Origin of the sequence: Arthrobacter sp. HS15c, from assembly GCF_040812005.1 — a bacterium.
Lineage (GTDB): Bacteria > Actinomycetota > Actinomycetes > Actinomycetales > Micrococcaceae > Arthrobacter.
Genome location: NZ_JBFOHM010000013.1, coordinates 1 through 57,671, shown reverse-complemented (window position 1 = coordinate 57,671; position 57,671 = coordinate 1). Strand labels below are relative to the sequence as shown.

The following is a 57,671-nucleotide window of genomic DNA, read 5'->3' as shown; positions in this document are numbered from 1 at the left end:
ACAGCATTCCAGACCCGGGAGGTCCTGGACGCGGTCAACGCGGACTCGGGCGTTCCGCTGACGGAGCTGAAGGTCGACGGCGGCATGGTCGCCAACGACGCGCTGATGCAGTTCCAGGCAGACATCCTGGGCGTCCCCGTGATCCGTCCCAAAGTCGTGGAAACCACCGCCCTGGGCGCCGCCTACGCAGCAGGCCTCGCCGTCGGATTCTGGAAGGACCTCGGAGAGCTGTCGGCCAACTGGTCCGAGGACAAGCGCTGGGAACCGCAGCTTGAGTCGGCCGAGCAGGACCGTCAGTTGCGCCTGTGGAAGAAGGCCGTCACGAAGTCGATGGACTGGGTGGACGAGGACGTCCGCTAGGCACCTGAACCTGACGCCGGACGGCAAGGAAGAGGGAGGGCGGCCCGAGGAGTGCCGCCCTCCCTCAGTCGTACGGGGGTCAGGAACCCTCGGTCACCGGCCCTCCGCCGGCACGGTTATCAGTGCGGGTCCAGTTGGGCCCGCGGCGTCTTGGCATAGACGCTCCTGCTGACGGTGTAACCCCTCTCGTCCTGTTCCAGCGCCTCTGCGTTGACAGCCGCAAACTGCGCGGCGCCCAGCTTCTTCACGCTGACGAGGTCCATGAATTCCTGGTCGGGACCTCCCACGGCTGTGACTTTGACCAGCCCGGTTCCGGCTGCGTAGTACTTCTGCTGGTGTCCGGCGTCAGGTTCCAGCGGATTGTGTTCGTCAATGACCAGCACGTTGTTGTAGCAGCCGGTGGGGACGCAGAGGTACCGGTGCTTCTGGAAAACTTTTCCGCAGTCAAGGAAGTCGACCTTCGGTGCATAAGCCTGGACATACTCCGGCGTGCCGGTCCGGGGCAGCGCCTGCATGGCGATCCCTGCCTGCGCCTTGGCGATCCCGCTGACGAACGTGCTGGGTGCGCCAACAAATTCGCCGTTTTCAAATTCCTCAGGATATTCGCCGAACAGCCACACGGTGCCCTTGCGGGTCTGCGCGAAGAAGGCCAGTTCGGATTCGACCAATTCGCCGTCGTCGTAGTCACGGTCCCACATCACCCGGGTGGTGACCCCGTCGATCACTTTCGTCAGGCCGGTCACAGTGTGGACCACGGAATGCTCGTGTACTCCGTCCTCGGAGGTCACCGTCCCGGTTGTTGTGAACTGCATGCCCGGCGTGAGCGGGAACCACTTGTTGTCCACCTGCGGCCATGCCTGGAAATCCGTCCGGTCAAAATTGATCGCGGACCCGGGCCCGCAGAGCTCCGGCGGTGGCGGCGGCGCGGCGGCCGCCGTCCCTGCCGAAACGACCGTCAGTGATCCGAAGACCAGCAGTAATGCGGACCCGTACGCCGTAATACGAGGTGCTCGAAAAGCCATCTCACGTGCCTTTCATTCTCGTGGGGATTCTGCCTAAACCGCAGGCGCAGGTTCCAGCCTGTGTGCCTTGTGCGGGCGCCCCTTGCCGCCTTTGGCGAAACGCAGGTACAGCGAGGGGACGATGAACAGGTTGACCAGCGTGGACGTGACCAGCCCGCCCAGGATCACCACGGCCATAGGATGCTCGATCTCGTGGCCCGGGATGTTCCCCATCACCACCAGGGGCACCAGGGCCAAGGCAGTGGCGAGTGTGGTCATAAGGATCGGAGACAAGCGCTCTGCAGCCCCCCGAAGCACCAGCGCAGGTCCGAAGGCCATGCCCTCGTACTGCTCCAGGTGCTGGCAGTGGTTGATGAGCAGGATGCCATTGCGTGCCGCGATCCCCATCAGGGTCAGGAAGCCAACCAGCGAACCGAGGGACAGGATTCCGCCGCTGAGGTGGGCGGCGATCACCCCGCCCACGAGCGCCACAGGCAACGTCAGGATGGCCAGGGTGGCAAGACGCCAACTCTTGAAAGCAGCCTGCAGGAGGAAGTACACAACCAAGACGGCGCCTATCGAGAACAGCAGCAGCCGTTGGGACGCTGCCTGGCGTTCGGCGTATTCACCGAGGACAGCCGCGTTGTAGCCGACCGGAAATTGCATGGTTTCCATGCCGGACTTGAGCTTCTCCACGACCTTGGCCAGATCGCCTTCCTTGACGTTGGCACTGACGTCGATGCGCCGGGAGCCCTCCGAACGCTCAATAACATTGGGTGTGGGCTTTACCGCAATCTTGGCCACGTCAGACATCCGGATTTTCTTTCCGGACGGCGTATCCAGGACGAGGTTCTCGATGCTTGTGACGCTCGCGCGGATCTCCGGCGCGCTCCATACCTGCACATCGTAGGCTTTGCCGTCCCGGTAGACGTCGCCCACCTCTTCGCCGGCCACCAGTGTGGCCGCGGCGCGCCGCACATCGCCCGGTTTCAGCCCGAACCGGTTCGCTGCTTCCAGGTCCACTTCCACATCGATCTGCGGAATATTGGCCTGAAGAGCAACCTTGGCACCGATGGCTCCGTCGATGCCGCCGAGGATCTCTTTGATCTTGTCGGCCTCCTGGCGGAGTATCGCCAGGTCGTCGCCATAAACACGGACGACGACGGCGTACCCGGTTCCGGTGAGCACCTCGCGGATGCGTTCCTTGAGGTACGTCTGCACGTCCCGTTGGATTCCCGGGTACCCTTCCACAACTGCCTGCACTGAAGCCAGGGTTTCGTCGTAATCGACACCAGGGTCAACGCTGATCCAGTTTTCACCGAAGTTGACACCCACCACCTCATCGGCAGCGAACGCCTGGCCGATGTGTGACCCGCAATTGTTCACGCCGGGAATGGTCATGAGTTCGTTGCAGGCCAGTTGGCTGACACGGACTTCTTCGGAGTTTGAGGTACCCGGCTGCGTGATCCAGTGCATCAGGAAGTCGCGTTCCTTGAAGGAGGGCAACAGTGACTGGCCCAGCAGCGGAGCCGCCACGATGCCGATCACTCCAACGGCGGCCAGGGTCAGGTAGCCGGGGACAGGACGCCGGACCAGTGGCCGGAGTGCATTGCCGTACCAGCGCTTCAGAACCCGGACTACGGGCGGATCCCTGTCCTCGAGTTTGGCATTTCGAAGGAAGACGTAGGCCATCGCCGGGGTAACTGTCAGCGCCACGAGCATCGACGCAAACACCGCGAGGGTATAGGACGTAGCCAGCGGCCGGAAGAAGGCCCCCGTCAGTCCGTCCAGGAAGAAGATCGGAACCGTGGCGGCCACGATGATCAGCGTGGCGTAGACGATTGGGCCGCGCACCTCAAGCGAAGCGTTGACCACTACACGGGCAGTGCTGCCCGTGCCGCCAGCTGCCCGGTGGTGCCGAAGGCGCCTGACAATATTTTCGACGTCGATGATGGCATCATCCACCACCACCCCGACGGCAATCACCAACCCCGCGAGCACCATGGTATTGATCGTCCCGCCGGTCCAATACAGCACGAGGGCCGCCGCCATCAGCGACAGCGGGATGGCCAACACGCTGACCAGTGCCGTCCGCCACTGGAAGAGGAAGACACTCAACACCATGATGACCAGCAGACATCCCAGCAGCAGGGCGATGCCGAGGTTTCCCAAGGATTCCTCAATGAACGTCGCCGGCCGGAAGATGGTGGTGTCCACGGCGATCCCGGTCAGGCCGGGCTCCAGCTGCTTCAGTGCATCTTCAACTCCCCGTGTTACTTCGAGGGTGTTGCCCCACGGCAGTTTTTCCACGATCAGCATCAGTCCGGGACCGCCGTTGATGACGGCGTCACCAATGAGCTGCTGGTGGTCCTCCACCACGGTTGCCACGTCGCTCAGCTTGAGCGGGGACTGTCCCTCCCGGTCCTCCAGCGCCACTTGCGCGAGGTCTGCGGGTGTGGTGATGGGTTGGACGTGCCTGATTCCGATTGACTGGGTGGGCGTGTCGAGGGACCCGCCGGTGCCGATCATGGCGCCGGAGGAATACTTGAGCAGGCCGGCATCCAGGGCATTGGCAGTAGTACTCATCACGGTTTCAAGGCTGACGTTGTTGGCTGCCAGCCTTGCCGGGTCGGCCTGGACCTGGAGCATCTGAAGGCGTTCGCCCCAGATTGCCACGTTTGCCACGCCGGGAACTCGGAGCAGATGGGCCCTGATGTTCCAGTAGGAGATCATTGACATCTCGATCAGGGACCGGGTGTCGGAGGACAGTCCGATCTTCATGACCCGGCTGGTGGACGAGAGCGGCTGCAGCATCAGCGGTGGCGCCGCCCAGGTGGGCAGCGTCGGGATGACCGTCGCCATCCGCTCGGACACCAGCTGCCGTGCGGTCAGCAGGTCCGTGCCGTTCTCGAATTCCATCACGATCGAGGACAGCTGCGGTACCGACTTGGACCGCATGTGGTGGAGCCCGTCGATGCCGTTGAATGCCTCTTCCATGGGAACCGATACGAGTTCTTCCACCTCAGCGGCAGTAAGCCCCAGGCAGGCTGTCTGGACTTCGACCTTAGGCGGCGCGAACTCGGGGAACACGTCAACGGAGGCGTTGCTGAGCTGGGCGCCGCCCACGATCATCAGCGCCGCGGCCATGGCGATGACGATCGATCTGAACCTCAGGCTGGCCGCGACGATCCGCCGCATGTCATTTACCCGTGTTGAACTCGGCGCCGAACAGCTCAGCCGCGCCGACCGTTACCAATACTGTCCCCGCGGCCGGGCCGGCACTGGCGGTGACCGCGCCGGCTTCGACTTTGGTCACGGTGACGGACTGTCGTTCGTAGACGCGCGGCTCAGGGTTGATGTAGACCCAGGTTTTGCCTTGGGCGTCGTACAGCAGCGCAGCGTAGGGGAGCAGGACTCCTGAGCCTCCCGGATCGGGTTTGGCCGTGTCGGTGAGCAGTTGCAGCCGGTCAATTGCCCGCTGGCTCAGCGTGATGCGGGCAATACCCGTGGTGGCGTTCTTTTCCACCTTGGCCGGCGCTTCAGCGGCGGATTCGGCCAGGGCTGAGGGTTGCGCGCAGGCGGGCAGTGCAAACAGTAATGCTGCACAGGCGGCGGCCGCCATTGGCCGGTACCGCAGGGGCCTTTTGCTGGTCATGATACTTCCACCTTTTCCGGCATAACGGGCATGACAGGTATTTCGGATTCGTAGACTTCAGACCACTCTTCCGGTTCAGTGCGGGGACCGAACCAGAGCGTGAGGAGCGGGAGCACAAAGAGCCCAACAAGGGTTGTGGTCACGAGGCCGCTGGCAATGATGAGCAGCAGCGGTACCATCAAGGCCTCACCCACGGTGCCGCCGAGTAGGGCGGGCGGTATCAGCACGAGGAGGGTTATGATGGCTGATTTCAGGACCGGTGTTATCCGGTCCCGTGCCGCAGTCATGACCACATCAGTGCGTGACAGCTCCGGAGACTCCTGCCAGAGTTCATCTACACGCGCGGACAGGAGTGCCGCATTGCGTGCCGCGATGGCCAGGACGGCCGCGAAAGCAGTCAATGACAGCCAGGACAGGGACGCCGCCCCGATCCACGCGGCGATCGCCGCTCCGGCCAGCGCCGCGGGAAGCGTCAGGAAAACTGCGAGAGCAAGTTTCCAACTCCGCACGGCGGTCTGGAGCAGCAGCAACACGGTCAGGATGGCCGCGATTCCGAGTCCGTGAACCAAGGTGTCCGCGGCCTGCAGCTGGCTGTATTTCGCGGGGACCTCGGCGTGGTATTCGAGCGGGAACTGGATTTGCTGGAGTGCCGCCTCGATATCCCGCTGGATGTCTGCCAGCGGGCGTCCGCTGACGTCGGCCACAACGTCGATCCGCCGCGAGGTGTCATCATGCTGGATGACAACTTCACTGGGTACCATGCGTACTTCGGCGATCTGGCCGAGTTGGACGTGGCCGCCGTTGGGAGCATCCAGGAGTAGCTCACGGATGCTGGTCAGGTCATCCCGGACACCAACCGCGCCTCGAACCACCACTTCGAACACCTTTTGCTGTTCAAAGAGGTTGCCGACGACGATGCCCTGCATGAGCGTTGCCGCGGCGCGCCTGGCGTCACCGGGCTTGATGCCGAACTTTTGGGCTGCTTCAAGATTGACCTGGACCTCTACGATCGGGGTCATGTCTGCGGCGGCGATGATCGGGTTCTTGACACCGTCAATCTTCTGGATGGCCTTGCGGACTTCTTCTGCCTTTTCGCGCAGCACCGGCATTTCCGTTCCGTAAACCCGCACAGCAAAGCCGGGCTCAAGAGAGGAACGCATGTCACCGATGGTCTGTTGCGAGTAGTTCAGCACGTTGTGCGCGATGCCGGGGTACCCCTGCACCACATCCCGTACTGCCCGCTCCGTTTCAGCGAAGTTGGCATCCCGTTCAATCGACACCCACAGCTCTGCAGAGCTGTTGCCTACCACCTGGTCCGCGGAGATGGCGCGTCCCACATGCCCGCCGACTCCGGAAACGCCTGGGAGCGCCCTGAGTTCATCGGAGGCCCGGGCGGCGATCCGCCGGACTTCGTCAGTGGAGGTACCCGCCATGGTGTCCCACTGGACCAACAGCGTCCTGTCGGGCATGGTGGGCACAAGCGGTTGGTTTCCGGTCAGTTGCGAGCCGGCAGCGATGCCAAGGATTCCCACGACCGCAACAGCCACAAGGGCCAGCGTTTTCCGGGAGTTGACCTCGCCCAGGGCGCGGCCATAGGACGCCTTCCCGCGCCCGACGGCCGGGAGTTCCTTGCTCTTTGCCGTCTTCGGCGGAAGCAGGAAATGCGCCAACACCGGCGTCACGGACAGCCCAACGATCAGGGCGGCGGCCAGGGTCAGCGCCAGTGACCAGAAGACCGGCGAAAAGAATGAGCCGCCCACCCCTGTCAGGAACAGCGTCGGAACGAGAACAACCACCATGATCAGCGAAGCGTGGAACAGCGGGGTGCGGACCCCGCGCAGGATGTGGCTCATCCGCGACGTGGGCTGGGCCTCCGTCCCGGACGCTGGCTGAACCGAGATCTGTCGCCGGTGGGCCTGGACGTCTTCGACGACGTCGCCCACCATCACGGACATGCCCAGAAGGACGCCCAACAGGACAGTGATGTTCAGCGTGGCGTTTTGCGCGATCAGCACCACGGCTGCCGTCGTGACAGTCGCGGCGATGGCCACGAGAGCAATCAAGGCCACCCGCCAGGAACGGAACAGCAGCCAGAAGAGGGCAACTGCTATCAGCAGGCTGACCAGCAAGGCAAGTCCCAGGCTGTTGACGGAGTCCTGGACACCGGTTGCAGGCCGGAATACGGACGTATCGAGTTGGACTCCTGTGAGGCCGGGCTCCATGTCCTTCAGGGCCGCCTCGACTCTACGGGTGACCTCCACGGCGCTGGTGCCAGGGAACTTCTCGATCACCAGCATCAAGCCGGCGTCGGCTCCCACAATGGCGTCGCCGATCAGCGGCTGGTGGTCTTCCTTGACCTGGGCGATGTCGCCCAGGCGCAGCACCGGGTCCGTTTCTTCCACGCTCACCTTGGCCAGATCGGCCGGGGTGCGGATGGGAAGGACATGCTGGATGCCCAGGCGCTGGCTCGGCGACTCCACGAAGCCGCCGGTCCCCGGCGTTGAAGCTTCGAGGAAGCTCAGCGGCGAAACCCAGACGGCGTTGCCCGTGGTCTTGACAAGCTGCTCCAGAGTGATGCCCTTGTCACGCAGCTGCGTCGGAGTGACCTCCACCTGCAGCTGCTGTTCGCGCTGGCCCCAGATGGACACATTGGCCACGCCCGGGATACCGATCAGCCGCGGCTTAATTTTCCACCGGGCCAGGACCGACATCTCAATGCCGGAGAGTTCTTTGGAGTCCATCCTGACCATGAGCACACGGCTGGTGGAAGACAGCGGCTGCATGATCAGCGGCGGCGATGAGACGTTAGGCAGCGCGTGCGCCTGCGTCATCCGTTCCGCGACCAGCTGGCGGGCGCGCAGGAGGTCCGTGCCAGGCTCGAAGACCAGTTCGATGGACGACAGCCCAGGGACGGATTTCGAGCGGATCTCGTCCAGCCAGGCCACCCCGTTAAGGAGGTCTGCTTCCATCGGTGCAGTGATGAGCTGCTCAACTTCAACAGCGGAAAGCCCGAGGGCCTCCGTTTGGATCTCTACCTGTGCGGGGGCGAACTCCGGCATCGTGTCCACGGCCATATGCGGAACATTGACGACGCCAAAAGTGATGAGCCCCGCAGCGAGGGCAAGAACCAGGAAACGGAACTGCATGCTGAACCGGGTAACCCAGCCAAACATGGTCGGTCCCCGCTAGTTCTTCGCAGGGATGATGGACGGTGTTCTCAGTCCGTCACATCGTTGTGGTGGACATAAACGCCAGGTATACATTTCAGGCTCCTCGACCTGAGACCAGCCAGTTACCCCCACAGACTTGAAAATCAGAATGGACCCGATTGCCCGATTAAACAAGGGGCCCGGGAAGACTCATGGCTGGACTCTGCAGTTCGACGATTCCCGCGTTGCCGTCGACTGTGACCAGTTGGCCGGTGTGGAGGATTTGGGTGGCGTTGCCGGTGCCTACGACCGCGGGAATGCCGTACTCGCGGGCCACGAGGGAGGCATGCGCGGCCAGGTTGCCGCCGTCCGTCACAACGGCCGCGGCAGCCGCAAATAACGGGGTCCATGCCGGCGCCGTTGCCTTGGCCACCAGGATCTCGCCCGGCAGGAACCGGGAGAATTCCTCCGGACCATCCACCACCCGCACGCGGCCCTGTGCCCGGCCCGGGCTGGCCGGGTGCCCTACCAGGGCGCCCGCCGGAAGGTTGCCCGTGCTGCGGGCGCTGTTCGCGATCCTGTCGAACATGTTACCGAGCAGAGGCGGCAGCTTTCCCAGCGAGAGTGGAGCTGCCAGTTTCCGCTGGCGCTGCCACTCCGTACGCCGCCGGTCAACATTTTTATGCTGCGGCGGTGCGTTCAGGCGTAAGGCGTCAAATGTCAGGAAGTAGACGTCCCCGGGCGCCTGGATGATGCCTTGGTCGTGCAGGCGGGCTCCTATTTCCGCTGCGCACCGGCGCAAAAGGGGCCAGCCCAGGGTGAAGTCCTTGGCCTGCTCCTCGCGGAGCAGGGCGTAGTGCTGTGCCAGGCCGAGGAGGCTTTCAAACCGCTTCAGCCGTCCTCCTTTCAGCAACGCACGGCAGGAGGCCTCAGCGGCGCGGCGCCGCTCAGCTGCCGACGGCGTCGGCGCATGGCGTGGCGGGTTGCCCTCCCGGGCCTGTACGGGCTCGCCGGGTTGCTCGCCCGCCGTCCTGTGGTACCAGTCGATGCTATAGACGGCGTGCGGGACCCCGGCGGGCAGGGCGGGAGCCAGGCCGCCCAGGAGCGTCTGGTATCCGATGGCCTCCTGTGCCCCCGGTGTCGCGTGGCCCGCGAGCGCTACGGCGAGGTGCCGGCGCCAGAACCGCGCCAGTACCAGCTCCATCTTCCAGGCGGCACCGCCGGTGGCCGCAAAGAACCAGAGGTACTCGCCGGCCTTCCTCGCCACCTGTTCCACGGTCTCTATGAGTTCCGGCAGCGTGGCCGTCCCGGCGGCGTCCAACGACGTGTCCACAAGGGTCCGGTACGAGGGCAGGCATTCGGTGCGCCATTCGTGTTCGAGGGCACGCAGGACCGTCCTGTCTGCCCCGGCGGGGTCGACCATGGGCCGCACCACGGAGTTGAAGAAGTAGGGCACGGACCGGGGTTCGCCGCCGAACAGCAGGTGCGGCAGTGCCTTGGGATTCGGTGGGGAGACGTAGTACCAGCCGTTGACCTGTCCGTGCCCCATTTCCACTGAAATGCCGGCAGACGCGAAGACAGCCTCGTTGTAGGCGGCGTCCATCCGCGGAATCACCCAGTCCATGAACAGGGGCGTGACCGGTTCGGGCAACCATTCGCCCAGACGGAAGTTCCTGAGCCAGGCTCCTTTGCCCGGCGGCTCCCATCGCACGGGTTCCGGAAGGGCCGTCATCGGCCGGGCCTGCAGGATCTGGACCTTGCCCGTGGGGTCCAGTGCCCACTCGATGTCCTGCGGGCAGCCGAAATGGCCGGCGACCTGTCGGGCGCAGGTGGCCACCGCCGTCGCGCTTTCCGCCGACAGGACCCGGCTGGCGCCGCGGACCCGAACGGACCGTCCCTCGCGCACAACCCACTCTTCGCCCGTTTCCACGCCGGACACCAGAGCCTCCGCCAGGCCCTGAACCGCTGAGATGACGGTTTCGGTGCGTTCCCCGGTCAACGGGTTGGCGGTAAAGGCGACGCCGGCGGCGACAGGATCCACCATCTGCTGGACGAGGACTGCCATGGCGGCTCCCTCGCCCGTCCCCGGCCCGATGGACGCTTCATAGGCGCGGACACGGCCGGCGCCGGCGGATGCAAAGCAGTGGTCCACCGCCGCGGCAAGGCCGTCGGGGGCAACGTTGAGGTAGCTCTCGTACATGCCTGCAAAGGAAGCGCCCGACAGGTCTTCCGCGGCCGCGGAGGACCGCACCGCGTATGGGCCGGGCCCGGCCGCCGCCGCAGCTGCCTGGAATTCTGCATCCAAATGCCGGGCTTCTGCAGCTGCAAGCGCGGCCTCGGTCACCACAAATCCGGCCGGAACGCGGAAGCCGGCGGCGCTGAGGGCGGACAGGGCGGCGGCCTTGCTGCCGGCGGTTTCCCTGGCCGACGCGGCCGGGTGGCCGAGCGGGGGGAACAGGATGTCTTCATTCACCATCAGTCACCGGTCCGGGTCAGTTGTTGCACGGCGGGCTCCAGTCTATTCAGGCGGGGCCGCGCCGGATAGGGCAGAAGGCACCACGGCGCCCCGCCCTGGTGCGCTAAAGTAGTTCCATGCGTGCGATCCTTCTGCTTAGCTAGCCGCCCGGTATCCGGATTCAACCGGATAGCCGTGCGGCAGCCCCTCCATGGAGAGGGGCTTTTGTGTGTCCGGGCGTGTTTGCCGGGCCGGCAGCAGAAGGGATCAAAGAAGTTATGGCCGCACAGATGCCGTAACAGAACAGAAGAGGGCAGCAGTGAGCGTTCAGCCGGAGACAGAGACCGGAACAGCAGCAGTGGCAGCCGATGGCCCCGAGGAGGGCACCTACAGCTTCGCTGCGATGGAGGCCAGGTGGCCGCAGGTATGGGAAGACCTCAAGGTCTTCACCCCCGCCGATGATGGATCCCGCGAGCGCCGCTACGTCCTGGACATGTTCCCGTACCCGTCGGGCGATCTGCACATGGGCCACGCCGAAGCGTTTGCCATGGGCGATGTGGTGGCGCGGTACCTGCGCCAGCAGGGCTTCGACGTCCTGCACCCGATCGGCTGGGACTCCTTCGGCCTGCCGGCGGAAAACGCCGCCATCAAGCGCAACGCCCACCCCAGTGAGTGGACCTACGCCAACATCGACACACAGGCCGCATCGTTCAAGCGGTACGCGATCTCCGCGGACTGGTCGCGCCGGCTGCACACCTCTGACCCGGAGTACTACCGCTGGACCCAGTGGCTGTTCAAGCGCTTCTACGAGCGTGGCCTGGCCTACCGCAAGGATTCCCCTGTCAACTGGTGCCCCAAGGACCAGACGGTGCTGGCCAACGAACAGGTGGTCAACGGTGCCTGCGAACGTTGCGGTACCGCCGTCACCAAGAAGTCGCTGAACCAGTGGTACTTCAAGATCACCGAATACGCCGACCGGCTGCTCGATGACATGGACGAGCTGCGCGGCCACTGGCCCGAACGCGTCCTGGCCATGCAGAAAAACTGGATCGGCCGGTCCGAAGGTGCCCACGTCAACTTTGTGATCGAGGCCGACGGCGGCAAACCCGCCAAGGACGTCACTGTCTTCACAACCCGCCCGGACACCCTCTACGGTGCAACGTTCTTCGTCGTCGCCGCCGACGCGCCGATCGCCGTCGAACTGGTCACCGATGGGCACGCCCAGGCCCTGGACGCCTACCGCGAACAGGTCAAGGCACTCACGGAAATCGAACGCCAGTCCACCGAGCGCGAAAAGACCGGCGTCTTCACCGGCCGCTACGCCATCAACCCGCTGAACGGCGAGAAGCTGCCCGTGTGGGCCGCGGACTACGTCCTGGCCGACTACGGCACGGGCGCCATCATGGCCGTCCCCGCACACGACCAGCGCGACCTCGACTTCGCCAAAACCTTCGACCTGCCCGTCCGCGCTGTCCTGGACACCGGCGAGGAGGACCCGGCGGTGTCCGGCAAGGCAACGGCGGGGGAGGGCACCCTGATCAACTCAGGCGTCCTGGACGGCCTGCCGAAGGCCGAAGCCATCCCCGCTGCCATCGACATCCTGGAAAAGCAGGGCACGGGCGAGAAGTTCGTCAACTTCCGCCTCCGCGACTGGCTCCTGAGCCGCCAGCGGTTCTGGGGTACGCCCATCCCGATCATCCACTGCCCCGCCTGCGGCGAAGTGCCGGTGCCCGACGAGCAGCTGCCCGTCACCCTGCCGGCCGACCTGCGCGGCGAGGACCTCTCCCCGAAGGGGACGTCGCCGCTGGCCGCCGCCGAAGCCTGGGTCAACGTTGAATGTCCCAACTGCCATGGACCGGCCAAACGCGACACCGACACCATGGACACGTTCGTCGACTCGTCCTGGTATTTCCTGCGGTTCGTCTCGCCGCAGTTCACCGAGGGTCCCTTCGACCCGGCCAAGATCAACGAGTGGATGCCCGTTGGCCAGTACGTGGGCGGTGTCGAGCACGCCATCCTGCACCTGCTGTACGCCCGCTTCTTCACCAAGGTCATCCACGACCTGGGCATGATCGACGCCGACGAACCCTTCAGTGCGCTCCTGAACCAGGGCCAGGTCCTCAACGGCGGCAAGGCCATGAGCAAGTCCCTGGGCAACGGCGTTGACCTCGGCGAGCAGCTGGACAAATACGGTGTGGACGCCGTCCGCCTGACCATGATCTTCGCCTCCCCGCCGGAGGACGACGTCGACTGGGCGGACGTATCGCCGTCGGGCTCCGCGAAGTTCCTGGCCCGGGCCTGGCGCCTGGCGCAGGACGTCACCAGCGAGCCCGGTGTTGACCCCGCGGCCGGGGACCGTGCACTGCGTTCCGTCACGCACCGCACGATTGCCGACGCCGCGGCGCTGCTGGACAGCAACAAGTTCAACGTGGTGGTGGCCAAGCTGATGGAGCTGGTCAACGCGACCCGCAAAACCATCGATGCAGGCGCAGGGGGCTCCGACCCCGCGGTGCGCGAAGCCGCGGAGGCCGTCGCGGTCATCCTCAGCCTGTTCGCGCCGTACACCGCCGAAGACATGTGGAATGTCCTGGGCCACCCTGCCTCCGTCGCGAACGCCGGCTGGCCGGCCTACGACGAAGCGCTCCTGGTCCAGGACACCGTGACGGCCGTCGTCCAGGTGCAGGGCAAGGTCCGCGACCGCCTCGAAGTCTCCCCGGAGATAGGCGAAGACGAACTGCGCGCACTGGCCCTCGCCTCGGAGAACGTCCAGCGCGCCCTCGACGGGCGGGGCATCCGCACCGTCATCGTGCGTGCACCTAAACTGGTGAACATCGTCCCGGCCTAGCCGGAGCACCGGCCGCCGGTTCCTTCCGGCGGCCGGCAATTACTCCAGGAGGCGCACTTGCCCGACCGTGATTCCGCCGCCTGGCTATGGCTCCGGGACCGTCTGGCGGCCCTGCGCCCCGCGCCCCGGCCGGAAATTTCCGGTGCCGGCCAGGCCGACGTCGTCCGGACCGCAGTGGTCACGGACTCCGCAGCCGCCCTGCCGGCAGATTGGGTCAATGCCTGTGCCGGCGACGGGCGGCTGACCGTGATTCCCATGCCCGTCATGGTGGGCGAGGAAATCTACGGCGAGGGCGAAGACGACATCACCGAAACCATTGCCCTCGCACTCGCGAGCGGCAAATCCGTCAAGACCTCCCGCCCGTCACCGGGCCAGTTCGAACAGGCCTTCCTCGCAGCGGAACGCCGCGGCTACGAAGCCGTGGTCTCCATCCACATTTCCGGCGGACTGTCAGGCACCGCGGACGCGGCCCGCCTGGCGGCGGGCCGGGTGGGAATCCCTGTCGAGGTCATCGATTCCGGCACCGTCGGAATGGCCCAGGGCATGGGCGTACAGGCCGCCGTCGTCGCCGCGGCAGGGGGAGCGGACGCTGCCGGCGTACGGGCCATGGCCGAAGGGCAGCTCGGCCGCACGAAAGTGTATTTCTACGTCCCCAGCCTGGAGCAGCTCCGCCGGGGCGGAAGGATCGGGGCCGCCGCCTCCCTGTTCGGGACCATGCTGGCCATCAAACCCATCCTGGCGGTCGACGGCGGCAAGATCGTTCCGCTGGAAAAGGTCCGCTCGGCAGCCAGGGCAATAGCCCGGCTGGAGGAGATTGCGGCCGCGGACGCTGCTTCCCGGCCTGCAGGCAGCGTCAGCCTCGCTGTCCACCACTTCGGGAACCCCGCAGAAGCCGAGGCGCTTGCCGACAGGCTGGCGGCCGCCCTCCCGGGTTGCCCGCGAGCCCAGATCAGTTCGCTTCCGGCAGTCCTCGCCGCCCACGCCGGGCTGGGAGTCCTTGCCGTGATCGTAGGGGACGGCGGAACGTCGGAACCTGCCGCCGGACTCCCGGGCCTACCCACATAGCCACACTCCCGGAAACGGCCTGACTCGTACAGCCTGCCATCGTCGCCATCAAGGGTGCGGTCATCCGGAGCCAGCGCACTTTGAGCGTGGTCAGCACACCGGGCCATATTTTGCGGGCCCTGGCCTGCACGAGTCCGGCAGCGCCGACGGAGTTAGTTGACGCGGCGATAGCGGATGTGCGTGGCCAGCGGTGAGTGAAGCACCTCGGCGGGCGAAGATGCGCTCTCCCGAACCGAGCAGGACCGATGCGATGTCGAGGGTGAGCTCGTCGATCACGCCGGCGATCAGTGCCTGTCGGACGGTCGAGGCGCCACCGGCGATGTCCACGCCCTCATCCCTGCGGCCAGACACGCTGCAGAGTAGGCCGCGTCGAAGCCCTCGGTGACGAAGTGGAAGGTTGTGCCGCCGTCCATCTGGATCGGGTCATGTCTGTGATGGGTCAGCACAAACACCGGCGCATGGTACGGCGGTTCGGCTCCCCACCCACCCGGTCCATTCCTCATCCCAGTCCCCGCGGATCGGGCCGAACATGTTCCGACCCATCACATACGCGCCCCGCGGGCGCATGAGCCACTCTTCCGCGACCTTGTCGGCATGGTTGGCACGTGGGTCGCCGATGTGCCAGCGGTGCAGCTCAAGCCCCCGCTTACCCAGTGGGTCCTCTCGGCTCTGGTCCGGCCCGGCGACGAAGCCGTCCAGCGAGACCGACATGTGGCAGGTGGTGTCCGGCACGGGAACCTCTCAAGTGATGCGAGATGAATGCGGTCGTGTGGGGGATGCTGGGGATCCTGGCACGGGCCTGCATCCTGCCGACCGAGCGAAGTGCATGGCTCGGTTCGAAGGGGCGAGCCGTAGGATTGGGCAGATGAAGGTAGGCAAGGTCCACGGACGCTCAGAGCGGAAAGTGCAATGACCGGCGACAGGGATCGGGATGCTTCAAGGCGCCCGCGGCAGGCCCGGCCACGTGACGCCCTTGGACGGCCGCTGCCGTACGGAAGTGCTGGCGTGGAGCCGGTCTCCGAGGAGCCGCTGCCGCCGGCGGAGACGTTGGTCTCGGCCCGGAGGCTGGTGGAAGAAGGCCGGCCCTTCGCCGCGCATGAGGTACTTGAGGCCCGATGGAAAGCTGGGCCGGCCCAAGAACGCGACCTTTGGCAAGGTCTCGCCCAGATCTGCGTCGGGCTCACCCACGCTGCCCGGGGGAACAGTGTTGGCGCGCTTCGGCTCTTCGAGCGCGGTGCAGTCCGACTTGAGGAGTACGGTTCAGGCGAAGGGCCGACCTACGGGCTCGATTTGTCCGCCGTTGTGACTTGCGCGCGTGATCGGATGGGCACCGGCGGCTGATCCCGGGACCAGCATTCTCGCGGCACCCTCGAATTCTCTGGTAAGAACGACGCCCAGGTCGAGTGCAGCACGGAACAGCGGCATGCACTGGTCCGGAATCCTGAGGGAGCTCGTCGGGTAGGGTGACGCTCCGGGACCGGCCGCCGGGCTGGTGCCCGGCTCTTTCCACATAGCGGCACCCCGGACTTTTCCGGACAGGCTGGTATCCCTAGCGTGGGGGACATGTCACGCCGGGATGCTGGGGCCGCAGCCAGCCCTGCGGCGCGCCATGCCGGCCGGCGTTTGCAGGCTACCCTCGGATCCGGTTCCGGCGGGCTCCTGCCCGGAAGCGGGGAAGGTTTTGTTTACGGCGGCGGCGCGGGCGAGGATCCAGATCCAGTCGATGGATGCGGAGCGGAAACCGCGCCCGGAACCTTAACCGGGTCGGTCCGGACCGGGCCGGTCCTCAGGTGGCGGCTGGGACTGAAGGTGGCCGTGCTCGTGGGCATTGCCGCCGTCGTGTGCGGGGCCTGTTTCTGGTGGCAGGTTTCCACTGGGCGGCCAGACGTGCTGCCGCTCAGTGACATCACGCCGTCAGGAAGCTCCGTTCCGGGCGGATCCGGGCCGGAGCCGCCGGGCGCGGGAACTGAGAGTCCAGGACAGCCTGGCGCGGATGCCGGACCCGGGGGAGCAGCGCCCGCGGTGCTGCACGTGGCCGGGGCTGTCGCCCGGCCGGGCGTCGTTGAGCTTGCGCCAGGGAGCCGGGTTCACGATGCCATCGCAGCCGCCGGCGGGGGAACCGCGGCAGCGGACCTTGACCGGCTCAACCTGGCCGCCGTCGTTGTGGACGGTCAGAAGATTTATGTGCCGCGGCAAGGTGAACCCCTGCCAGCCGACTCCGGCGAACCCGCGGCGGGTGAGGCCGGCGCAGGCGGCGCCGGACCGCCGGCCGCCGCGGGCAAGATCAACCTCAACTCGGCCGGTATTGAGGAACTTGGAACATTGCCCAAGGTGGGCCCGGTACTTGCCCAGCGGATCGTGGACTGGCGGAAGGAACACGGGCTGTTCACCTCGGTCGAGGAGCTCGACGCCGTGGACGGAGTGGGACCAAAAATGCTCGAGACCCTGTTGCCGTTGGTGAGCGTGGAGTGAAGTCCCCGGACAGGTCAGGTCCTCGTGGGTAGCCCCAGCCGGTGGAGCCGGTTTGTGGAGGCGGCGGTCAGGGCGCCGGGCACTGGCGCCGGCGAACCCGCCAGCTACTCCGCGCAGCCCACGAAGCCCCTTGCCCGGGCTGGTAGGGGACAGCTGGCAAAACCTGCAGGGGAAACCGTCCGCCGCGTGGTCAGGGAGAAGGTGCGCGGGCGGCCCCAACCTTCGTTCCCGGCAGATGGGCCGCGGCGGCGCACCGACGTACGGCTTGCCCCTGCCGCGGCGCTGGTCTGGTGTGCCGCCGTCGCCGGGGTCTGGCTGACACCGGCAGCCCTCCTCGGCCTGTGCTGTGCGCTGCTGCTGATTGCCACGGTTCTCCTCGCCAAGGCCCAGCGGATCGGTGTGCCCCGCAGTTTCCTGACCACCGCCGCCATCGCCGTACTGCTGGCCGTGTGCACCGCCGCGCATTCGGCTGTTGCGTCGTCGCAGCGGCACGATGGCCCCCTGTCCGATGCGGTGCGGGACGGCACATCGGTGGTTGCCATCCTGGAAGTCACCGGGGCGCCGCGTGCCGTATCCCCCGCAGGGCAGAGCGGGGTGGCCGGGCGGTGGGCCGTGCCGGCCACCGCCCTTGATGTCACAGCCCGCGGCCAGGTAATCCGAGGCCGCGCCGACATCGTGGTCATGGGCGGCGGCGACTGGGGCTCCGCGGCGCCTGGTCAGCGCATCCGCAGCGCGGGGAGGCTCAGGCCTGCGGATCCGGGCCAGGCGGAGGCCGGGATCCTGGCGGCCTCAACAGCCCCGGTGCTGTTGCCAGGCGGCCACCCGGGCTGGCACGAAGGCGCGGCGCAGCTGCGCGGCCGCTACGTCTCCGCGGCGTCGTTCCTGGCACCGGACGCCGCCGGGCTCCTGCCCGGCATGGTCACCGGGGACACCAGCGCACTGGATGAAGGACTGACTGCCGCCATGCAGGCCGTTGGCATGACCCACCTGACGGCCGTCAGCGGGGCCAACTGCAGCCTGGTTCTTGGAGCCCTCCTGATGCTGGCCCGCAGCCTGCGCCTGCCCAGGGTGCCGGCTGCAGTGATGGCATTGTCGGGTCTGGGGTTGTTTGTCCTCCTGGTGGGCCCCGATGCCAGCGTCCTGCGGGCCGCCCTGATGGGTTCGATCGCCCTGGCGTCACTGGCCGGCGGACGGACGGGCCGGGGCCTGAGTTTTCTGAGCCTCGCCGTCATCGGGCTTTTACTGTTCGACCCGGGCCTGGGTACCAGCTTCGGGTTCCTGCTGTCCGTCCTGGCCACCCTGGGAATTATTGTGCTCGGCCAGCGAATGGTGGACAGGACGCCAGCCGTCGTGCCGCGCTGGGTGGCGGCGGCATTCGCCGTACCGCTGTCCGCGCAGCTGCTGTGCAGTCCCGTTATTGTCCTCCTGCAGCCGCAATTCTCCACCTACTCGCTGGCGGCAAATGTGGTGGCCGCCCCACTCGTTGCGCCGGTGACGCTGCTTGGCACGGCCGCGGTTCCCCTGGTGGTGCCTGCGCCGTGGGCTGCAACCGCCCTGATCGCAGTTTCGGGCACTTTCTGCAGCGGTGTGGCCGGGACGGCCAGGTTCATGGCGGGCCTTCCCGGCGCCTCACTGCCGTGGCCCGAGGGTGTCTTCGGGCTGTTGACCATGGCTGCGCTGTCCGTGCTCACGCTCGCCATGGTGCTGCTGGCACTTCGTCCGCGCGTGGCAGCGGAAATGCTCCTTGGCCTGCACCGCCGCGTCGAGAAGATCCTGGAAAAGGTGGAACACGTTGACTGGCCGTCAGGGCCCCGTCGAATGCCCACCCGACGTGGCTTGGTGCCACGGGCCCGCCGTGGCAGGCTTAGATATTGCACAAAAACCTCCGGAAGGAACCCAGCATGGCCGCTGCGCCGAATGCACGAAACAGGACCACGGCGTCCGGCACGGCCACCTGGCGGGACGTGGAACCGGCGGGCGTAGTCCTGATCGGCGGTCCGGAGGAGTATCTCGGGATCCGGGCGATGGACCGTATCAGGGCGCAGGTACGGGCAATTTCGCCCGATGTCGAAGTCACAAGGCTCAACGCGGCAAGCTACGAAGCCGGGTCACTCACCCTGCACGTCAGCCCGTCCCTCTTCGGTGAGAACAAGCTGATCGAGGTCGAGGGCGTTGAGAGCATGAACGATGCCTTCCTGGCCGACGGGCTCTCCTACGTGGCCCGCCCCGAGCCCGACGTCGTACTGGTCCTGCGTCATGGCGGCGGCGTCCGGGGAAAGAAGCTCCTCGACGCCGTCAAAGCGGGCGGCTGGCCCGTGGTGGACTGCCAGCCGCTGAAAAAAGATGCCGATAAAACCGCATTCGTCACCTCGGAATTCAGGGCTGCCGGCCGGAAAATAAGCGGCGAAGCCGTCCAGTCCCTGGTCAACGCCGTGGGCGCCAGCCTGGCCGAACTCGCGGCAGCCTGCAGCCAGCTGATCGCGGATGCAAGCGGGGCCGTGACGCCCGAGCTGGTGGACCGCTACTATGGCGGCCGGATCGAAGCCACAGCCTTCAAGGTTGCCGACGCCGCCATGGCGGGCAACGGGCCGGCGGCCCTGTCCGCGCTTCGCCACGCGCTGGCCACCGGAGCCGACCCCGTTCCACTGGTGGCCGCGCTGGCCGCCAAGCTGAGGACTGTCGCCAAAGTGGCGGGCGCGCGGGGGTCGTCCGCGCAGATCGCCCGGGATCTGGGCATGCAGCCCTGGCTCGTGGAACAGGCCCAGCGTGACGTTCGGCGCTGGACGCCGGAGGGCCTGGTCCGTTCCATCCAGGTCACCGCGGAAGCTGATGCGCAGGTCAAGGGACTTTCGCGGGATCCGGTCTACGCGGTGGAGCACGCTGTCACGGTCATCGCCACCTCCGCACGCGGGCACTGAACGGCCTGAGGGCGGCTGCACACCGTGCTACCTGGCGGGCTGTCGGCTGCGGTGGTGGAACAGGGGCAACGCGCTTAAAGCGGTGTGGCCGGCACCCAGGGGGTGCCGGCCACAACCATCAGTTCAGGGAACTGGAAGCCTTACAGTGCGTTGACCTTCTTGGAGATCGCCGACTTGCGGTTCGCTGCGTTGTTCTTGTGCAGAACACCCTTGCTGACAGCCTTGTCCAGCTTGCGGCTGGCGGCAACCAGGGCAACAGCAGCTGCATCCTTGTCGGTGGACTCAACGGCGGTGTTGACGGCGCGGATGGCCGTCTTCAGCTCAGACTTGACTGCGTTGTTGCGCAGGCGTGCCTTCTCGTTGGTGAGGATGCGCTTCTTCTGGGACTTGATATTAGCCACGTGTGAACTCTCTTTTTAATGCGGAAATGGTCTAGAGGGCTTTCAGATTGGCCATTGACTGAGCGGCGTGGGGATACCTATGGCGGCCAACCATCAGTGGCCGTCGACCTGCACGGACACACAGCTATAAAGAATAGCAGATTGGGCCGAAGGCTGGCCATTTGGCGGCCCTAGTTCCAGCCGTGTCGCCTGCGCAGTACTGCGGCAACCAGTTCGAAACGTCGCCGGTCGAGTACGGCGCCTTCGCGGCGGATCCCGTCGGGGCTGATCTGCAGGATCCTGTCCACCTTTGCTTCGCTGGGACGGGACTGCCGGTCCCAGGCCCCGGTTCCGATATCCACGTAGTCGTTGCCTGCGTGGGCGTCCTGGTCGTGGTCGCGGCTGGTGAGCATCAGTCCCAGAAGGTAGCGGCCGCTATGGCCGACCAGAAGGACCGGGCGGTCTTTGCCCCTGGTGTGGTCTTCTTCGTAGGGCACCCAGGTCCATACGACCTCGCCCGGGTCCGGGGCGCCGTCCGGCTGCGGGGCGTACCGGACCGTGGAAGTTCCGCGGAAATCGCCAGGATAATCGGTGACCGGCCCCGGCCCGCGGGAGGCCCTAGACGACGTCGGCTTTGGCCGGGCCGTAGTTCGTGCCGGCGTCTCCGCGGCAGGGCTGCCCGCCCTGGTGCGGGGGGCGGCGTTTGAGTCCCGCCGCATCTTGTCCAGGATGCGGACAGTCTTCTGGAATGCGTTGACCAGTGAGCGGAAGTTCAGTGCCATGGGGAAACCCTATCGCCGGGCGGGAAATGCCGGTCTTGCAGTGACACCCGGGTGTTGCCCGACGGATGCGGTGTGGCAGGCCCTGACGTGGGACACTGGAGGTTGAAAATATGCGGCCTGTCCGCCAGCGTGCCCCGGTGCGCCCTGGCTGTGTCCGTGTGAATGCCAACAGTAAGGACCCTGCGTGTCTCCCATGGCCCGCACCGCCCCGGTGCCCGCCGCGACAGATCCGGCCATTATTCGGAATTTCTGCATCATCGCGCACATTGACCACGGTAAGTCCACCCTGGCCGACCGGATGCTGCAGTACACCGGAGTGGTCCAGTCCCGCGACATGAAGGCCCAGTACCTGGACCGGATGGACATCGAGCGTGAACGCGGCATCACCATCAAGTCCCAGGCGGTCCGCATGCCTTGGGAACTGGACGGCACCAGCTACGCGCTGAACATGATCGACACCCCCGGCCACGTGGACTTCACCTACGAGGTATCCCGCTCGCTTGCGGCTTGCGAAGGCGCAGTGCTGCTGGTTGATGCGGCGCAGGGCATCGAGGCCCAGACCCTCGCCAACCTCTACCTGGCGATGGAAAACAACCTCACCATCATTCCGGTCCTGAACAAGATCGACCTCCCGGCCGCCCAGCCGGAGAAATACGCGGCCGAACTGGCCAGCCTGATCGGCGGCGACCCCGACGAGGTACTCCGCGTCTCCGGCAAGACGGGCATGGGCGTCGAGGCGCTCCTGGACAAAATCGTGCGTGACCTGCCGGCCCCGACGGGCAACGCGGACGCCCCGGCCCGTGCCATGATTTTCGACTCCGTCTACGACACGTACCGCGGCGTGGTCACCTACGTCCGCGTGGTTGACGGCATGCTGCACCCCCGCGAACGCATCCAGATGATGTCCACCAGGGCCACCCACGAACTCCTCGAGATCGGCGTGAGCTCCCCGGAACCCACCCCGTCCAAGGGCCTCGGCGTCGGCGAAGTGGGCTACCTCATCACCGGCGTGAAGGACGTCCGGCTGTCCAAGGTCGGCGACACCGTCACCAACCTTGCCAAGCCCGCCTCCGACTCCCTTCCCGGCTACGCGGATGCCAAGCCCATGGTCTTCTCCGGCCTGTACCCGCTGGACGGCACGGACTATCCGGTGCTCCGCGATGCGCTGGAGAAGCTGATGCTCAACGACGCCGCGCTGGTCTACGAACCCGAAACGTCCGCCGCGCTGGGCTTTGGCTTCCGTGTGGGCTTCCTGGGCCTGCTGCACCTGGAAATCACCCGGGAGCGGCTTGAGCGCGAATACAACCTGGACCTGATCTCCACCGCCCCCAACGTGGAGTACGAGGTAACGCTGGAGGACAAGAAGGTGGTCCACGTGACCAACCCCAGCGAATACCCCTCCGGCAAGATCGCCGAAGTCCGCGAGCCGATGGTGTCCGCCACCATCCTGGCGCCGAACGAATTCGTGGGCGCCATCATGGAGCTGTGCCAGAGCCGCCGCGGTGTGATGGGCGGCATGGACTACCTGTCCGAGGACAGGGTCGAAATCCGGTACCGTCTACCGCTGGCTGAGATCGTGTTCGACTTCTTCGACATCCTCAAGTCCAAGACCCGCGGCTACGGCTCGCTGGACTGGAAAGCGGACGGCGAGCAGGTGGCCGACCTCGTGAAGGTGGACATCATGCTCCAGGGCGAGCAGGTGGATGCGTTCTCGGCCATCACGCACCGCGACAAGGCGTACGCCTACGGCGTGATGATGACTACCAAGCTGCGCGAGCTGATTCCCCGCCAGCAGTTCGAGGTCCCCATCCAGGCTGCCATCGGCTCCAGGATCATCGCCCGGGAAAGCATCCGCGCCATCCGCAAGGACGTGCTTGCCAAGTGCTACGGCGGTGACATTTCGCGAAAGCGCAAACTGCTGGAGAAGCAAAAGGAAGGCAAGAAGCGCATGAAGATGGTGGGCCGCGTCGAGGTTCCGCAGGAAGCCTTCATCGCCGCGCTGACCACCGACGAGTCCAAGGACAAGGCCAAGAAGTAGTGATGACTGTGGCCCGAGGCACCGGAGGCCGCACCCGTGCCTAGCGTTCTTCCCCTCGGCGACCCGGCGCCGTCGGACGGCCTGCTGCCCCCGCAGGCAGCCGACGGTGCGGCGGACCGCGCCTTTGGACTGTATGTGCACATTCCGTTCTGTGCAGTCCGGTGCGGCTACTGTGATTTCAACACGTATACGGCCACCGAGCTTGGAGGCGGCGCGTCGCAGGACGCCTACGCCAGCACTGCCGTGTCCGAGGTGGACTTCGCAGCGACGGTCCTGCGGGCCTCCGGGATCCCGGACCGGCCCATGAGCACGGTGTTCTTCGGCGGTGGAACGCCCACGCTGCTCCCCGCGGAAGACCTCGCGCGGATCCTGGCTGCCGCCGTCGGCCGCTGGGGGCTGGAACCCGGCGCCGAGGTCACCACCGAGGCCAACCCTGACTCGGTCACTCCGGAGTCCCTTGCCGTCCTGAAGAACGCCGGCTTCACCAGGGTATCCTTCGGCATGCAGTCCGCCGTTCCCCATGTGCTCAAAGTCCTGGACCGGACGCACACTCCCAGCCGCGTGCCGCAGGTGGTGCAATGGGCGCGTGACGCCGGCCTCGCCGTGAGCCTGGACCTGATCTACGGGACCCCGGGGGAATCACTGGACGACTGGCGGTACTCCCTCGAGACTGCACTGTCCTACGAGCCGGACCATATCAGTGCCTACGCGCTGATCGTGGAGGACGGCACCAAGCTCGCCGCGCAGATCCGCCGGGGTGAAGTCCCGGGAATTGACGACGACGACCACGCCGACAAGTACGAGCTCGCCGACCAGCTGATCGGCAAAGCCGGGCTCGGCTGGTATGAAGTCAGCAACTGGGCTCGGACGCCCGACCAGGCCTGCCGCCACAACCTGGCCTACTGGCGCGGCGACGACTGGTGGGGCATCGGCCCCGGAGCCCACTCACACGTGGGCGGTGTGCGCTGGTGGAACGTCAAGCATCCCACGGCCTATGCCGGCAGGCTGGCGCAGGGGCTCTCACCGGCCGCCGGGCGGGAAACCCTCGACGACGGCACACGGGACATGGAACGGATCATGCTCGAGGCGCGGCTCGTCACCGGTGTCGGCATCAGTTCGCTGGGGGAGTCCGGCCGGAAAGAAGTGGCCGGGCTCATCGCGGACGCGCTGGTGGAGCCAGCGCAGGCATTCAGGGGCCAGCTGGTGCTGACGCTGAAGGGCCGGCTGCTCGCCGACGCGGTGGTGCGCAGGATCCTGCCGGACTAGCCCCGCGTCCGCGGCCTCGGGACGCCGCTTGGCGCGTGCGGGGATTACTTGATCCAGCGCAGGTTGTACTGGTAGCGGTGCGGCTGGCCGCGGTTTACGTGGATGCCCGCTGCAACGGAATAGCACGTCAGCGCAATCCAGATCAGCGTGGCAATGACGGCGAAGATGTTGCCGATCACGGGGATGAACACCAGCAGGTTGGCCACCACGGCCGCGATGGTGGGAGGCAGGCTGAAGTTCAGCGCTTCCTTCGATTCCTGGGCGGTAAACGGCCCGCGGTCCCGGAAGATGAGGTAGATCAGCAGCGACGGAACGCACCCGAGAATGCCGCCGAAGTGCGCCAGCGTAGCCCACTGCCGGTCTTCACTGGCCGTCAGGGGCAGCGCGTTTGCCGGAACGCCATGGTACTCGGAGCGGCCCTGGCCGCCCTGGTTGTCCCTGTGTTCGCGTGCGTTTTCTGCCACGGTGTCTTCCTTCGAAAATGCAATGGTGCGTTGATGTAGAACATTCAAACTTACAGGGTGCCGGGCCAAGTGCAGAGGCACCTGCAGTACCAAGAATACTGCTAGGGAACGGTCAGGAAGTCGATGACTTCTTCCACCCTGCCCAGCAGCGATGCTTCCAGGTCGGCGTAGCTGCGGACCGCGCCCAGCAGTTTTTGCCAGCCCAGGCCGATGTCTTCCTTGGTGGAATGGGGCCAGCCGAACGCCGCCAGGATGCCTGTCTTCCAGTCCTGGCCCCGGGGGACGACGGGCCAGCTTTCAATTCCCAGCACTGCAGGCCGGATGGCCTGCCACACATCGACATAGGGATGGCCAACGATGAGGACATTGCCTGCTGCCCCCGGCGAGGCCATCACGGCGTCCGCGATCCGGGACTCCTTGGAGTCCGGCACCAGGTGGTCAACGAGCACGCCCAGCCTGCGGCCGGGACCCGGGGAGAAGTCAGCCACGGCGGCGGCCAGATCATCAATGCCGTGCAAAGGCTCGACGACGATGCCTTCCACCCGGAGGTCGTCTCCCCAGACCTTTTCCACCAGTTCGGCGTCGTGCTTGCCCTCCACCCAGATCCGGCTGGCCTTCGCCACCTGTGCCCGCTGGCCGGCGACACGGACCGAACCGGAGGCCGTCCGTCCGGCCGGCGCGGTGGCTTGCCGGGGTGCCGGCGGCATGAGCCGGATGGGCTGCCCCTCGAGGAGGAAGCCGTAGCCAAGCCGGAAGGACCGCGATTTGCCCCGCCGGTCCTCCAGCGCCACGACATGCATGCCGCCGGATTTTTCGACCCTCGTCACGGCGCCCACCCAGCCTGACTGGACATCTTCCAGGACCATGCCCCGCTCCACCGGCACTTCCGGGAGCTGGTTCCTGACGGGGGCGGCGATCTCCTGGGGGCCCCAGTTCTGGTATTGCATGGATGTGTTCCGCCTTGCCTAGGTCCTGGCCCGGAATTTCGCCCGGAGCGGTACCAATGCTAACAACGGGGTGAGTCATATTAGACTGTTAGCACTTAGGCATGTCGAGTGCTAAGCCGCGCCCGCGCCGCGGCCGGTGCGCCCGGCGGGGGAAACCCGGCGCCCGTGACCCTGGATGGAGGTGGAGTGTGAGCGAGCCGCGCAAACTTGAAGTACTGCGTGCCATCGTGGAGGACTACGTGCACTCCCGCGAACCGGTGGGGTCCAAGGCGTTGGTTGAACGCCACCATCTGGGCGTGTCCAGCGCCACCATCCGCAACGACATGGCGGCCCTGGAGGACGACGGCCTGATTACAGCGCCGCATACCAGCGCCGGTCGCATCCCCACGGACAAGGGCTACCGGCTGTTTGTGGACCAAATCTCCGCAGTAAAACCCTTGTCGCAGGCTGAACGCCGCGCCATCCAGACGCTCCTCGAGGGCTCGGACGATCTCGACGACGTCCTGGAGCGGACCGTCCGGCTGCTGTCACAGCTGACCAACCAGGTGGCAGTGGTCCAGTACCCGCACCTGAGCCGCGCCACGATCCGCCACATCGAATTTGTGCTCCTGGCCCCCCGCCAGGTCCTTGTAGTCCTCATCGCCAACACCGGCAAGGTGGAGCAAAAGGTGGTCGACGTCGGCCAGGACCTGGGCGATGAAGCCCTCGCCGGCATCCGGGGCAGGTTCCTCGGCTCGCTCGCCGGAACCCCGCTCAGCCACCTCACCCAGTCGCTGCCCGTGGTGGTTTCGGGGATTGGCCCGGGGCAGCGGCCGGCGGCGCAGGCCCTGGCCCACGGCCTGGAGATCCTCGCCCACAACAGCCGCGAAGACCGCATGGTCATGGCCGGCACCGCCAACCTTGCCAGGTCCAACGTTGACTTCCCGCTCAGCATCGGCCCGGTGCTTGAAGCACTCGAGGAACAGGTGGTCATGCTGCGGCTGCTGAGCGAGATGGCGCAGGATCCCCGCGGCGTGACAGTCAGCATCGGCCGGGAAAACCCCTACGACGGGCTCGCTGAAGCATCGGTGGTCGCCACGGCGTACGGCCCGGACAGCACGGCCAAAATCGGGGTACTGGGCCCCACCCGGATGGATTACCCCACCACCATGGCGGCAGTCAGGGCCGTGGCCCGCTATCTGTCAAGGATTCTGGGCCCCTGACCGCACCTGGCCGGGCCCCAGGCAAGAAAAGCAGTGCAAGCAGTCCGACTGCAGCAGGACAAACAGGAAGAGATACGAACTTTGAGCAGCCACTACGACGTCCTTGGAGTCTCACCGGAAGCCACCGGGGAAGAGATCAAGAAGGCCTACCGCAAGCTGGCCCGCACGCTTCACCCGGACGTCAACCCCGGTGAGGACGCTTCGGACCGCTTCAAGGCCGTAACCCACGCCTACGAGGTGCTCTCCGACCCGCAGAAGCGCAGGGTCTATGACACCACCGGCAACGAAAACGGCACCGACAACGGCTTCGGCGGCGGCGGTTACGCCGGGCAGGGCTTCGCCTTCCAGGACATCTTTGACACCTTTTTCGGCGCCGGAGGATCCGCCGGGCCGGCGTCGCGTGTCCGGCGCGGGCAGGATGCCCTCATCAGCGTCAGGATCGAACTCCGCGATGCCGTCTTCGGGGTCAACAAGAAACTCGAGGTGGACACCGCCGTCGTCTGCCCCACCTGCAACGGCTCCTGCTGCCGGGAAGGAAGCCACCCGGAACGCTGCGACATCTGTGGCGGCAGCGGACAGGTCCAGCGCGCGGTACGGTCCATCCTGGGCCAGGTCATGACGGCCGCCCCGTGCGGAAGCTGCGAAGGCTTCGGCACCGTGATCAAGGACCCCTGCAACGAATGCAGCGGGCAGGGCCGGATCCGCAGCCGCCGGTCGATGACCATCAAGGTGCCCGCCGGCGTTGCCACCGGAACCCGGATCCAGCTGTCCGGCCAGGGCGAGGCAGGCCCGGCAGGCGGCCCGGCGGGTGATCTCTACGTTGAGATCCGGGTTAACAACGACGCCACCTATGTGCGTGACGGCGACGACCTGCACGCCACGCTGAACATTCCCATGACCGCAGCCGCCCTGGGCACGGAAGTGTCCCTGGAGACCTTCGACGGGCTGCAGGAAATCGACGTCAAATCGGGAACCCAGTCAGGGGAGATCATCACTTTGCGTGGCCTGGGCGTGACCCACCTCCGCGGCTACGGCCGCGGCGACCTCAAGGTGCACCTCCAGGTGGAGACGCCGGCCAAGCTGGATTCCGCCCAGGAAGACCTGCTGCGGCAGCTGGCGAAGCTGCGCGGCGAACAGTTCACGGAGGGCAAACTTGCCGCCAGCGGCGGTGTCTTCGCCAAGCTGCGGGACCGGCTCGGTAACCTGTAGCGGTGAGCAATCCGGTTTTCTTCAGCGCCGCGGGGACGCTGGACCACATGGTCCCCGGCGCCCAATTTGTCCTGCAGGGGCCCGAGGCCCGGCACGCCGTGGCGGTCAAACGGCTTGCCCCCGGCGAGTCCGTGGACATCGCGGACGGTGCCGGCAAACGGCTGACCGGTACGGTGGTGGCGGCATCACCGTCCGAACTGACAGTTGAGTGCTCCGCGCTGACGGCGGAAGAAAAACCGGACATCCGGCTGGTCCTGGTGCAGGCGCTGGCCAAGGGCGACCGCGATGAGCTCGCCGTGGAAACCGCCACCGAGCTGGGCATCGACGCCGTCATCCCGTGGCAGTCCGAGCGGTCCATCGTACGGTGGAAAGGCGAGCGGGCAGCGAAGGCACACGCCAAGTGGCAGTCGGTGGCCACGGCTGCCGCCAAGCAGGCCAGACGCGCCTGGATCCCGGAGGTGCGCGCCGCCGTCGAAACCCCTGGACTTGCTGCAGCAGCCGGCGCGGCCGACCTCGCCATCATCCTGCACGAGGACGCCGTCCGGCCGTTCCGGTCTGTTCTGGAGTCCTGGCACGCGACGGCGGACGGCAGCGGGCCCCGCGAAATTCTGCTCATTGTGGGGCCGGAGGGCGGGATCAGTCCGCGTGAAGTGACCAGGCTGTGCAGTGCCGGCGCGGTGACGGCACTCCTTGGGCACCATGTGCTCAGATCCTCCACCGCCGGTCCCGCCGCGGTGGTCCTTGCCAGCGACGTGCTGGGCCGCTGGGCCGCCCCTGCAGGCTGAGAGTGTGGTTGCTAGCGCACGCTGAAGCTGCGCGTATCAACGTTCAGCTCCTGATCGCTGCCTGAGGGGTCCGCCTGTGCGACGCGAAGCTCGTAGTCGCCCGGGGTGAGCGTCAAGGCGAGGGTAAACACGCCGGATTGGGCGGCCTCCGCCGCGGCGGTGGTCTCACCGGTCAGGAAAGGCGTCTTCTCGCCGTTCCCTTCCTCACGCAGGATGCGCCAGCGCAGCTTGCCGCCGGGGAGCGTGTTCCGCCCGGTGATCTTAACGCTGCCATCGGCGACTTCCACGTCTTCCTGCGGATCGATGATCCATACCGGAGCCACCATGCCGGGACTCCGGGACATCAGCTTGCCAAGGCGCACGTGGTTGAACGCAAGGTAGTCGGTGTGCCCGTCCACGAGAACCATCACCTGGATCTGCTGGCCGGAATCGATGAGGCCTGAACTCGCGCCGGCCGCCGTGGCCGTGTACACCAGCTGCTGGATGGCGCGGCCGGCCATGTCGGCGTCGAGGTTGCTGTTGAAGGCGTCCTCGGAGACGTCAACGGTGATGACGTTCTTGCCGGAGATGGACGTGGCCAGCTTCTTGGGGTTCTGCCACGGCGTGAAGAAATCCGGGTCGAGGGGCTTGTCCGACATCATGGCCCGCAGTGCCCTGGTCACCGGGTTTTCCTGTTCGGGCACATCCCTGAACTCGCGGTAGAGGAATACGTTGTTGTTGCTGCGGCCGATCCAATAGACGGGTGCCTTGTTGGATGACTGCGTGGTTTCCAGCGGCGCGCTGGTGGACGGCACCCCTGGCGACGTATTTTCCGCGGCCTGGCTCGAATTCTGCGCCAGCGTGGGCTCCGGCCCGGGATCCGCGATGCAGCCGGTGAGGACAAGGACAGCGGGCAGGAGGCCCAGCAGGGCGGCGGAGCGGATGCGCCCCAGGGCAGGTCCCAAGGCAAGGGGCGTTACTGGTCCCGGCACTGTGATGGCACTGTCCTTCCTGGCTGTGATGATGGAGCCGGTCCCCGGACGGCCTTGATTTCCAGCATCGCACAGGGAAACTGGCCCTGAGGTCCGAACTCCGCCGACCGGTGCAACTGCAACGGGAACGATATGAGGCCGATATGAAGTTGATACCTAATGACGGCAACTTCCCGCCCCTGGGGACCGTTCCGATACCGCCGGAAGGCCGCGCACAGCCGCTGCGAAGCCCTCCACTCAGCCGCCTCTGGCCCCGCGCTGGCGTAAGATGGTATGAACCCGGAGACCTCCGGCGGGCGTGGCAGCACGCCCCGGCGGTCCACGGAATACCGAATTTGAACTGGAGGGGACCACAGGCCTGCGGGCCAGCACCATGACTGAATCAGCGAACGGAAAGCGCCGGCTGAATACTGAGCGCACCGCAGGAGAATTTCCCCACACCCTTCCCGGCATCCGGACGGAGGTGGTCGTTTTTGATAACTCCGATCAGATGGTCCAGTCGCTCGGCAGCCATGATGAGGCCCTCCGTTTCATCGAAGAGCAGTTCCCGGCCGTCAACTTCCATGTGCGCGGCAATGAACTGTCCATCAGCGGACCTGCCGCCGATGTGCCCAGGATCATGCGGCTGCTGCAGGAGGTCCGCGGCCTGGTCGCCCGAGGCACGGTGATCAGCCCCGCCGTTCTGCAGCAACTCGTGGCGCTGCTGCGCAGCCAGTCCCTGCAGAACCCGGTTGATGTCCTGACCCACGACATCCTTTCCAGCCGCGGCAGGACCATCCGGCCCAAAACGCTGAACCAGAAAAACTACGTGGACGCGATCGACGCCAACACGGTGATTTTCGGCATCGGCCCCGCAGGCACCGGCAAGACGTACCTGGCCATGGCCAAGGCGGTCCAGGCGCTTCAGCAGAAGGAAGTCAGCCGCATCATCCTGACCCGGCCTGCTGTGGAAGCCGGCGAGAGGCTTGGGTTCCTGCCTGGCACGCTCAGCGACAAGATCGACCCCTACCTCCGGCCCCTCTACGATGCCCTCCACGACATGATGGACCCGGAATCCATCCCGCGGCTTATGGCCGCCGGCACCATTGAAGTGGCTCCGCTTGCGTATATGCGCGGCCGTACCCTCAACGACGCCTTCATCATTCTCGACGAAGCACAGAACACCACGCCCGAACAGATGAAGATGTTCCTCACCAGGCTCGGCTTTGGCTCGAAAATGGTGGTCACCGGCGACGTCACCCAGGTGGACCTGCCGTTCGGAACCCGCTCCGGGCTGCGGATCGTGGAGGAAATCCTGCGCGGCATCGAGGACATCAACTTCTCGGTCCTGGACGCCACCGACGTCGTGCGGCACCGCCTCGTCGGGGACATCGTCCAGGCCTACAGCGTCTGGGACGACGTCCAGCGGAACAGGGTCAAGCATTCGGTAGGCCGTGAAAAGCAGGGGGAGCGCGCATGAGCATCGAAGTGAACAACGAGTCCGGCGTCCAGGTGGACGAGGCAGAGCTCGTGGCGCTGTCGCGGTATATTTTTGGCCAGCTGTACATCCACCCGCAGGCCGAACTGTCCATTCTCCTGGTGGACGAACCGGCGATGGAGAAGCTCCACATCGAACTGATGGACGAGCCAGGGTCCACGGATGTCCTCTCGGTACCCATGGATGAGCTGACCCCCGGCACACCGGACCGGCCCACCCCGCAGGGAATGCTGGGTGACATTGCTGTCTGCCCGCAGGTGGCCAAAGTGCAGGCGAAAAACGCGGGGCACTCCCTCCAGGACGAGATGCTCCTCCTGACAACGCACGGAATCCTCCACCTTCTCGGCTACGACCACGCGGAGCCCGAAGAAAAGGCTGAGATGTTCGGGCTCCAGCGGGAACTGCTGTCCGGCTTCACCGGCAAAGAAGCACCCGCCGAGACAACGCAGTGACGCCCCTGCTCCTTGTTGGCATGGCCCTGGCGTTCCTCAGCATTGCCGCCGTCCTGACCGCGGCGGAGGCCGCCTTCAATTTTCTTCCGCGGCACGACGCCGAAGAGGCTCTCCTCAGGAGCCGCGGGAACGCCATGAGGAGCATCATGGCGCACCCGGTGGCCCATATCCGCGCGCTGAGGTTCTGGCGGATCTGGTTTGAGATGGCATCCGCGGTGGCAGTTGCCGTCCTGCTGCACAGCCTGCTGGACAACGTTTGGCTCGCCGGGCTGGCAGCCACCGGGATCATGGCCCTGCTCGGATTCGTTATTGTCGGTGTCTCGCCACGGCAACTCGGCCGGCTCCACTCGGCAGCGGTGGTGAGGTTCACGGCGCCCCTCATCCGCTTCCTCACCTGGGTCCTGGGCCCCATCCCTGCGTGGCTGGTGGCCCTGGGCAGTGCCGCCGCGCCGGGTGCGCCCGGAGGCGATGAGGCATTCTTCAGCGAACAGGAATTCCGCGAACTTGTGGACCGGGCCAGCGAATCGGACATGATCGAGGACACCGAAGCTGAGATGATCCAGTCCGTCTTCGACTTCGGCGACACTTTGGTGCGGGCCGTCATGGTGCCCCGGACAGACATCCTCAGCATCGACGCCGGATCCAGCCTCAGGCGTGCCATGTCCTTGTTCCTGCGGTCCGGCTATTCCCGGATTCCGGTAATACAGGACAACACGGACCAGATCCTGGGCATCGTCTACCTGAAGGACGTTGCGGCCACGCTCCACGAACTGGGCCCCAACGAGGAGCCGCCGCTCGTCGAATCACTGGCCCGTGAGGTGCGCTACGTTCCGGAATCCAAGCCGGTCAGCGACCTCCTCCGGGAGCTCCAGAAGGAATCAACGCACGTAGCCATCGTTATTGATGAATACGGCGGCACGGCCGGCCTGGTCACACTGGAGGATCTCATCGAGGAGATCGTCGGGGAGATCGTGGACGAATACGACACGGAAAGCGCCGAGGCCGTAGCGCTGGACGACGGCTCCTACCGGGTCAGTTCCCGTATGAGCATTGATGACCTTGGCGAGCTTTTTGACATCGAACTCGACGACGACGAAGTGGACACCGTGGGAGGGCTGCTGGCAAAGGCCCTTGGCCGGGTACCGATTGTCGGGAGCACCGTGGAGGTGGGCGGCATTGCGCTGCGCGCCGAACGCCTCGAAGGCCGCCGCAACCGTGTCAGCCACATCGTTGCGGCAGCCGTACCAAAAGTAGACACTGACCTTGAAGACCTCCTCGACGAGGCGGAAACAACCCAGCAGGGAGTTCCACGTGAGCAAGAAAAATAACCACCCAGGCAAGAAGGATGCCGCCAAGGAAGACTTCGGCGGCTTCCGTGCCGGCTTTGCCGTACTGGTGGGTCGGCCCAACGCCGGCAAGTCCACCCTGACCAACGCCCTGGTGGGCCAGAAAGTGGCCATCACCTCGGCCAAGCCGCAGACCACCCGCCACACTATCCGCGGGATCGTCCACCGGGACGACGCCCAGCTGATCCTGGTGGACACTCCCGGTCTGCACCGCCCCCGCACGCTGCTGGGAAAACGCCTCAACGACCTCGTCGCTGACACCCTCGCCGAGGTTGACGCCATCGGCTTCTGCCTGCCGGCCAACGAGAAAATCGGCCCGGGTGACAAATTTATTGCTGCCCAGCTCGCCGCCATCGGCAACAAGCCGGTCATCGCGATCGTCACGAAGTCCGACACGGTGGACCAGCAAGGCCTCACCGAGCAGCTCCTCGCCGTCGACGCCCTCGGCCGGGAGGTCCTCGGTGAGGACGGCTGGAAGGACATCGTCCCGGTGTCCGCCACTGACGGCTTCCAGGTGGGCATCGTCGCCGATGTCCTGATCAGCCACATGCCGGCGTCCCCGCCCCTCTACCCGGACGGGCACCTGACGGACGAGCCCGAAGCCGTCATGATCGCCGAACTCATCCGGGAAGCTGCCCTGGAAGGTGTGCGCGACGAACTGCCGCACTCCCTGGCCGTTGTCGTGGACGAAATCGTGCCCCGTGAGGGCCGCCCCGAGGACCGGCCGTTCCTGGATGTCCGGGTAAACCTCTATGTGGAGCGGCCGTCCCAGAAGGCCATCATCATTGGCAAGGGCGGGGCCAGGCTCCGCGAGGTGGGCACCAACGCGCGCAAGGGGATCGAGGCGCTGCTCGGCGCCCGTATTTACCTGGACCTTCACGTGAAGGTGGCCAAGGACTGGCAACGGGACCCCAAACAGCTGGTCAAGCTAGGCTTCTGAGAACATCCCAGCGGGTGCCCCGGGCCGGGGCACCCGGCTTTTTCCCAGCCTGGACTACTAAAATGGGCCGGATTCAGATTTTAGAGGAAGGTACACCCTGTGGTTCGAGGCCGCGACGAGCGCGAGTACGGAGCTGACCTGTCAGCCGGATCAGGACCAGTTTCCCGCCACGCGAAAGACGCCGGGGTTGGTGCAGCCCGCCACCTGGGGTCGCAGCGCCGGATGCCGGTGTGGCTGAAGGTGGCCACGGCACTCGTCACCGTTGTGGTGGTGGGCGGCCTTGCCTTCGCCGGGTACTGGTACTTCCGGCTCCAGTCCAACATCTCCAAAGCGCCGCTGACCGCAGGGGATGGCAACTCCAACCCTGTGAGCGACGCCAACGACCGGATGCAGATTCTCATCCTGGGCTCGGACACCAGGGACGGCAAGAACTCCGAGTACGGCGCGGCTGATCTCTCCAGCGGCTACGGGCAGTCCGACGTGATGATGCTGATGGACATTTCAGCCGACAACAAGCGCGTCAACGTCATCAGCTTCCCCCGGGACCTGCTGGTGGATATTCCCCAGTGCAAGGACCAGAAAACAAACCAGGTCTACCCCGCCCGCAGCGGCGTCATGATCAACGAGGCGATGGCCCAGGCCGGCATCGGGTGCGCGGTGGACACCGTCAACAAACTCACCGGCCTCGAAGTGGACCACTTCATGATGGCCGATTTCAACGCCGTCAAGGAGCTGTCCAACACCGTCGGCGGTGTTGATGTGTGCATCAGCGACGCCGTCTACGATCCTGACTCCCGCCTCCGCCTTCCGAAGGGAACGTCCGCCGTGCAGGGCGAGATGGCCCTTGCCTTCCTGCGGACCCGGCACGCCTTCGCAGACGGCGGCGACCTGGGGCGAATCAAGGCCCAGCAGGGCTTCCTCTCCTCCCTGACCCGCAAGATCAAGGACGAAGGCACCCTGTCCGATCCCGGCAAGATGCTCCGGATCGCTGACACCGTTACGCAGAACCTCACCGTGGACGAAGGGCTGGCCTCGGTGCCGTCCCTGCTCACCATCGGCAACCGGCTCAAGGACATCGACATCAGCAAGGTTGCCTTCGTAGCCGTTCCCACCACTCCCGCCGTGCAGGATCCGAACCGGCTGGAAATCGCCGAACCCGCGGGCGCCCAGCTGTTTTCGGCGCTCCGCAAGGACGTAGACCTCACCGACCCCACGGCGCCCACCACGCCGTCGCCCTCTGATACGGCAACCCCTGCCCCCACCGCGACGCCGACCGAAACTGTTCCGCCCGCACCTCTCTACGACAAGGCACTCCAGCCGGTGACCGTGGCGAACGGCACGGGCGTTCCCGGGCGGGCGCAGGAGATCATCCAGGCGCTGGTGTCCGGGGGCTTCACCCAGACCGGCCGGCTGGAAGCCCAGCCCGTGGCCCAGTCCGTGGTCTACTACGGATCCGAGTTCGCGGATGTGGCCGCGGACGTGGCCGCACTCCTCGGAATTCCTGCGGCACAGATCCTGCCCGCCCCGGCGGTGGGCGGCGTCCAGGTTTACCTCGGCACCGACTTCACCAGCGGCGCCACGTACGGAGCCGCTGCCCTCCCTGGGGACATCGTGAACCAGACTGCGGGTGACGCCGTCTGCCAACAGGCGAACCCGGAGCTCATCGTCGCGGGCTGAACGGGAAGACCGCTTTCAGGCGATAGGGCGGGCCGGCACGTTCGTGCCGGTCCGCCCTTTCGCCCAGGGTTTACCAGATGCTGACGCGGTCCTCGGGCGGCATCCACATACCGTCCTGTTCGGTCACGCCGAACGCTTCGTGGAAGGCATCCAGGTTTTTGGCGATCGCATTGGTCCGGAACTCGTTGGGGGAGTGCGGATCCGTGGCCAGCCTCCGGATGGCTTCCTCCGACCTGATGACCTGCCGCCAGCCGGCCGCCCAGGATGCGAAGAAGCGCTGCTGCCCGGTCAGCCCGTCAAGGACTTCCGGTTCCTTGCCGTCCAAGCTGATCAGGTAGGCCTTGTAGCCGATGGTCAGGCCGCCAAGGTCGCCGATGTTTTCGCCGAGTGTCAGGCGGCCGTTGACGTTGTGGTCGGGCGCCGCATAGGGGGACAGTGCGTCGTACTGTGCTACGAGCTTGGCGGTCAGTTCCTCGAATGCTTTCCGGTCCTCTTCGGTCCACCAGTTCCGGAGTGCGCCGCCGCCGTCGAACTGGGACCCCTGGTCGTCAAAACCGTGGCCGATCTCGTGGCCGATGACGGCTCCGATGCCACCGTAATTGACCGCGTCGTCCGCGTCGGCGGTAAAGAACGGCGGCTGCAGGATGGCTGCCGGGAAAACGATCTCATTCAGCATGGGGTGGTAGTAGGCGTTGACCGTCTGCGGGGTCATGAGCCACTTGTTGAGGTCCACGGGCTTGCCGACCTCGTCGAGGTGGCGGTCAACGTCGGCATTGTGCGCCCGCTCAACATTCCCCAGGAGGTCCTTGGGGTCGATTTCCACGGCGGAGTAGTCAATCCATTTGTCCGGGTAGCCGATCTTGGCCCTGAACGCGGCCAGTTTCCGCAGGGCTTCGGCCTTGGTGTCCTCGCCCATCCAGTCAAGGCCGGTGATGCTCTGGCGATACGCCTCGATGAGGTTGGACACCAGGGTCTGCATGCGTGCCTTGTGCGTTTCGGGGAAGTGGCGGGAGACGTAGATCTGTCCGACGGCTTCACCGAGGGCTGCTTCGACGACGCCGACTCCCCGCTTCCAGCGGTCCTTGTTCCGCGGTGTGCCGCTGATGGTGGTTCCGTAGAACGCGAAATTTGCGTCCACGAACGCCTGGGACAGGTACGGCGCGGCGGCGCCGATAACCCGCATGGCAAGCCATTCCTGCCATGTGCCGAGGGGCTCCGATTCGAGGAGCCCGCTGGCGCCGCTGAAGAAGTCCGGCGTGCTGACCACAATTTCCTGCCGCTTCCCGACGTCGATGCCTGCGGCGTCGAACCATGTTCCGAACAGGGGGAACAGTGCGGCTGCTTCGTCGGCGGTCCTGAGATTGTAGGTTTTTTGCGGGTCCCGCAGGGTGACGTTGTCCCAATGGTGTGAGGCCAGCCGGGTTTCCAGGCCCACCACCCGGGCCGACGCTTCCTCGGGATTCCCGACGCCGGCGAGGGTAAACATGGCGCGCACGTGGTCCCTGTACGCCGTGACCATCGGAGCGAACTTCTCCTCGCGGTAGTACGACTCATCCGGCAGCCCGAGGCCGCCCTGGCCGGTGTACAGCAGGATCCGGTCCGGGTTCCCGGCGTCGGGGGCGGGATAGATGTAGAAGAGTCCCGAGACATCGGCACGGAAGAGCCGTCCGGCCAGGGCCACGAGCTCCGCAGCGGTGCTGGTGGCGAACACCTCGGCCAGCCTGCCGCGGATGGGGTCCATGCCCCTGGCCTCCACAGTGGCCTCGTCCATGAAGCTGTTGTAGAGGTCGCCCACCTTCCGTTCGATGCCGCTGGCTGTTTCGCCCTTGCCGGCAGCCTCCTCGATGATGTCGCGGACTGCGATTTCCGCTCCGTCCCGCAGCGCGGTGAAAGTTCCCTCGAGCGGGCGGTCATCCGGAATTTCGGTGGCCTTGAGCCAGGACCCGTTCACGTGCTGGTACAGGTCATCCTGCGGCCGGACGCTGTGGTCAATATTGGACAGATCGATCCCCGAGATGGGCACGTAAGCTCCTTCGTGTGACGGTCCGCTCCGGTGCCGACACCGGCGCGGGGTCTGCATGCTGGACGACAAGGACGGTGGTGCCCTCTCATCTTACGCACGCGTGCTACCCTCAAATGGTGCGCGCAGAGCTCCTCCTTCTTAGCTGCCGCGGCGAGGCCTCAGACGCGATCTAGCGCAAGGCCCACCCTCGTCGCGGAGTCTGTGTTGCCCGGCCACCTTTCAGATAAGAACCACAGAAAAGGCCCCGATAGTAATGCGAAACGCACAGAAGCCCTCAGGAATGCCCGCCCACCGGTACCGCCCGTTCCACGAGCAGATCACCGTGGAGTTGCCGGACCGCACCTGGCCGGACAAGATCATCACCAAGGCCCCGCGCTGGTGCGCCGTTGACCTGCGCGACGGCAACCAGGCCCTGATTGATCCGATGAGCCCCGCCCGCAAAATGAAGATGTTCGACCTGCTGGTCCGCATGGGCTACAAGGAGATCGAGGTCGGGTTCCCCTCTGCTTCCCAGACCGACTTCGACTTCGTCCGACAGCTGATCGAGGGCAACCACATCCCGGACGATGTCACCATCCAGGTGCTGACGCAAGCCCGTGAACACCTGATCGAGCGGACCTACGAGTCCCTGGTCGGCGCCAGGCAGGCCATCGTCCACCTGTACAACTCCACGTCCGTCCTGCAGCGCCGCGTGGTGTTCAACCAGGACGAAGACGGAATCCTGGACATCGCACTCCAGGGCGCCCGGCTGTGCAAGAAGTACGAGGAAACCCTCGTGGACACGCTGGTCACGTACGAATACTCCCCGGAGTCCTTCACCGGAACCGAACTGGAGTACGCGGTCCGGGTGTGCAACGCCGTCGCCGACGTCTTCGAAGCCTCCGCGGACAGCCAGGTCATCATCAACCTGCCGGCCACGGTGGAAATGGCCACCCCGAACGTCTATGCAGATTCCATCGAGTGGATGAGCAGGAACCTGCACCCCCGCGAGGGCATCATCCTGTCCCTGCACCCGCACAACGACCGCGGCACCGGTGTCGCGGCGGCCGAGCTGGGGTACATGGCCGGCGCTGACAGGATCGAAGGCTGCCTCTTCGGCAACGGCGAGCGGACCGGAAACGTTGACCTGGTGACCCTGGGCCTGAACCTCTTTGTCCAGGGCATCGACCCCATGATCGACTTCTCCGATATCGACGACGTCCGCCGCACGGTTGAATACTGCAACCAGCTGCCCGTGGCCGAACGTTCCCCCTACGGCGGGGACCTGGTCTTCACCGCGTTCTCCGGCTCGCACCAGGACGCCATCAAGAAGGGCTTCGAGGCGCTGGAGCGTGACGCCGCCGCTGCCGGCAAGGACGTCGCCGACTTCACCTGGCAGGTCCCGTACCTGCCCGTTGATCCCAAGGATTTGGGCCGCAGCTACGAGGCCGTCATCAGGGTCAACTCCCAGTCCGGCAAGGGCGGGGTGGCCTACCTGCTCAAGAACGAGCACAGCCTGGACCTGCCGCGCCGCGCCCAGATCGAATTCTCCGGTGTGATCCAGAAGCGCACCGACACCGTGGGCGGCGAGGTCAGCGGCTCGCAGCTGTGGCAGGTTTTCCAGGACGAGTACCTGCCCGCGACCGAGTCCGAAGGTCAGTGGGGCCGCTATTCCCTGGGTACCGTCCGCACCGAAACCGACGAGAACGGCGGCATGACGCTGCACGCATCCCTCGGCATCGACGGCAGCCAGGTCAGCCGGACAGGAACCGGCAACGGACCGATCGCGGCCCTGCTGGACATCCTCGGCCAGGACGGCGTGGATGTCAGGGTTCTGGACTACAGCGAGCACGCCCTCTCCGAAGGCGGCAACGCCATGGCCGCAGCCTACGTCGAATGCGCAGTCGGGGAGCGCGTGCTGTGGGGCGTCGGGATCGATGCCAACACCAGCATGTCCTCGCTGAAGGCAGTCATCTCCGCCGTCAACCGCGCCATCAGGGATGCCCGCGCCTGACCCGGACGCGTTGCGCGCCGGCACCCCCGGCGCGCAACGCCTGCCCGTCCCAATGGGCGGCATTCCGCCAGACAATGGGAAGATTAAGCGTGGTCCAACAATCCTTCGCTGCCCGGTCCTACCGGGATGACGCCGTGGTGCTCCGCACGCATAAGCTTGGCGAGGCGGACCGCATCATCACCCTGCTGACCAAGCACCACGGGCAGGTCCGGGCCGTGGCCAAGGGCGTGCGCCGGACCAGCAGCCGTTTCGGCGCGAGGCTCGAACCGTTCATGGTGGCCGATCTCCAGCTCGTGTCAGGCCGGACCCTGGACATCGTCACCCAGGCGGTCGCCAAGGGGGCGTACGGCGGAAACATCGCTGCCGACTACGGCCGCTACACCGTGGCCGCAGCCATGACTGAAACCGCGGAAAAACTCACCGATGTCGACGGCGAAGCCGGGACCGCCCAGTACAACCTTCTGGTTGGCGCCCTGGCGTCGCTGAGCCGGGATGAGCATTCCGCCGGCCTGATCCTCGATTCCTACCTGCTGAGGGCGCTGGCCACCGGCGGCTGGGCGCCCAGCTTCACGGATTGTGCCCGCTGCAGCAGGCCCGGACCGCACACGGCATTCTCGGCACCCCTGGGCGGGATGGTCTGCAACGACTGCCGCCCGCCGGGGTCTCCCGCCCCGGCAGCGGAAACAGTTGTCCTGCTCAGTGCCCTGCTGACAGGGGACTGGCCGACGGCGGATGGATCGTTGCCGCTCCATCGCCGGGAAGCTGCCGGACTGGTGGCTGCCTACCTGCAATGGCACCTGGAACGTGTCGTGAAATCACTCAAACATGTGGAGCGTACCTGACTGTGGCCCTGGGAAAAAAGAACAGCCCGTCCCGAAAGCGGACCACCCCGGTGGTGGCGCCGTATCCGCACCCGTCCGGTGCCGTGGCGCCCTCCATTCCCGCCGAATTCATTCCCCGGCATGTTGCCATCGTGATGGACGGCAACGGCCGGTGGGCCAACCAGCGGGGACTGCCCAGGATTGAGGGGCACAAGGCCGGCGAGCCGGCGCTGCTGGACGTCATGGCCGGTGCCATCGAACTGGGCATCGAGTACGTCAGCGTTTACGCATTCTCGACCGAGAACTGGCGCCGCTCACCTGAGGAGGTCCGGTTCCTGATGGGATTTAACAAGGACGTGCTACGTCGGCAGCGGAACCAGTTGGACGCCTGGGGTGTGCGGGTCCGCTGGTCGGGGCGCCGGCCCAAGCTCTGGGGCTCGGTCATCCGCGAACTGGAGGAAGCCGAGGAATACACGGCGGGCAACAGCACCTGCACGTTGAACATGTGTGTTAACTACGGCGGCCGCGCCGAGATCACGGACGCCGTCTCCGCGATCGCCGCTGAGGTGGCCGCCGGCCGGCTCAGGCCAGGGGCCATCACGGAGAAGACCATCCAGAAGTACCTGGACGAGCCGGATCTGCCGGACGTGGACCTGTTCCTGCGGAGTTCGGGGGAGCAGCGGCTGTCCAACTTCCTGCTGTGGCAGTCGGCCTACGCGGAGTTTGTCTTTATGGACACCCTGTGGCCGGACGTTGACCGGCGGACCCTGTGGGACGCCGTCGAAATCTACGCCCAGCGGGACCGGCGTTACGGCGGCGCGGTTGATGCGGCGTCGCCTTCGGCGTAGCCGCGCAACCAGCGGGCCAGGCGTGCGTAGGCATCAGCACGTACCTTGGGCGGTGAAAGGAAGACATCGTGAAGTGCTCCGTCGATACGCTCCACCGTCACGGTGCGCCCCAGCGTCAAGGCACGGAGGGCAATGATGTTCACGTCGAGCACGGCGTCCGTCCGCCGCATCTCCTCCGTCCAGAAAGGCCCGTTCGCGCTCCCCTGGGAGAGTAGGACGAGGATGGGGATGTCGATTCCCAGTCCACGCGCCACCTTCGCATGGCCGGCCAGGATGGCGCTCAGCCAGCCGGCACGCAGCGGGAAGGCCATGGGCGGCCGGTAGCGGTCGTCCAGGGCCCACTCGCCTTCAGCCGAACTGCTGATGGTGCGCCAGTAGAAGCCCCGCTCCGGCAACCGCAGGATGGCCTCGGGCCGGAACCGCGCCACCGGCGCCACCATGGTTGACGCGGCCCGACGCACCAGGGAATTGCCGTGCATTTCCAGCCAGGGGCTGTTCAGGATCAGCTGCGAGGCCGCTCCCGGGTGGTTGGCCACCCACAGCGCTGCGACCAGGCCGCCGGTGGAGTGCCCCATCAGCGTGAGTTCCGGCTGCGGCCCGCCGCTGCCGATGACTCCGATGGCCTTGCTGATCTCGGCGTCGTAGTCCGCCAGGTCCCCGACGTAGCCGCCGGGCGCGTCCGGGCGAAGGCTTCGGCCGTGGTTGTGCATGTCTAGGGCATGGAACTCGTAGCCGCGGTCGGCCCAGAACCGGGCGAGGTCCACGTTGAAGAAGTAGTCACTCCATCCGTGCAGGAAGAGCAGAGCACGACGGCGGCCCGAATCCTTGGTAGCCGGACCAGTGGCCGGGCTGTACCTGACGAGGGTCGCGGTCCGCGCCACGCCGTCATCACCGGCCGCCTCGAAGCTGCAGGCTTCGAAGCCGTCACCGAGGATGTCGGGGTGCCAGTCCATGAATGTATGCTAGTCCGCGTTCCTACCCATGAGTAGACTCATCTCCGGCCGGTGGAACTGGGACGTCGTGGCAGATGTTGCCGTTCCGGTTTGGTCTGCGCCGCCCCAGACGGAAAACTAGAGGCATGCGCGTATATCCCACATTCTTTAAGCTGGCCTTTTCATGGATGGACGCCGAACGCGCCCACAAGATCGGATTCAAGGGCATCAGGCTTGCGCATTCCTCCGGTGCCGGCAGGATCCTGCAGAAGTTCACTGCCCCGTCGCCGTCGCTGCAGACCGCTGCCTTCGGCCTGACCTTCCCCTCGCCTTTTGGCCTGGCAGCGGGTTTTGACAAGGAAGGCCACGGCATCGAGGCGCTCACCGAGCTTGGCTTCGGCCACGTGGAAGTGGGGACCATTACGGGCCAGGCCCAGCCGGGCAACCCCAAGCCCCGTCTTTTCAGGCTGGTCGAGGACCGGGCGGTCATCAACCGAATGGGCTTCAACAACGACGGCGCCGCCACCGTTGAGCCCCGCTTGAAGGCGGCGCGGGCCGCGCTGCAGCGCCGGCACCCCGGCGTCCGCCCCGTCATCGGCGTCAACATCGGCAAAAGCAAAGTCGTCGAGCTGGAGGACGCCGTTGCGGACTACCTGGTCAGCGCCCGCAGCCTCGCTCCCGCCGCCGACTACCTCGTGGTCAACGTCAGTTCGCCCAACACCCCCGGGCTACGGTTGCTGCAGGACGTCGAGAGCCTCCGCCCGCTGCTGGCTGCAGTGGGGGAGGAAGCCGACAGGTCGGCGGGCCGTCATGTCCCCCTGCTGGTCAAGATCGCCCCGGACCTCAGTGACGAGGATATCGACGACGTCGCACGCCTGGCGCTGGACCTCGGGCTGGACGGCATCATTGCCACCAACACCACCATCGGGCGGTCCGGCCTCAGCTCGGCACCCGAAAGCATTGAAAAGGCCGGCGCCGGCGGCCTGTCCGGCGCGCCGCTGAAGCAGCGTTCACTGGAAGTCCTGCGCCGGCTGAGGGACGCCACCGGGGGAGCACTCACGCTGGTGGCCGTTGGCGGTGTCGAGAACGCCCGGGACGTACAGGACCGCCTGGATGCCGGGGCCACCCTGGTCCAGGGCTACACGGCATTCCTCTACGAGGGGCCCTTCTGGGCGGCCCGGATCAACCGGCAGCTGGCGAAGAACCGCAGGGCCTGACAGTCCGCCAAGACAGAAAACCCCGGCGGGTCAACCCGCCGGGGTTTTCTGTAGCTGGGGGCCGTGCACCGGCCGGACTGTCAGGAGGGGTATTCGCCGCGTTTGACGAGCGGCTTGGGCAACCGCAATTTGCGGAACTGCAGTGACCGCATGGAGCCGTACCAGACAACACCACGCTCTACCTCGCCGAACTTGCCGGCCAGCCGCTTACGGAGCTGGCGGGACAGGATAAACACGTCCACAAAAACGGCCAGGAACATCACCCAGAAACCGCCCAGGACATAAATCATCTGCTCGCTGGTGGACGGCACCACCAGCGAAATGATGACAAAGACCAGCGCGCCGAACATCAGGTACTCGCCCAGGCTGAAGCGGGCGTCGACGTAATCGCGGGCAAAACGCTTCTGCGGGCCCTTGTCCCGCAGCGGCAGGAATTTTTCGTCCCCGGTATCGAGGGCCTGCCGCATTTTCGTGCGCTGGTCCTGGATTGCCTGCCGTTCAGCCGCCTTTGAGGCCTTGCGGTCCTCCGGCACCAGCGGGCGCCTGCGGGCCGCCTCCTGCGCTTTGCGCTTGGGGGTGGGCACACCCTTGCCTGCCGCGGCGTCCTGCCGGGCGGCTGCTTCCGCGGCCTGCTGGTCTATGGTTTCCTGCGCCGAGGGCGCTTCCTTTTTACGTCCGAACACCCCAACAGAATACCCTGCGGCGGGGCGCCTCCGGCCCCGTGACGAACGGAGTCCGGGCGCCCGGTTGTGGTGCAGCCCACGCCGGTCTCCGGCGCAGGTAGGGTTTTGCCATGACTTCTCCTACAGCGGCAACCCCGCATAACTCCGGCAGTCCTGCAGGCGCCATCAATGCCGATGAACTCCGGCGTTCCATCGACCGTGCTTTTAGTGCCACGGTGGCCCACCTCAAGGATCTGGTGTCCATTCCGGGCATCGCCTGGCCCAGCTTCGACCCTGAACCCCTTGACCGCAGCGCACAGGCCGTGGCTGAACTCCTGCGGAGTGCGGGCGTGGATGACGTCCAGATCCTGCGGTGCGACAAAGAGGACGGCACGCCGGGCGGACCCGCCGTCGTGGCCCGCCGCAAGGCCTCGGCAGGCAAGCCGACCATCCTCCTGTACGCCCATCACGACGTTCAGCCGCCGGGAGACCCGGCACTGTGGGAGACGGAGCCTTTTGCCGCCGTCGAAAAGGACGGAAGGCTCTACGGCCGCGGCGCCGCCGACGACAAGGCGGGAATCATGGCCCACGTGGCCGCCTTCTCAGCCATATCCGATGTCCTCGCCGACAGTTTCGGCCTGGGCGTGACCTTCTTCTTCGAAGGGGAGGAGGAAGCCGGATCACCCACCTTCCGGTCTTTCCTGGAAGCCCACCGTGAGCTGCTCCGCGCCGACGTGATCGTGGTGGCGGACTCAAGCAACTGGAAAGTCGGCATACCAGCCCTGACCACCAGCCTGCGCGGACTGGTGGACGGAACCATCGAAGTGCAGGTGCTCGAGCATGCTGTGCACTCCGGGATGTTCGGCGGTCCCGTGCTGGACGCCCCGACATTGCTGGCCCGACTGATCGCCACCCTGCACGACGCTGAAGGCAACGTCGCCATCCCGGGCCTGGTGTCACGCGACGACGTGGCCGTGGACCTTACTGAGGCCGAATACAGGGCGGATGCCTCGGTGCTTGACGGCGTCCGGCTGGCGGGCTCAGGCACCATCGCTTCGCGGCTCTGGACCAAGCCTGCCCTGTCGATTATCGGTTTCGACGCTCCCGCCGTGGATATGGCGTCGAATACGCTGCTGCCGCGGGCCCGGGCGAAATTCAGCCTGCGGCTCGCGCCCGGGCAGGTTCCCGCCGAAGCGATGGACGCCGTACGGCGGCATGTGGAGGCCAATGCGCCGTTCGGCGCGAAGGTGGTGTTCACCCCGGGGGAGAGCGGCAGTTCCTTCCTGACCGACACCTCATCCAAGGCCGCGTCCCTGGCGCTCTGGGCGCTGGGGGAAGCCTGGGGCGTGCCGGCGGTGGAAATGGGAATCGGCGGTTCCATTCCGTTCATCGCCGACCTAACGGAGTTGTACCCGGACGTGCAGATCCTCGTCACCGGCGTCGAGGACCCCGATTCCCGGGCGCACAGCGCCAACGAATCCCTGCATCTTGAGGATTTCAGGAACGCCATCGTGGCGGAGGCATTGCTCCTTGCCCGGCTGAATGCGGAAGGGCTGGACTGAACGTCCGACGGCGGCAGCGGACAGCAGTGCCGCCGTCAAGGTTGCGGGACGCGCCCAGGGAACAACCATCCGGCTTCCATGGTTACGTCAGGAGTTAGAGCTACACGTCTGACCGACGTAGCATGTAGCTATAGCCCATACCGTTTCCGTACGGGCAGGCGCCGCTGACGCGGGGCCGCCAGGGACCGTCCTAAGAAGGTAGGCCAATGAGCACCGCAACCAATGAGAACAGCACCGAAACCACCAGCGCTGCCAGCGATGAACTGGCCGCCCACGAGGTCAAGCTGACTGACGTGGCCGCAGGCAAGGTACGCAGCCTGCTCGAGCAGGAGGGCCGGACCGATCTGCGTCTCCGCGTCGCTGTCCAGCCGGGCGGCTGCTCGGGCCTGATCTACCAGCTCTACTTCGACGAGCGCCTGCTCGACGGCGACGCCGTCCGCGACTACGACGGCGTTGAAGTTGTTGTGGACAAGATGAGCGTGCCGTACCTCAGTGGCGCCAGCATTGACTTCGAGGACACCATTTCGAAGCAGGGCTTCACGATCGACAACCCCAACGCCGGCGGCTCCTGCGCCTGTGGGGATTCGTTCCACTGACCCGGACTTTTCGCCCGATGGCGGCACCTTGTGCGGTCGTGCCCGAAACGGCACGGCCGCACTGTGCCGACATGTGGGCGAAACGCCCGGCGGAGCGGTAAGCTCTACACCGAGTAGTAAAACTTTTAGTGTGCCCGGGCAGCCAACGTTGCCGGGCAACAGCAACAAGTAGGAAGGGCCGTCTGTGAGTTCGCAGAACCGAACCGGCAGCCGACGCAAAACGATCACTTCGATCTCAGGCTTGGCACTTGCCGGCGCGTTGGTTTTGACTGGATGTTCGCCAGAGGTAGAGAAGGGGTGGCTGCCCACCGAGCGTGGCACCACCAATCACACTGACCGGATCATGGACCTCTGGGTCAACTCATGGATCGCCGCACTTGTTGTGGGCATCATTACTTGGGGATTGATCGTCTGGTGCCTGGTTGCCTACCGCCGCCGCAAGGGGACCAAGGGCTTCCCCAAGCAGATCAGCTTCAACCTGCCGCTCGAGGTCTTCTACCTGACCATTCCGCTGTTCATGGTCCTGGTGTTCTTCTACTTCACCGACCGCGACCAGCAGGCCATTGATGACCGTTCACAGCCCGCCGACGTCGTTGTGGACGTCCGCGGCAAGCAGTGGGCCTGGGACTTCAACTACAAGTCCGGCGACGTCGTCGAAGAGGACGTCCACGAAGCCGGCGTCCAGGCGCACCTCACCGGCGACACCATCGACAAGGAGAAGCTCCCCACGCTGTACCTGCCGGTTGGCAAGTCCGTGGACCTGGAACTGAACTCCCGCGATGTCATTCACTCGTTCTGGGTTCCCGCCTTCCTGCAGAAGCGCGACATGATCCCGGGCAAGACCAACTACATCAGGTTCACCCCCACCAAAGAGGGCACCTACGACGGCAAGTGCGCCGAACTCTGTGGCGAGTACCACTCCGAAATGCTGTTCCGCGTGAAGGTGGTGTCCGAGGCCGAATTCGCGGCCCACATGGACGAACTGCGCGACTCAGGCAACACGGGCCTCCTCGGCGAAGAGTACGACCGCAACCCGAACCTGAACGAAATTAAGTAAGGGGAGCGACGTGGCTACGTACACTCAATCCGCACCCACCGGAGTCCTCACCGCTCCCGTGGTTCCCAAATCCAAGGGACGCATCGTCGTCAACTGGATCACTTCCACCGACCACAAGACCATCGGGTACATGTACCTGATCGCCTCCTTTGTGTTCTTCTGCTTCGGCGGCGTCATGGCCCTGCTGATCCGTGCCGAGCTGTTCGAGCCGGGCATGCAGATCCTGCAGACCAAGGAGCAGTACAACCAGCTCTTCACGATGCACGGCACCGTGATGCTGCTGATGTTCGCCACCCCGCTGTTTGCAGGGTTCGCGAACGTGATCATGCCGCTGCAGATCGGCGCTCCGGACGTCGCGTTCCCGCGGCTGAATGCCCTGGCCTTCTGGTTCTTCCTCTTTGGCTCCACGATCGCGGTCTCCGGTTTCATCACCCCGCAGGGTGCTGCTTCGTTCGGCTGGTTCGCGTACGCACCATTGTCGAACACCACGTTCAGCCCCGGCATCGGCGGTGACCTGTGGGTCTTCGGCCTGGCGCTGTCCGGTTTCGGCACCATCCTTGGTGCGGTCAACTTCATCACCACCATCATCTGCATGCGCGCTCCGGGCATGACCATGTGGCGGATGCCGATCTTCACCTGGAACACTTTGGTCACGGCCATCCTGGTCCTCATGGCGTTCCCGCCGCTGGCTGCCGCCCTGTTCGCCCTGGGTGCAGACCGCCGCTTCGGTGCGCACATCTTCGACCCGGAGAACGGCGGTGCGGTCCTGTGGCAGCACCTGTTCTGGTTCTTCGGCCACCCCGAGGTGTACATCATCGCCCTGCCGTTCTTCGGCATCGTCTCGGAGATCTTCCCGGTCTTCAGCCGCAAGCCGATCTTCGGCTACAAGGGCCTGGTCTACGCCACCATCGCCATCGCCGCGCTTTCCGTGACGGTCTGGGCGCACCACATGTACGTCACCGGTTCGGTGCTGCTGCCGTTCTTCGCGTTCATGACCATGCTGATCGCGGTTCCCACCGGCGTGAAGTTCTTCAACTGGATCGGCACCATGTGGCGGGGCTCGATCACGTTCGAGACTCCGATGCTCTGGAGCATTGGCTTCCTGATCACCTTCCTTTTCGGTGGCCTGACCGGCATCATCCTGGCGTCGCCGCCGCTGGACTTCCACGTCTCTGACTCGTACTTCGTGGTGGCGCACTTCCACTACGTGGTGTTCGGCACCGTGGTGTTCGCGATGTTCGCCGGCTTCTACTTCTGGTGGCCCAAGTGGACCGGCAAGATGCTCAACGAGCGTCTCGGCAAGATCCACTTCTGGCTCCTGTTCCTCGGCTTCCACGGAACCTTCCTCATCCAGCACTGGCTGGGCGTCGAGGGCATGCCCCGCCGCTACGCGGACTACCTGGTGGAGGACAACTTCACCTGGATGAACCAGTTCTCCACCATCTCCTCCTTCGTCCTGGGCGCATCGCTGATCCCGTTCTTCTGGAACGTCTACATCACCTGGCGCAGCTCAGAGCGTGTCGAGGTCGATGACCCCTGGGGCTTCGGAGCCTCGCTCGAATGGGCCACGTCCTGCCCGCCGCCGCGCCACAACTTCACGTCGCTGCCGCGGATCCGCTCGGAACGTCCCGCACTGGACCTGCACCACCCCGAACTGGCGCAGATCCACACCGTCGAGTCCCCGTCTGCAGCCGCAGCGGTGCTCGGTAACGCCGACCAGAAGGACACCGCCAAGTGAAGATCGAATCATGGATTTTTGGAGCCGGAGTCTTCTTCTTCGTGCCGGTCTCCCTGGTTTACGGGTTCCTGACCAACTGGCATGAATGGGTTGGCACGCTGGGTATTCTCCTGGTGGGCGGCCTGGCCGGAATGATCGGCGGCTACCTGGGCTTCACCGGCAAACGTGTCGGCATGCGCCCCGAGGACCGCAACGACGCCGAGATCCACGAAGGTGCCGGCGAGCAGGGCCACTTCAGCCCCTGGAGCTGGTGGCCCCTGGTCCTGGGGCTCGCGTGCGCGGGCGGTTTCCTGGGCCTGGCCGTGGGTTTCTGGATTACGTTCATTGCAGCCGGTCTCGCCGTTGTGGCGCTCGTTGGCTGGGTCTACGAATACAGCCGCGGGGACCACGCCCACTAGGCATCCTGGGCTGAAAACAGCAAGCACTTAACGACGTCGGGCCCCACCTTTCGGTGGGGCCCGACGTCGTTATTGGTTAAGCACGCTGGGTGAGCCCTAGCGGGCCCCCTGGGACTCTAAAAGCTCCGCCAGCGACAGGAGGGCTGCCTCTGCTGCCCGGAGCCTGTGGGGTGCGTCCACGGCCGAATCACTGACACTGAGCACAACTTCGCAGCCATGGTGGAAGTCAGCCGTCATCACCTCGAGCAGGGATCTGGCATCAACGCCCTGGAGGCCGGCTTTGCTGATGGTCACGGGCAGTCCGGTGTCAGTAACCGCCCTGACGAACACCGCTGCGGGCCGGGCGTGCAGGCCGATGGACGCCGATACCACTGCCTTGTGAACTGGCAACGCAACTCCTTTTCCCGGACGGCCCCCTCCGCCAGACGATAAATTTCCTGTCCAATATAGCCGTCGGGATGCGGGTCCGCCCAAACGGCGGCAGCAACGCAACGTGCCGGTCTAGACCTGCTTGCCGTTGACTTAAGATTGAAGGGTGAATACACCAGCAGGGACCGGGCATCGTGGCCGCTAACGCGGCCGGAGTTGCCGGTGAAATTGATCGAAGCAGCGGGACCGCGATCTACATCCAGCTCCGTGAGATTCTGAGGCAGTACATCGCGGACTCCTGCCCGCCAGGGTCTGCACTGCCTTCGGAACGGGACCTCGCCGAACGCTTCGGCCTAGCCAGGATGACCGTCCGCCAGGCCATTGACGCACTGGTGGGCGAAGAGGTCATCGAACGCGTCGTGGGGCTGGGCACGTTCGTTCGGAAGCCCAAGCTGGACCTGCAGGTCAAGCTCACCTCCTACAGCGAGGAGATGCAGCGCCGCGGAATGGTTCCCGCCGCCAAGGTCCTGAGTTTCGAGCAGATTGCTGCCAGTGCTTTCCTGGCCCGCGAACTCCAGCTCGACGAAGGCACGCCGCTGGTCCGGTTCCGCCGGCTTTTGCTGGCGGACGGTGAGCCAATGAGCGTTGACGAGAACTTCATCCCGGCCCACCGCGTTCCTGGCCTGTTGGATGGCGAGCCCCCCACATCGCTGTATAACGTCCTGAGCGAGCAGTTCGGGCTGGTCATGGAATGGGGCGAGGACATGATCGAAGCCACCGCTGCATCGCCCTCCACGGCCCGCCTGCTGAATGTGGACGTGGGTGCGCCGCTGCTCAAGATCCAGCGTCATGCCTTCGTGGCACGGGCCATGGTGGATTATTCGGTGTCGTACTACCGGGCCGACCGCTACAAGCTTTGGGTGCCACTGCAGCGTCCGGGGGCCAGGCCGGCGCGGCACCACGGGTCCGGCTACCGCAACACCTGACCCAGGCTTCGCCAGGCACCGTCCAACACGAAAGGCCCGGTCCAATTGGACCGGGCCTTTCGTGTTGTGTGCAGAACAGGTTGCCTTAGTGGCTGAGGCTCTTGCTTTCCTCGGCAGCTTCCACTGCAGGGGCGTGGTGGCCGTGTGCGGCCTCCAGCTCTGCCGGAGTTGCGGGGGCGACCCGGTCCTCGAAGAACCACCTGGACAGGAACGCCCGCTGCTTTTCCTTACGCGTCACGATGCCGTGATCGTTTGGTACGGCGGGCAGCGGTACGGGGGACTCGAAGCCGACCAGCTTGTAGCGCTTGTACTCATCCAGGGGTGCGTGGACTTCGATGAACTCACCGTGCGGAAGGCGCACGATGCGGCCGGTTTCGCGGCCGTGGAGTGCGATTTCGCGGTCCTTGCGCTGGAGTGCCAGTGCGACGCGCTTGGCGACGATGTAGGCGATGACCGGTCCGATGAAGAACAACGTCCGGAGCCAGTAGGTCACATCATTCAGGGACACGTGGAAGTGCGTGGCGATGAGGTCGGAACCTGCTGCTGCCCACATGACGCAGTACCAGACGAAGCCTGCGACGCCGATGGCGGTGCGGGTCGGGGCGTTGCGCGGACGGTCCAGGACGTGGTGTTCGCGGTTGTCCTTGGTGATCCAGCTTTCGATCCACGGGTACATGAACATAATCGTGAACAGGATGCCGGCCGGGACCAGGGCCGGCAGCAGGACGTTCAGCGTCAGCGTGTAGCCGAAGATCACGTACTCAAAGTGGAAGTCGCCGATGACACCGGGCATCAGGCGCAGGGCGCCGTCAACGAAGCCGATGTACCAGTCGGGCTGGGTACCTGCGGAAACCGGTGAGGGGTCGTACGGGCCGTAGTTCCAGATCGGGTTGATGGTGAAGAACGCTGCCATGAGGGCCACAACACCGAACACGATGAAGAAGAAGCCGCCTGCCTTGGCCGCGTAGACCGGACCCAGGGGGTAGCCAACGACGTTGCCGTCGTTGCGGCCCGGGCCGGGGTACTGGGTGTGCTTGTGCACAACCACCATGAACAGGTGCAGGACGATCATCAGCAGGATCAGTGCCGGGACCAGAAGGATGTGCAGCATGTACAGGCGGCCGATAACGGCGGTGCCCGGGAACTCGCCTCCGAAGAGGAAGAACGAGGTGTACGTGCCGATCACCGGAATGGACTTGATCACGCCGTCGATGATGCGCAGGCCGTTGCCGGAGAGCAGGTCATCCGGGAGGGAGTAGCCGGTGAAGCCGGCAGCCATGGCCAGGATCAGCAGGACGCCGCCGACAACCCAGTTCATTTCACGCGGCTTGCGGAAGGCGCCGGTGAAGAAGACGCGGAGCATGTGCACTGCGATGGACGCCACGAACAGCAGGGCTGACCAGTGGTGGACCTGGCGCATGAACAGGCCGCCACGGACATCAAAGGAGATGTCCAGGGACGAGCTGTACGCCACCGACATTTCGACGTTCTGCAACGGGATGTACGAGCCGTCGTAGTGCGTTTCCGCCATGGACGGGTCGAAGAAGAACGTCAGGAACGTACCCGACAGCAGCAGGATGACGAAGGAATACAGCGCGACCTCGCCAAACATAAACGACCAGTGGTCGGGGAAAACCTTGCGTCCGAACTCCCGCAGGATTCCGGAGCCTCCAACGCGTGCATCGACGAAATCGGTGATGCGTCCGGCTTTAGTCGTGGCGACGAAGGCGGGGGCTTTAGCTGTTGATGATGCGCTCATGCTCATCACGCTCCCAGTAACTCGGTCCAACAGGTTCTTTGAAGTCGCTGGTAGCGACCAGGTAGCCCTCGTCGTCAACTGCGATCGGCAGCTGGGGGAGTGGCCGGCTGGCGGGGCCAAAGATCACTTTGCACTCTTGTGTGAGGTCAAAGGTGGACTGGTGGCACGGGCACAGCAGGTGGTGCGTCTGCTGCTCGTAAAGAGCAACGGGGCAGCCAACGTGGGTGCAGATCTTGGAATAGGCAACAATTCCGTTGTAACCCCAGTCTTCGCGGCCCTCTGACGGGTTCAGCGATGCGGGGTCCAGACGCATGAGGAGCACAACGGCCTTCGCCTTTTCGTTGAGCTTTCCCTCATGGAGTTCATTGAGGCCTTCGGGGATGACGTGGAACGCCGAGCCGAGGGTCACATCGGAAGCCTTGATGGGCGTTCCGTCGGGGTCCCGGGTGAGGCGCTTGAGCTTGCCTTCAACCGGTGCCCACATGGTGTGCGACAGCTTCTTGTCCGGGCGCGGGCCCAGGTCGCCGAAGATGGCCAGGGCGGGAAGGGGTGCCAGCGCCACAGCCCCAAGAAGGGTGTTGCGGATCAGTGGGCGGCGCTTGATGCCCGTTTCGTCAACGATGTCGTCGACGATGCGGACTGCGGCCTGCCGGTCTTCCTCCGTGCGGATCGCGTGGCGTTCCTCGGAGACTTCGTGGTCCGGCATCAGGGCCTTGGCCCAGTGCACGATGCCAGTGCCGATGCCAAGCATGGCAAACGCGGTGCCCACGCCCAGCAGTGCATTCTGAAGCCGGATGGTGGCGATGTCGGCGCCTTCACCCAGGTCGATGGCGAAATATGCCACCAGGAAGATCAGTGTGCCGACAACGGAGGTGCCAAAAAGTAGGGCGACCTGCCGTTCTGCACGCTTGGCGGCCTTCGGGTCCGTGTCAGCCAGGCGCAAACGGTGCGGAGGAAGCCCAGGATCCTGGAACTTCTCCACCTCATTCTGACCAGCCGTAGCTACGGTGCCCGAGTGGTTCGGACTGCCGTCACTATGGTTGCCCATAATTCGCCTCATCCTTCTCTCGTCCCGGCTTATGCCGAGTTAGTTTTGCAATTTCAAACTGCTGACGGATCAGCAGGAGTTCTAATGGTGTTGCGGAGCGCCTAGGAGGTCCGCGACGTCAGCCAGATGGTGAACGCAATAATGACGCCCAGTCCTGCAACCCAGACAAACAGGCCTTCCGATACGGGGCCGAGGGCTCCGAGGTCTGCCCCGCCGGGGGAGCCGTTGGCTTCGATCTGCTTGAGGAAGGTGATGATGTCGCGCTTGCCTTCAGGGGAGACGTTGGCGTCGTTGAACACCGGCATGTTCTGCGGGCCGGTAACCATGGCCTCGTAGATGTGCTTCTCGGAAACGTCTGCCAGGGCAGGCGCGAACTTGCCGCGGGTCAGGGCGCCACCGGCAGCGGCGGCGTTGTGGCACATCGCGCAGTTCACGCGGAAGAGCTCGCCACCTTCGGCGGCGTTGCCCTGGCCATCGAGCAGGTGTTCTTCAGGGATTGCCGGGCCGGCTCCCAGGGACGCTACGTAGGCTGAAAGCTGGTGGGTCTGTTCATCGTTGAACTGGGCCGGCTTCTTGTAAGCCTGGGGTCCGTTCATCTGCATCGGCATGCGACCGGTGCCCACCTGGAAGTCAACCGCCGCGGCACCTACGCCGACGAGGGAGGGGCCGTCCTGGGTGCCGCTGGCACCCATTCCGTGGCAAGTGGCGCAGTTCGCTGCGAAGAGCTTCTCGCCTTCGGCGGTGTCATTGGCGCTGTAGCTGGTGGTCGATGCCTTCGCCTCGTTGACGGTTGTGGCAACGGCGTAGAGCCCACCCGTGACGAGGAGCCCCATCAGGAGCAGCGCTATTGCTGCTAGCGGGTGACGTCGCTTTTGCGAGAGTGCCTTCACGTGGTGGTTCCTTTATTCGATCCTGCGCCGGCTCCGAGAGCCGCTTCTTGAAATTCTGCCTCTTGTAGAAAAAGAATCAAAGCTTGACTACTTGAGTACGTAGATGACCAGGAAGAGGCCAATCCATACGACATCCACAAAGTGCCAGTAGTACGACGTGACGATCGCTGACGTCGCCTCAAAGTGGCCGAACTTCTTCGCCGCGAAGGAGCGGCCCATGATGAAGAGGAAGGCGATGAGGCCGCCGATAACGTGGAGGCCGTGGAAGCCGGTCGTGATGTAGAAGGCGGAGCCGTACGCGTTGGAAGACAGCGAAACGTGCTCGGAGACGAGCATCGCGTACTCGGTGGCCTGGCCGGCCACGAAGAAGCCGCCCATGAGGAACGTCAGCGTGAACCATTCGTTCATGCCCCACCGGGAGAACTGGAACGGGCCGCCGGACTTCCGGGGCTGCAGCCGTTCGGCGGCGAAGACGCCCATCTGGCAAGTAAAGGAACTGGCCACGAGGACAATCGTGTTAACGAGCGCAAAGGGGAAGTTGAGCTTGGCCGTCTCTTCCGCCCACATCTGTCCGCTCGTGGAGCGCAGTGTGAAGTACATGGCGAAGAGACCGGCGAAGAACATCAACTCGCTGGACAGCCACACTACGGTTCCAACGGAAACCATATTGGGGCGGTTCAGCGTGGGGTGCGCCGGGGTACTGGGGGCATGGGTCGCAGATGTCACATAGACATTATGTCTATAAAAGTCCGTACTTCCCAACGCAAACCGCCTTTTGGGGGGACTTTTTCTACAAAGACGCGAAATCACCGGGAAAAGTTCCCGGAGGGGTTCACATTGGTCAGGGCGCGGCGTCGGTCGATAGCATCAGGGAGTGACTTCACTCGCATCGGCACCGGCGGCAGGCAATACCTGGCCGCGGCTCATCTCGGCTCTCATCAGTGGCGCGGACCTTACCGCTGACAACACGGCGTGGGCCATGGACACCATCATGTCGGGGGAAGCGACGCCCGCCCAGATCGCCGGTTTCCTGGTTGCCCTCAGTGCCAAGGGCGAAACCGTGGAGGAGCTCTCGGGCCTGGTCGAAGCCATGCTGGGCCACGCGAATCCGGTCAATATTTCCGGAGAGAAGCTCGACATCGTGGGCACCGGCGGGGACCAGCTGAATACGGTGAACATCTCCACCATGGCCGCCCTGGTGGCGGCCGGGGCCGGCGCCAAGGTGGTCAAGCACGGCAACCGTGCGTCGTCGTCCTCCTCGGGTTCCGCGGATGTTCTGGAGGCGCTCGGGGTCAGGCTTGACCTACCCATCAGCCAGGTGGCCCGTAACGCAGAAGAGGCGGGAATCACGTTCTGCTTCGCCCAGGTGTTCCACCCCTCGTTCCGCCACACGGCGGTTCCGCGCAGGGAACTGGCCATTCCCACCGCCTTCAACTTCCTGGGCCCGCTGACCAACCCGGCCGGTGTCCAGGCCTCCGCTGTCGGGGTGGCAAACGCCAGAATGGCGCCGCTGGTCGCCGGGGTGCTGGCCCGGCGGGGCAGCCGTGGCCTGGTATTCCGGGGCAATGACGGCCTCGACGAACTGACCACCACCGGTCCGTCCACCGTCTGGGAAATCAGGGACGGCACCGTGACCGAACTAGAGTTTTCGCCCGCCGACCTGGGCATCCGCCGCGCCACCGTCGAGGAACTTCGGGGCGGAGACGCACAGGTGAACGCCGCCGTCGTGCGTGATGTCCTTGCCGGCCACCCCGGACCCGCACGGGATGCCGTCCTGCTCAACGCCGCTGCGGGCCTGGTGGCCTTCGACCGTTCGGCCGACGGCGACTTCCTGGAGCGCATGCGTTCAGCGCTTGATCGCGCGGCCGCCTCTGTGGACTCGGGTGCCGCAGCCGCTGTCCTCGACCGCTGGGTGTCGCTGAGCCACGGATAAGGAACCCCCACATACAAGAGCAGGGCCCGGCTGGAAGCCGGGCCCTGCTTGGTTAACTCAAGCTGCTATTGCTCGAAGCCAAGAGCGAAAGCGGCGTCGAGATCGTGCTGGGAGTATGCGCGGAAGGCGATGTGCGTGGTGGTGTGGACCACGGCCGGAACTTTGGAGAGGCGGTCGGCAATGACGTCGGCCAGGTCCTCATGCCTGGCTACCCTGGCGACGGCGATAAGGTCCCATTCACCGGTGACCGAGTACACCTCGCTGATGCCCTGGATCGCGGAGATCTCCTCCGCGGTTTCGGGAATGCGGGCGGCGTCGGTTTTGATCAGAACGAATGCGGTGATCACTTTCAATCCTTCCGGATCTGTTGCGCCGTAGCAGTGCCCGGCAAGACTGTTCAGTGCTGCCAGCCTATTACATGGGCACGCTCCACAGGCCCAGTTTCACGGCCGGGTCAGGACCTTCTGAGCCTGCGCACCAATGCAAGCAACGCACGGTAGCCCACCAGGAACAGCCCCAGGCTCAGCAGAGCCACAATGACGAAGGCAATCACCACTGTCTGGCCTGTCAGGGCCCGAAGGATCATGCCGCCCGCAACGGCACCAAGCCACACAATGACGCCGGACGAAAGTGAGAGTGGACGCCGCTGTACCCTGCCCGCCAGCCAGGCGATGGCCGCGCCGCCCAGGAAGGGCCAGGCGGTGAGGAACACTCCCGTGATGATGTCGCCGCGCTGGTGTGCGTCCCTCCCGATCGCGGCGAAAACCAGGATCAGGACTACGTCGGCCAAGGCTGCGGCAATGACGGCCTGCCGGCCGCTGTTAGGCGTGTGTTGCTGGGTCTGGGAAGTCATGGCTTCGAGCCTAGACGATATGAAGTGAGGGGTGTGCGGGTTCGCCCGTCCGGGTCGGCCATTATCGCCGGGCGGTCCCGCAGCGCCGGCTTGAGTGAATCCGTACCGCGTGTGGGGGTAGGCGGCGCTG

General features: G+C 65.4%; 48 protein-coding genes and 1 pseudogene (1 of these 49 running past the window's edge). 28 read left to right on the top strand and 21 right to left on the bottom strand.

All coding sequences use genetic code 11. From position 1 onward, the window contains the following. Nucleotides 1-360 carry the 3' portion of a glycerol kinase GlpK gene (gene glpK / locus ABV518_RS20180; protein WP_367770743.1) on the top strand. 1,155 nt of this gene lie to the left of the window's left edge, so the window shows 360 of its 1,515 coding nt (coding positions 1,156-1,515); the start codon falls outside the window, past its left edge; its stop codon occupies nucleotides 358-360. 119 nt (nucleotides 361-479) lie between these two features. On the opposite strand, the gene ABV518_RS20175 is transcribed toward glpK, so the two are convergent. From ABV518_RS20175 to ABV518_RS20155, 5 genes are all read right to left on the bottom strand, one after another. Next, nucleotides 480-1,382 (bottom strand): hypothetical protein, encoded by a 903-nt coding sequence (locus tag ABV518_RS20175; protein ID WP_367770741.1) that lies wholly within the window; start codon nucleotides 1,380-1,382, stop codon nucleotides 480-482. Nucleotides 1,383-1,415: 33 nt separating this feature from the next. Then, the gene (locus ABV518_RS20170; RefSeq protein WP_367770739.1) at nucleotides 1,416-4,559 is read right to left on the bottom strand and encodes an efflux RND transporter permease subunit; all 3,144 of its coding nucleotides are present in this window, start codon (nucleotides 4,557-4,559) and stop codon (nucleotides 1,416-1,418) included. A 1-nt stretch (nucleotide 4,560) separates the two neighbouring features. Then, nucleotides 4,561-5,016 carry a hypothetical protein gene (locus ABV518_RS20165; RefSeq protein WP_367770736.1) on the bottom strand — a complete coding sequence of 152 codons (456 nt, stop codon included), beginning with the start codon at nucleotides 5,014-5,016 and terminating at the stop codon, nucleotides 4,561-4,563. Continuing rightward, nucleotides 5,013-8,189 carry an efflux RND transporter permease subunit gene (locus ABV518_RS20160; protein WP_367770734.1) on the bottom strand — a complete coding sequence of 1,059 codons (3,177 nt, stop codon included), beginning with the start codon at nucleotides 8,187-8,189 and terminating at the stop codon, nucleotides 5,013-5,015. The genes ABV518_RS20165 and ABV518_RS20160 overlap by 4 nt, the downstream gene beginning before the upstream one ends. 163 nt (nucleotides 8,190-8,352) lie before the next feature. Beyond that, nucleotides 8,353-10,641 (bottom strand): PEP/pyruvate-binding domain-containing protein, encoded by a 2,289-nt coding sequence (locus ABV518_RS20155; protein WP_367770732.1) that lies wholly within the window; start codon nucleotides 10,639-10,641, stop codon nucleotides 8,353-8,355. A 298-nt stretch (nucleotides 10,642-10,939) separates the two neighbouring features. Between ABV518_RS20155 and leuS the strand changes: the two genes are divergently transcribed. Both leuS and ABV518_RS20145 read left to right on the top strand, forming a co-directional pair. Continuing rightward, complete coding sequence (leuS, locus tag ABV518_RS20150) at nucleotides 10,940-13,465, top strand: leucine--tRNA ligase (protein WP_367770730.1); 2,526 nt, start codon at nucleotides 10,940-10,942, stop codon at nucleotides 13,463-13,465. A gap of 57 nt (nucleotides 13,466-13,522) precedes the next feature. After that, nucleotides 13,523-14,530, top strand: a complete 1,008-nt coding sequence (locus tag ABV518_RS20145) for a DegV family protein (protein ID WP_367770727.1) — start codon at nucleotides 13,523-13,525, stop codon at nucleotides 14,528-14,530. Between the two features lie 152 nt (nucleotides 14,531-14,682). Here the strand turns inward: ABV518_RS20145 and ABV518_RS20140 are convergent. Continuing rightward, nucleotides 14,683-15,241 (bottom strand): annotated as a pseudogene (locus ABV518_RS20140) (dihydrofolate reductase family protein). 198 nt (nucleotides 15,242-15,439) lie between these two features. On the opposite strand from ABV518_RS20140, the gene ABV518_RS20135 reads away from it, so the two are divergent. The 4 genes from ABV518_RS20135 (at nucleotide 15,440) to holA (ending at nucleotide 19,920) form a co-directional block, all read left to right on the top strand. Continuing rightward, nucleotides 15,440-15,871, top strand: a complete 432-nt coding sequence (locus tag ABV518_RS20135) for a DUF309 domain-containing protein (protein WP_367770725.1) — start codon at nucleotides 15,440-15,442, stop codon at nucleotides 15,869-15,871. Between the two features lie 222 nt (nucleotides 15,872-16,093). Continuing rightward, complete coding sequence (locus ABV518_RS20130) at nucleotides 16,094-17,002, top strand: ComEA family DNA-binding protein (RefSeq protein WP_367770722.1); 909 nt, start codon at nucleotides 16,094-16,096, stop codon at nucleotides 17,000-17,002. A 24-nt stretch (nucleotides 17,003-17,026) separates the two neighbouring features. Continuing rightward, complete coding sequence (locus ABV518_RS20125; protein ID WP_367770719.1) at nucleotides 17,027-18,985, top strand: ComEC/Rec2 family competence protein; 1,959 nt, start codon at nucleotides 17,027-17,029, stop codon at nucleotides 18,983-18,985. Next, nucleotides 18,904-19,920, top strand: coding sequence for a DNA polymerase III subunit delta (gene holA, locus ABV518_RS20120; RefSeq protein WP_367770716.1), 1,017 nt, complete (start codon nucleotides 18,904-18,906; stop codon nucleotides 19,918-19,920). The genes ABV518_RS20125 and holA overlap by 82 nt, the downstream gene beginning before the upstream one ends. A 140-nt stretch (nucleotides 19,921-20,060) precedes the next feature. On the opposite strand, the gene rpsT is transcribed toward holA, so the two are convergent. Then, nucleotides 20,061-20,321, bottom strand: coding sequence for a 30S ribosomal protein S20 (gene rpsT, locus ABV518_RS20115; RefSeq protein WP_066291556.1), 261 nt, complete (start codon nucleotides 20,319-20,321; stop codon nucleotides 20,061-20,063). A gap of 170 nt (nucleotides 20,322-20,491) precedes the next feature. Next, nucleotides 20,492-21,082: a type II toxin-antitoxin system PemK/MazF family toxin gene (locus ABV518_RS20110; RefSeq protein WP_367770712.1), complete on the bottom strand. Its 591-nt coding sequence runs from the start codon at nucleotides 21,080-21,082 to the stop codon at nucleotides 20,492-20,494. A 184-nt stretch (nucleotides 21,083-21,266) separates the two neighbouring features. On the opposite strand from ABV518_RS20110, the gene lepA reads away from it, so the two are divergent. Continuing rightward, nucleotides 21,267-23,120 carry a translation elongation factor 4 gene (gene lepA, locus ABV518_RS20105; RefSeq protein WP_207307736.1) on the top strand — a complete coding sequence of 618 codons (1,854 nt, stop codon included), beginning with the start codon at nucleotides 21,267-21,269 and terminating at the stop codon, nucleotides 23,118-23,120. A 36-nt stretch (nucleotides 23,121-23,156) separates the two neighbouring features. Further along, on the top strand, nucleotides 23,157-24,386 hold the full coding sequence (gene hemW, locus ABV518_RS20100) for a radical SAM family heme chaperone HemW (protein ID WP_367770708.1): 1,230 nt from the start codon (nucleotides 23,157-23,159) through the stop codon (nucleotides 24,384-24,386). A 44-nt stretch (nucleotides 24,387-24,430) separates the two neighbouring features. Here the strand turns inward: hemW and ABV518_RS20095 are convergent, their stop codons facing one another. After that, on the bottom strand, nucleotides 24,431-24,850 hold the full coding sequence (locus tag ABV518_RS20095) for a DUF4870 domain-containing protein (protein WP_131133058.1): 420 nt from the start codon (nucleotides 24,848-24,850) through the stop codon (nucleotides 24,431-24,433). 101 nt (nucleotides 24,851-24,951) lie between these two features. Continuing rightward, a complete protein-coding gene (locus ABV518_RS20090; protein ID WP_367770705.1) occupies nucleotides 24,952-25,797 on the bottom strand; it encodes a DUF3097 domain-containing protein in 846 nt (281 codons plus the stop codon). A 188-nt stretch (nucleotides 25,798-25,985) separates the two neighbouring features. Here ABV518_RS20090 and hrcA point away from each other — a divergent pair, with 188 nt between their 5' ends. From hrcA to ABV518_RS20075, 3 genes are all read left to right on the top strand, one after another. Next, complete coding sequence (hrcA, locus tag ABV518_RS20085) at nucleotides 25,986-26,999, top strand: heat-inducible transcriptional repressor HrcA (RefSeq protein ID WP_367770702.1); 1,014 nt, start codon at nucleotides 25,986-25,988, stop codon at nucleotides 26,997-26,999. A gap of 81 nt (nucleotides 27,000-27,080) precedes the next feature. Further along, the gene (gene dnaJ, locus ABV518_RS20080; protein WP_131133055.1) at nucleotides 27,081-28,208 is read left to right on the top strand and encodes a molecular chaperone DnaJ; all 1,128 of its coding nucleotides are present in this window, start codon (nucleotides 27,081-27,083) and stop codon (nucleotides 28,206-28,208) included. Between the two features lie 2 nt (nucleotides 28,209-28,210). Further along, nucleotides 28,211-28,993 carry a 16S rRNA (uracil(1498)-N(3))-methyltransferase gene (locus ABV518_RS20075; protein ID WP_367770699.1) on the top strand — a complete coding sequence of 261 codons (783 nt, stop codon included), beginning with the start codon at nucleotides 28,211-28,213 and terminating at the stop codon, nucleotides 28,991-28,993. Nucleotides 28,994-29,004: 11 nt separating this feature from the next. Here the strand turns inward: ABV518_RS20075 and ABV518_RS20070 are convergent, their stop codons facing one another. Further along, entirely contained in the window at nucleotides 29,005-29,925 is a 921-nt protein-coding gene (locus ABV518_RS20070) for a GerMN domain-containing protein (protein WP_367771074.1), read from the bottom strand. 412 nt (nucleotides 29,926-30,337) lie between these two features. On the opposite strand from ABV518_RS20070, the gene ABV518_RS20065 reads away from it, so the two are divergent. The 5 genes from ABV518_RS20065 (at nucleotide 30,338) to ABV518_RS20045 (ending at nucleotide 35,856) form a co-directional block, all read left to right on the top strand. Then, complete coding sequence (locus ABV518_RS20065) at nucleotides 30,338-31,423, top strand: PhoH family protein (RefSeq protein ID WP_310163803.1); 1,086 nt, start codon at nucleotides 30,338-30,340, stop codon at nucleotides 31,421-31,423. After that, on the top strand, nucleotides 31,420-31,893 hold the full coding sequence (gene ybeY / locus ABV518_RS20060) for an rRNA maturation RNase YbeY (RefSeq protein WP_310163806.1): 474 nt from the start codon (nucleotides 31,420-31,422) through the stop codon (nucleotides 31,891-31,893). Before ABV518_RS20065 ends, ybeY begins: the two co-directional genes overlap by 4 nt. After that, a complete protein-coding gene (locus ABV518_RS20055) occupies nucleotides 31,890-33,221 on the top strand; it encodes a hemolysin family protein (RefSeq protein ID WP_367770694.1) in 1,332 nt (443 codons plus the stop codon). The genes ybeY and ABV518_RS20055 overlap by 4 nt, the downstream gene beginning before the upstream one ends. Further along, nucleotides 33,205-34,179, top strand: a complete 975-nt coding sequence (era, locus tag ABV518_RS20050) for a GTPase Era (protein ID WP_367770691.1) — start codon at nucleotides 33,205-33,207, stop codon at nucleotides 34,177-34,179. The genes ABV518_RS20055 and era overlap by 17 nt, the downstream gene beginning before the upstream one ends. Nucleotides 34,180-34,401: 222 nt before the next feature. Then, on the top strand, nucleotides 34,402-35,856 hold the full coding sequence (locus ABV518_RS20045) for an LCP family protein (protein ID WP_367771072.1): 1,455 nt from the start codon (nucleotides 34,402-34,404) through the stop codon (nucleotides 35,854-35,856). A gap of 70 nt (nucleotides 35,857-35,926) precedes the next feature. On the opposite strand, the gene ABV518_RS20040 is transcribed toward ABV518_RS20045, so the two are convergent. Further along, nucleotides 35,927-37,879 (bottom strand): M13 family metallopeptidase, encoded by a 1,953-nt coding sequence (locus ABV518_RS20040; protein WP_367770687.1) that lies wholly within the window; start codon nucleotides 37,877-37,879, stop codon nucleotides 35,927-35,929. 253 nt (nucleotides 37,880-38,132) lie between these two features. Here ABV518_RS20040 and leuA point away from each other — a divergent pair, with 253 nt between their 5' ends. From leuA to ABV518_RS20025, 3 genes are all read left to right on the top strand, one after another. Continuing rightward, on the top strand, nucleotides 38,133-39,872 hold the full coding sequence (leuA, locus tag ABV518_RS20035; RefSeq protein ID WP_367770684.1) for a 2-isopropylmalate synthase: 1,740 nt from the start codon (nucleotides 38,133-38,135) through the stop codon (nucleotides 39,870-39,872). Nucleotides 39,873-39,961: 89 nt separating this feature from the next. After that, nucleotides 39,962-40,714: a DNA repair protein RecO gene (gene recO, locus ABV518_RS20030; protein ID WP_367770681.1), complete on the top strand. Its 753-nt coding sequence runs from the start codon at nucleotides 39,962-39,964 to the stop codon at nucleotides 40,712-40,714. Between the two features lie 2 nt (nucleotides 40,715-40,716). Next, nucleotides 40,717-41,541: an isoprenyl transferase gene (locus ABV518_RS20025; RefSeq protein ID WP_367770678.1), complete on the top strand. Its 825-nt coding sequence runs from the start codon at nucleotides 40,717-40,719 to the stop codon at nucleotides 41,539-41,541. On the opposite strand, the gene ABV518_RS20020 is transcribed toward ABV518_RS20025, so the two are convergent. Then, nucleotides 41,502-42,494: an alpha/beta hydrolase gene (locus ABV518_RS20020; protein WP_367770675.1), complete on the bottom strand. Its 993-nt coding sequence runs from the start codon at nucleotides 42,492-42,494 to the stop codon at nucleotides 41,502-41,504. The genes ABV518_RS20025 and ABV518_RS20020 overlap by 40 nt on opposite strands. A gap of 125 nt (nucleotides 42,495-42,619) precedes the next feature. Between ABV518_RS20020 and ABV518_RS20015 the strand changes: the two genes are divergently transcribed. Further along, nucleotides 42,620-43,690: a quinone-dependent dihydroorotate dehydrogenase gene (locus ABV518_RS20015; protein WP_367770670.1), complete on the top strand. Its 1,071-nt coding sequence runs from the start codon at nucleotides 42,620-42,622 to the stop codon at nucleotides 43,688-43,690. 80 nt (nucleotides 43,691-43,770) lie between these two features. On the opposite strand, the gene ABV518_RS20010 is transcribed toward ABV518_RS20015, so the two are convergent. Then, entirely contained in the window at nucleotides 43,771-44,373 is a 603-nt protein-coding gene (locus tag ABV518_RS20010) for a DUF3043 domain-containing protein (RefSeq protein WP_310163819.1), read from the bottom strand. Between the two features lie 110 nt (nucleotides 44,374-44,483). On the opposite strand from ABV518_RS20010, the gene ABV518_RS20005 reads away from it, so the two are divergent. From ABV518_RS20005 to ABV518_RS19985, 5 genes are all read left to right on the top strand, one after another. Continuing rightward, entirely contained in the window at nucleotides 44,484-45,914 is a 1,431-nt protein-coding gene (locus tag ABV518_RS20005) for a dipeptidase (RefSeq protein WP_367770666.1), read from the top strand. Between the two features lie 206 nt (nucleotides 45,915-46,120). Then, nucleotides 46,121-46,510 carry an iron-sulfur cluster assembly accessory protein gene (locus tag ABV518_RS20000; protein ID WP_066291471.1) on the top strand — a complete coding sequence of 130 codons (390 nt, stop codon included), beginning with the start codon at nucleotides 46,121-46,123 and terminating at the stop codon, nucleotides 46,508-46,510. A 184-nt stretch (nucleotides 46,511-46,694) separates the two neighbouring features. Beyond that, nucleotides 46,695-47,567 carry a cytochrome c oxidase subunit II gene (gene coxB / locus ABV518_RS19995; protein WP_367770662.1) on the top strand — a complete coding sequence of 291 codons (873 nt, stop codon included), beginning with the start codon at nucleotides 46,695-46,697 and terminating at the stop codon, nucleotides 47,565-47,567. A gap of 10 nt (nucleotides 47,568-47,577) precedes the next feature. Then, nucleotides 47,578-49,305: a cytochrome c oxidase subunit I gene (ctaD, locus tag ABV518_RS19990; RefSeq protein ID WP_310163825.1), complete on the top strand. Its 1,728-nt coding sequence runs from the start codon at nucleotides 47,578-47,580 to the stop codon at nucleotides 49,303-49,305. Next, a complete protein-coding gene (locus tag ABV518_RS19985) occupies nucleotides 49,302-49,703 on the top strand; it encodes a cytochrome c oxidase subunit 4 (protein WP_310163826.1) in 402 nt (133 codons plus the stop codon). The genes ctaD and ABV518_RS19985 overlap by 4 nt, the downstream gene beginning before the upstream one ends. 96 nt (nucleotides 49,704-49,799) lie before the next feature. Here ABV518_RS19985 and ABV518_RS19980 read toward each other — a convergent pair whose 3' ends face one another. Further along, the gene (locus ABV518_RS19980; protein WP_367770658.1) at nucleotides 49,800-50,093 is read right to left on the bottom strand and encodes an HPr family phosphocarrier protein; all 294 of its coding nucleotides are present in this window, start codon (nucleotides 50,091-50,093) and stop codon (nucleotides 49,800-49,802) included. 173 nt (nucleotides 50,094-50,266) lie between these two features. Here ABV518_RS19980 and ABV518_RS19975 point away from each other — a divergent pair, with 173 nt between their 5' ends. After that, nucleotides 50,267-51,058 (top strand): GntR family transcriptional regulator, encoded by a 792-nt coding sequence (locus tag ABV518_RS19975; protein ID WP_367770655.1) that lies wholly within the window; start codon nucleotides 50,267-50,269, stop codon nucleotides 51,056-51,058. Nucleotides 51,059-51,143: 85 nt separating this feature from the next. Here ABV518_RS19975 and ABV518_RS19970 read toward each other — a convergent pair whose 3' ends face one another. The 4 genes from ABV518_RS19970 to ABV518_RS19955 all read right to left on the bottom strand — a co-directional run bounded on the left by ABV518_RS19970 (nucleotide 51,144) and on the right by ABV518_RS19955 (nucleotide 55,481). Next, on the bottom strand, nucleotides 51,144-52,817 hold the full coding sequence (locus tag ABV518_RS19970) for a cytochrome bc complex cytochrome b subunit (protein WP_367770652.1): 1,674 nt from the start codon (nucleotides 52,815-52,817) through the stop codon (nucleotides 51,144-51,146). Beyond that, the gene (locus ABV518_RS19965) at nucleotides 52,795-53,865 is read right to left on the bottom strand and encodes a Rieske 2Fe-2S domain-containing protein (protein WP_310163833.1); all 1,071 of its coding nucleotides are present in this window, start codon (nucleotides 53,863-53,865) and stop codon (nucleotides 52,795-52,797) included. The genes ABV518_RS19970 and ABV518_RS19965 overlap by 23 nt, the downstream gene beginning before the upstream one ends. Before the next feature lie 101 nt (nucleotides 53,866-53,966). Next, entirely contained in the window at nucleotides 53,967-54,755 is a 789-nt protein-coding gene (locus ABV518_RS19960) for a cytochrome c (protein WP_310163836.1), read from the bottom strand. Nucleotides 54,756-54,842: 87 nt separating this feature from the next. Continuing rightward, entirely contained in the window at nucleotides 54,843-55,481 is a 639-nt protein-coding gene (locus ABV518_RS19955) for a heme-copper oxidase subunit III (protein WP_207307733.1), read from the bottom strand. A gap of 148 nt (nucleotides 55,482-55,629) precedes the next feature. Here ABV518_RS19955 and trpD point away from each other — a divergent pair, with 148 nt between their 5' ends. Next, a complete protein-coding gene (gene trpD, locus ABV518_RS19950; RefSeq protein WP_131133032.1) occupies nucleotides 55,630-56,688 on the top strand; it encodes an anthranilate phosphoribosyltransferase in 1,059 nt (352 codons plus the stop codon). A gap of 65 nt (nucleotides 56,689-56,753) precedes the next feature. Here trpD and ABV518_RS19945 read toward each other — a convergent pair whose 3' ends face one another. Next, the gene (locus ABV518_RS19945) at nucleotides 56,754-57,035 is read right to left on the bottom strand and encodes an Lrp/AsnC family transcriptional regulator (RefSeq protein ID WP_066291441.1); all 282 of its coding nucleotides are present in this window, start codon (nucleotides 57,033-57,035) and stop codon (nucleotides 56,754-56,756) included. Nucleotides 57,036-57,142: 107 nt separating this feature from the next. Continuing rightward, nucleotides 57,143-57,541, bottom strand: coding sequence for a DUF3054 domain-containing protein (locus ABV518_RS19940; RefSeq protein WP_367770645.1), 399 nt, complete (start codon nucleotides 57,539-57,541; stop codon nucleotides 57,143-57,145). Between the last annotated feature and the right edge of the window lie 130 nt (nucleotides 57,542-57,671).

Excerpts from the sequence above, each read along its gene's own strand:
- ABV518_RS20175 (WP_367770741.1), bottom strand. The coding sequence starts at position 1,382 with ATGGCTTTTCGAGCACCTCGTATTACGGCGTACGGGTCCGCATTACTG.
- ABV518_RS20170 (WP_367770739.1), bottom strand. The coding sequence starts at position 4,559 with ATGCGGCGGATCGTCGCGGCCAGCCTGAGGTTCAGATCGATCGTCATC.
- ABV518_RS20165 (WP_367770736.1), bottom strand. The coding sequence starts at position 5,016 with ATGACCAGCAAAAGGCCCCTGCGGTACCGGCCAATGGCGGCCGCCGCC.
- ABV518_RS20160 (WP_367770734.1), bottom strand. The coding sequence starts at position 8,189 with ATGTTTGGCTGGGTTACCCGGTTCAGCATGCAGTTCCGTTTCCTGGTT.
- ABV518_RS20155 (WP_367770732.1), bottom strand. The coding sequence starts at position 10,641 with ATGGTGAATGAAGACATCCTGTTCCCCCCGCTCGGCCACCCGGCCGCG.
- ABV518_RS20135 (WP_367770725.1), top strand. The coding sequence starts at position 15,440 with ATGACCGGCGACAGGGATCGGGATGCTTCAAGGCGCCCGCGGCAGGCC.
- ABV518_RS20130 (WP_367770722.1), top strand. The coding sequence starts at position 16,094 with ATGTCACGCCGGGATGCTGGGGCCGCAGCCAGCCCTGCGGCGCGCCAT.
- holA (WP_367770716.1), top strand. The coding sequence starts at position 18,904 with ATGGCCGCTGCGCCGAATGCACGAAACAGGACCACGGCGTCCGGCACG.
- ABV518_RS20110 (WP_367770712.1), bottom strand. The coding sequence starts at position 21,082 with ATGGCACTGAACTTCCGCTCACTGGTCAACGCATTCCAGAAGACTGTC.
- ABV518_RS20090 (WP_367770705.1), bottom strand. The coding sequence starts at position 25,797 with ATGCAATACCAGAACTGGGGCCCCCAGGAGATCGCCGCCCCCGTCAGG.
- ABV518_RS20065 (WP_310163803.1), top strand. The coding sequence starts at position 30,338 with ATGACTGAATCAGCGAACGGAAAGCGCCGGCTGAATACTGAGCGCACC.
- ybeY (WP_310163806.1), top strand. The coding sequence starts at position 31,420 with ATGAGCATCGAAGTGAACAACGAGTCCGGCGTCCAGGTGGACGAGGCA.
- ABV518_RS20045 (WP_367771072.1), top strand. The coding sequence starts at position 34,402 with ATGCCGGTGTGGCTGAAGGTGGCCACGGCACTCGTCACCGTTGTGGTG.
- leuA (WP_367770684.1), top strand. The coding sequence starts at position 38,133 with ATGCGAAACGCACAGAAGCCCTCAGGAATGCCCGCCCACCGGTACCGC.
- ABV518_RS20020 (WP_367770675.1), bottom strand. The coding sequence starts at position 42,494 with ATGGACTGGCACCCCGACATCCTCGGTGACGGCTTCGAAGCCTGCAGC.
- ABV518_RS20015 (WP_367770670.1), top strand. The coding sequence starts at position 42,620 with ATGCGCGTATATCCCACATTCTTTAAGCTGGCCTTTTCATGGATGGAC.
- ABV518_RS20005 (WP_367770666.1), top strand. The coding sequence starts at position 44,484 with ATGACTTCTCCTACAGCGGCAACCCCGCATAACTCCGGCAGTCCTGCA.
- ABV518_RS20000 (WP_066291471.1), top strand. The coding sequence starts at position 46,121 with ATGAGCACCGCAACCAATGAGAACAGCACCGAAACCACCAGCGCTGCC.
- ABV518_RS19970 (WP_367770652.1), bottom strand. The coding sequence starts at position 52,817 with ATGAGCGCATCATCAACAGCTAAAGCCCCCGCCTTCGTCGCCACGACT.
- ABV518_RS19965 (WP_310163833.1), bottom strand. The coding sequence starts at position 53,865 with ATGGGCAACCATAGTGACGGCAGTCCGAACCACTCGGGCACCGTAGCT.
- ABV518_RS19940 (WP_367770645.1), bottom strand. The coding sequence starts at position 57,541 with ATGACTTCCCAGACCCAGCAACACACGCCTAACAGCGGCCGGCAGGCC.